Source organism: Vibrio sp. Sgm 5, from assembly GCF_026241575.1.
Taxonomy (GTDB): Bacteria; Pseudomonadota; Gammaproteobacteria; order Enterobacterales; family Vibrionaceae; genus Vibrio; species Vibrio jasicida.
This window is the reverse complement of sequence record NZ_JAPHPY010000015.1, coordinates 1-57,671: the sequence shown is the minus strand read 5'-3', so window position 1 is coordinate 57,671 and position 57,671 is coordinate 1. Positions and strand designations below refer to the sequence as shown.

Annotated in this window: 50 protein-coding genes, 2 pseudogenes and 1 riboswitch (1 of these 53 running past the window's edge); of the genes and pseudogenes, 28 read left to right on the top strand and 24 right to left on the bottom strand. The window is 44.7% G+C overall.

Going from position 1 to position 57,671, the window contains the following annotated elements:
* On the top strand, positions 1 to 347 hold the end of the coding sequence (locus OQJ86_RS10715; RefSeq protein ID WP_265987716.1) for a Gfo/Idh/MocA family protein. 631 nt of this gene lie to the left of the window's left edge; only the last 347 of its 978 coding nucleotides appear in the window; its start codon lies beyond the left edge, outside the window; the stop codon is at positions 345 to 347.
* A gap of 93 nt (positions 348 to 440) precedes the next feature.
* On the opposite strand, the gene OQJ86_RS10710 is transcribed toward OQJ86_RS10715, so the two are convergent.
* Complete coding sequence (locus OQJ86_RS10710) at positions 441 to 1,127, bottom strand: DNA-3-methyladenine glycosylase I (protein WP_005377694.1); 687 nt, start codon at positions 1,125 to 1,127, stop codon at positions 441 to 443.
* Between the two features lie 86 nt (positions 1,128 to 1,213).
* On the opposite strand from OQJ86_RS10710, the gene OQJ86_RS10705 reads away from it, so the two are divergent.
* On the top strand, positions 1,214 to 1,408 hold the full coding sequence (locus tag OQJ86_RS10705; protein WP_005377692.1) for a hypothetical protein: 195 nt from the start codon (positions 1,214 to 1,216) through the stop codon (positions 1,406 to 1,408).
* Between the two features lie 351 nt (positions 1,409 to 1,759).
* Here the strand turns inward: OQJ86_RS10705 and OQJ86_RS10700 are convergent, their stop codons facing one another.
* Genes OQJ86_RS10700 through OQJ86_RS10690 form a run of 3 tightly spaced genes read right to left on the bottom strand, consistent with a single transcriptional unit; the run spans position 1,760 to position 7,237 of the window.
* Entirely contained in the window at positions 1,760 to 4,585 is a 2,826-nt protein-coding gene (locus tag OQJ86_RS10700) for an Hsp70 family protein (protein ID WP_265987714.1), read from the bottom strand.
* A 55-nt stretch (positions 4,586 to 4,640) separates the two neighbouring features.
* On the bottom strand, positions 4,641 to 6,605 hold the full coding sequence (locus tag OQJ86_RS10695) for an Hsp70 family protein (protein WP_265987713.1): 1,965 nt from the start codon (positions 6,603 to 6,605) through the stop codon (positions 4,641 to 4,643).
* Complete coding sequence (locus OQJ86_RS10690) at positions 6,605 to 7,237, bottom strand: DUF2760 domain-containing protein (protein WP_038872281.1); 633 nt, start codon at positions 7,235 to 7,237, stop codon at positions 6,605 to 6,607. Before OQJ86_RS10690 ends, OQJ86_RS10695 begins: the two co-directional genes overlap by 1 nt.
* Positions 7,238 to 7,524: 287 nt before the next feature.
* Here OQJ86_RS10690 and OQJ86_RS10685 point away from each other — a divergent pair, with 287 nt between their 5' ends.
* Both OQJ86_RS10685 and OQJ86_RS10680 read left to right on the top strand, forming a co-directional pair.
* Positions 7,525 to 9,066 carry a sensor domain-containing diguanylate cyclase gene (locus OQJ86_RS10685; protein WP_265987712.1) on the top strand — a complete coding sequence of 514 codons (1,542 nt, stop codon included), beginning with the start codon at positions 7,525 to 7,527 and terminating at the stop codon, positions 9,064 to 9,066.
* Between the two features lie 82 nt (positions 9,067 to 9,148).
* The gene (locus tag OQJ86_RS10680) at positions 9,149 to 9,679 is read left to right on the top strand and encodes a 3'-5' exonuclease (RefSeq protein WP_038872287.1); all 531 of its coding nucleotides are present in this window, start codon (positions 9,149 to 9,151) and stop codon (positions 9,677 to 9,679) included.
* 207 nt (positions 9,680 to 9,886) lie between these two features.
* Here the strand turns inward: OQJ86_RS10680 and OQJ86_RS10675 are convergent, their stop codons facing one another.
* From OQJ86_RS10675 to OQJ86_RS10665, 3 genes are all read right to left on the bottom strand, one after another.
* Positions 9,887 to 10,327 carry a TerB family tellurite resistance protein gene (locus OQJ86_RS10675; protein ID WP_005451837.1) on the bottom strand — a complete coding sequence of 147 codons (441 nt, stop codon included), beginning with the start codon at positions 10,325 to 10,327 and terminating at the stop codon, positions 9,887 to 9,889.
* 143 nt (positions 10,328 to 10,470) lie between these two features.
* Complete coding sequence (locus tag OQJ86_RS10670) at positions 10,471 to 12,411, bottom strand: alkaline phosphatase D family protein (RefSeq protein ID WP_265987711.1); 1,941 nt, start codon at positions 12,409 to 12,411, stop codon at positions 10,471 to 10,473.
* Between the two features lie 22 nt (positions 12,412 to 12,433).
* Positions 12,434 to 12,784, bottom strand: coding sequence for a hypothetical protein (locus OQJ86_RS10665; RefSeq protein ID WP_265987710.1), 351 nt, complete (start codon positions 12,782 to 12,784; stop codon positions 12,434 to 12,436).
* 335 nt (positions 12,785 to 13,119) lie between these two features.
* On the opposite strand from OQJ86_RS10665, the gene OQJ86_RS10660 reads away from it, so the two are divergent.
* Complete coding sequence (locus tag OQJ86_RS10660; RefSeq protein ID WP_416236451.1) at positions 13,120 to 14,928, top strand: ricin-type beta-trefoil lectin domain protein; 1,809 nt, start codon at positions 13,120 to 13,122, stop codon at positions 14,926 to 14,928.
* A gap of 50 nt (positions 14,929 to 14,978) precedes the next feature.
* Here OQJ86_RS10660 and OQJ86_RS10655 read toward each other — a convergent pair whose 3' ends face one another.
* On the bottom strand, positions 14,979 to 17,012 hold the full coding sequence (locus tag OQJ86_RS10655) for a M4 family metallopeptidase (RefSeq protein WP_265987708.1): 2,034 nt from the start codon (positions 17,010 to 17,012) through the stop codon (positions 14,979 to 14,981).
* 272 nt (positions 17,013 to 17,284) lie between these two features.
* Between OQJ86_RS10655 and OQJ86_RS10650 the strand changes: the two genes are divergently transcribed.
* The 6 genes from OQJ86_RS10650 to OQJ86_RS10625 all read left to right on the top strand — a co-directional run bounded on the left by OQJ86_RS10650 (position 17,285) and on the right by OQJ86_RS10625 (position 24,257).
* Positions 17,285 to 18,592, top strand: coding sequence for a MipA/OmpV family protein (locus OQJ86_RS10650; protein ID WP_265987707.1), 1,308 nt, complete (start codon positions 17,285 to 17,287; stop codon positions 18,590 to 18,592).
* Positions 18,593 to 19,116: 524 nt separating this feature from the next.
* Positions 19,117 to 21,564 carry a DmsA/YnfE/YnfF family dimethyl sulfoxide reductase gene (locus OQJ86_RS10645; RefSeq protein WP_265987706.1) on the top strand — a complete coding sequence of 816 codons (2,448 nt, stop codon included), beginning with the start codon at positions 19,117 to 19,119 and terminating at the stop codon, positions 21,562 to 21,564.
* Complete coding sequence (locus OQJ86_RS10640) at positions 21,564 to 22,193, top strand: DMSO/selenate family reductase complex B subunit (protein WP_005433785.1); 630 nt, start codon at positions 21,564 to 21,566, stop codon at positions 22,191 to 22,193. Before OQJ86_RS10645 ends, OQJ86_RS10640 begins: the two co-directional genes overlap by 1 nt.
* Positions 22,193 to 23,044 (top strand): dimethyl sulfoxide reductase anchor subunit family protein, encoded by an 852-nt coding sequence (locus OQJ86_RS10635; protein ID WP_265987703.1) that lies wholly within the window; start codon positions 22,193 to 22,195, stop codon positions 23,042 to 23,044. Before OQJ86_RS10640 ends, OQJ86_RS10635 begins: the two co-directional genes overlap by 1 nt.
* A 111-nt stretch (positions 23,045 to 23,155) precedes the next feature.
* A complete protein-coding gene (locus OQJ86_RS10630) occupies positions 23,156 to 23,749 on the top strand; it encodes a TorD/DmsD family molecular chaperone (protein WP_265987702.1) in 594 nt (197 codons plus the stop codon).
* A gap of 4 nt (positions 23,750 to 23,753) precedes the next feature.
* The gene (locus tag OQJ86_RS10625; RefSeq protein ID WP_265987701.1) at positions 23,754 to 24,257 is read left to right on the top strand and encodes a 4Fe-4S binding protein; all 504 of its coding nucleotides are present in this window, start codon (positions 23,754 to 23,756) and stop codon (positions 24,255 to 24,257) included.
* Positions 24,258 to 24,312: 55 nt separating this feature from the next.
* On the opposite strand, the gene OQJ86_RS10620 is transcribed toward OQJ86_RS10625, so the two are convergent.
* On the bottom strand, positions 24,313 to 24,897 hold the full coding sequence (locus tag OQJ86_RS10620) for an FMN-dependent NADH-azoreductase (RefSeq protein ID WP_061035708.1): 585 nt from the start codon (positions 24,895 to 24,897) through the stop codon (positions 24,313 to 24,315).
* A 175-nt stretch (positions 24,898 to 25,072) separates the two neighbouring features.
* On the opposite strand from OQJ86_RS10620, the gene hrpA reads away from it, so the two are divergent.
* The 3 genes from hrpA to OQJ86_RS10605 all read left to right on the top strand — a co-directional run bounded on the left by hrpA (position 25,073) and on the right by OQJ86_RS10605 (position 30,550).
* Positions 25,073 to 29,125: an ATP-dependent RNA helicase HrpA gene (gene hrpA / locus OQJ86_RS10615; RefSeq protein ID WP_416236450.1), complete on the top strand. Its 4,053-nt coding sequence runs from the start codon at positions 25,073 to 25,075 to the stop codon at positions 29,123 to 29,125.
* Between the two features lie 214 nt (positions 29,126 to 29,339).
* Positions 29,340 to 29,819, top strand: a complete 480-nt coding sequence (locus OQJ86_RS10610) for an outer membrane beta-barrel protein (protein WP_038878755.1) — start codon at positions 29,340 to 29,342, stop codon at positions 29,817 to 29,819.
* Positions 29,820 to 30,034: 215 nt separating this feature from the next.
* Entirely contained in the window at positions 30,035 to 30,550 is a 516-nt protein-coding gene (locus OQJ86_RS10605; RefSeq protein WP_265987698.1) for an outer membrane beta-barrel protein, read from the top strand.
* Positions 30,551 to 30,625: 75 nt separating this feature from the next.
* Here the strand turns inward: OQJ86_RS10605 and OQJ86_RS10600 are convergent, their stop codons facing one another.
* From OQJ86_RS10600 to OQJ86_RS10580, 5 genes and pseudogenes are all read right to left on the bottom strand, one after another.
* A complete protein-coding gene (locus OQJ86_RS10600; RefSeq protein ID WP_265987697.1) occupies positions 30,626 to 31,030 on the bottom strand; it encodes a hypothetical protein in 405 nt (134 codons plus the stop codon).
* Positions 31,014 to 32,617: pseudogene (locus tag OQJ86_RS10595) on the bottom strand (S41 family peptidase). Before OQJ86_RS10595 ends, OQJ86_RS10600 begins: the two are co-directional and overlap by 17 nt.
* 353 nt (positions 32,618 to 32,970) lie before the next feature.
* Positions 32,971 to 33,699, bottom strand: coding sequence for a type IV pilus biogenesis/stability protein PilW (gene pilW / locus OQJ86_RS10590; protein WP_038872471.1), 729 nt, complete (start codon positions 33,697 to 33,699; stop codon positions 32,971 to 32,973).
* 148 nt (positions 33,700 to 33,847) lie between these two features.
* Positions 33,848 to 34,789, bottom strand: a complete 942-nt coding sequence (gene metA / locus OQJ86_RS10585; protein ID WP_042605174.1) for a homoserine O-acetyltransferase MetA — start codon at positions 34,787 to 34,789, stop codon at positions 33,848 to 33,850.
* A 149-nt stretch (positions 34,790 to 34,938) separates the two neighbouring features.
* On the bottom strand, positions 34,939 to 35,241 hold the full coding sequence (locus tag OQJ86_RS10580; protein ID WP_045405646.1) for a DUF1330 domain-containing protein: 303 nt from the start codon (positions 35,239 to 35,241) through the stop codon (positions 34,939 to 34,941).
* 353 nt (positions 35,242 to 35,594) lie between these two features.
* On the opposite strand from OQJ86_RS10580, the gene OQJ86_RS10575 reads away from it, so the two are divergent.
* From OQJ86_RS10575 to OQJ86_RS10560, 4 genes are all read left to right on the top strand, one after another.
* The gene (locus OQJ86_RS10575) at positions 35,595 to 35,999 is read left to right on the top strand and encodes a hypothetical protein (RefSeq protein WP_038872327.1); all 405 of its coding nucleotides are present in this window, start codon (positions 35,595 to 35,597) and stop codon (positions 35,997 to 35,999) included.
* Positions 35,999 to 36,496 carry a GNAT family N-acetyltransferase gene (locus tag OQJ86_RS10570; RefSeq protein ID WP_104029671.1) on the top strand — a complete coding sequence of 166 codons (498 nt, stop codon included), beginning with the start codon at positions 35,999 to 36,001 and terminating at the stop codon, positions 36,494 to 36,496. The genes OQJ86_RS10575 and OQJ86_RS10570 overlap by 1 nt, the downstream gene beginning before the upstream one ends.
* Positions 36,497 to 36,684: 188 nt before the next feature.
* Positions 36,685 to 37,362 (top strand): hypothetical protein, encoded by a 678-nt coding sequence (locus OQJ86_RS10565; protein WP_265987696.1) that lies wholly within the window; start codon positions 36,685 to 36,687, stop codon positions 37,360 to 37,362.
* Between the two features lie 154 nt (positions 37,363 to 37,516).
* A complete protein-coding gene (locus OQJ86_RS10560; protein WP_063344241.1) occupies positions 37,517 to 37,849 on the top strand; it encodes a DMT family transporter in 333 nt (110 codons plus the stop codon).
* 92 nt (positions 37,850 to 37,941) lie between these two features.
* Here the strand turns inward: OQJ86_RS10560 and OQJ86_RS10555 are convergent, their stop codons facing one another.
* Together OQJ86_RS10555 and OQJ86_RS10550 are read right to left on the bottom strand one after the other, a co-directional pair.
* Positions 37,942 to 39,369 carry an APC family permease gene (locus tag OQJ86_RS10555; RefSeq protein WP_061035713.1) on the bottom strand — a complete coding sequence of 476 codons (1,428 nt, stop codon included), beginning with the start codon at positions 39,367 to 39,369 and terminating at the stop codon, positions 37,942 to 37,944.
* 522 nt (positions 39,370 to 39,891) lie between these two features.
* Positions 39,892 to 40,521, bottom strand: coding sequence for a LysE family translocator (locus tag OQJ86_RS10550; RefSeq protein ID WP_061035714.1), 630 nt, complete (start codon positions 40,519 to 40,521; stop codon positions 39,892 to 39,894).
* Positions 40,522 to 40,778: 257 nt separating this feature from the next.
* On the opposite strand from OQJ86_RS10550, the gene OQJ86_RS10545 reads away from it, so the two are divergent.
* From OQJ86_RS10545 to thpR, 4 genes and pseudogenes are all read left to right on the top strand, one after another.
* Positions 40,779 to 41,720 (top strand): LysR family transcriptional regulator, encoded by a 942-nt coding sequence (locus OQJ86_RS10545; RefSeq protein WP_265987695.1) that lies wholly within the window; start codon positions 40,779 to 40,781, stop codon positions 41,718 to 41,720.
* 248 nt (positions 41,721 to 41,968) lie between these two features.
* Positions 41,969 to 42,916, top strand: a complete 948-nt coding sequence (locus OQJ86_RS10540) for an LpxL/LpxP family Kdo(2)-lipid IV(A) lauroyl/palmitoleoyl acyltransferase (protein ID WP_265987694.1) — start codon at positions 41,969 to 41,971, stop codon at positions 42,914 to 42,916.
* Between the two features lie 81 nt (positions 42,917 to 42,997).
* Positions 42,998 to 43,129: pseudogene (locus tag OQJ86_RS10535) on the top strand (glutathione transferase); the annotation flags it as partial.
* Between the two features lie 10 nt (positions 43,130 to 43,139).
* Positions 43,140 to 43,661: an RNA 2',3'-cyclic phosphodiesterase gene (thpR, locus tag OQJ86_RS10530; protein ID WP_265987693.1), complete on the top strand. Its 522-nt coding sequence runs from the start codon at positions 43,140 to 43,142 to the stop codon at positions 43,659 to 43,661.
* A gap of 69 nt (positions 43,662 to 43,730) precedes the next feature.
* Here the strand turns inward: thpR and OQJ86_RS10525 are convergent, their stop codons facing one another.
* Positions 43,731 to 44,165: a MarR family winged helix-turn-helix transcriptional regulator gene (locus tag OQJ86_RS10525; protein WP_265987692.1), complete on the bottom strand. Its 435-nt coding sequence runs from the start codon at positions 44,163 to 44,165 to the stop codon at positions 43,731 to 43,733.
* Between the two features lie 96 nt (positions 44,166 to 44,261).
* Here OQJ86_RS10525 and OQJ86_RS10520 point away from each other — a divergent pair, with 96 nt between their 5' ends.
* Entirely contained in the window at positions 44,262 to 44,756 is a 495-nt protein-coding gene (locus OQJ86_RS10520; RefSeq protein WP_045405653.1) for a DUF2798 domain-containing protein, read from the top strand.
* Positions 44,757 to 44,776: 20 nt separating this feature from the next.
* Positions 44,777 to 45,076 (top strand): DUF3861 domain-containing protein, encoded by a 300-nt coding sequence (locus tag OQJ86_RS10515; RefSeq protein ID WP_104029668.1) that lies wholly within the window; start codon positions 44,777 to 44,779, stop codon positions 45,074 to 45,076.
* Between the two features lie 92 nt (positions 45,077 to 45,168).
* Here OQJ86_RS10515 and OQJ86_RS10510 read toward each other — a convergent pair whose 3' ends face one another.
* Positions 45,169 to 46,647, bottom strand: a complete 1,479-nt coding sequence (locus OQJ86_RS10510; protein WP_104036933.1) for a carboxypeptidase M32 — start codon at positions 46,645 to 46,647, stop codon at positions 45,169 to 45,171.
* A gap of 354 nt (positions 46,648 to 47,001) precedes the next feature.
* On the opposite strand from OQJ86_RS10510, the gene OQJ86_RS10505 reads away from it, so the two are divergent.
* Together OQJ86_RS10505 and OQJ86_RS10500 are read left to right on the top strand one after the other, a co-directional pair.
* Positions 47,002 to 47,637, top strand: a complete 636-nt coding sequence (locus OQJ86_RS10505; protein WP_038878644.1) for a LysE family translocator — start codon at positions 47,002 to 47,004, stop codon at positions 47,635 to 47,637.
* Positions 47,637 to 48,203, top strand: coding sequence for a hypothetical protein (locus OQJ86_RS10500; RefSeq protein WP_038878640.1), 567 nt, complete (start codon positions 47,637 to 47,639; stop codon positions 48,201 to 48,203). Before OQJ86_RS10505 ends, OQJ86_RS10500 begins: the two co-directional genes overlap by 1 nt.
* A 69-nt stretch (positions 48,204 to 48,272) precedes the next feature.
* Here the strand turns inward: OQJ86_RS10500 and OQJ86_RS10495 are convergent, their stop codons facing one another.
* The 6 genes from OQJ86_RS10495 to OQJ86_RS10470 all read right to left on the bottom strand — a co-directional run bounded on the left by OQJ86_RS10495 (position 48,273) and on the right by OQJ86_RS10470 (position 55,878).
* Positions 48,273 to 49,742 carry an aerolysin family beta-barrel pore-forming toxin gene (locus OQJ86_RS10495; RefSeq protein ID WP_265987691.1) on the bottom strand — a complete coding sequence of 490 codons (1,470 nt, stop codon included), beginning with the start codon at positions 49,740 to 49,742 and terminating at the stop codon, positions 48,273 to 48,275.
* 284 nt (positions 49,743 to 50,026) lie between these two features.
* The gene (locus OQJ86_RS10490; protein WP_265987690.1) at positions 50,027 to 50,695 is read right to left on the bottom strand and encodes a ParA family protein; all 669 of its coding nucleotides are present in this window, start codon (positions 50,693 to 50,695) and stop codon (positions 50,027 to 50,029) included.
* 177 nt (positions 50,696 to 50,872) lie between these two features.
* A complete protein-coding gene (locus tag OQJ86_RS10485) occupies positions 50,873 to 52,345 on the bottom strand; it encodes an aerolysin family beta-barrel pore-forming toxin (RefSeq protein ID WP_265987689.1) in 1,473 nt (490 codons plus the stop codon).
* Positions 52,346 to 52,843: 498 nt separating this feature from the next.
* Positions 52,844 to 53,305, bottom strand: a complete 462-nt coding sequence (locus tag OQJ86_RS10480; protein ID WP_265987688.1) for a hypothetical protein — start codon at positions 53,303 to 53,305, stop codon at positions 52,844 to 52,846.
* A complete protein-coding gene (locus OQJ86_RS10475; RefSeq protein ID WP_265987687.1) occupies positions 53,302 to 54,051 on the bottom strand; it encodes a winged helix-turn-helix domain-containing protein in 750 nt (249 codons plus the stop codon). Before OQJ86_RS10475 ends, OQJ86_RS10480 begins: the two co-directional genes overlap by 4 nt.
* Positions 54,052 to 54,501: 450 nt before the next feature.
* Positions 54,502 to 55,878: an alanine/glycine:cation symporter family protein gene (locus OQJ86_RS10470; protein WP_038872376.1), complete on the bottom strand. Its 1,377-nt coding sequence runs from the start codon at positions 55,876 to 55,878 to the stop codon at positions 54,502 to 54,504.
* 117 nt (positions 55,879 to 55,995) lie between these two features.
* A riboswitch (glycine riboswitch) is annotated at positions 55,996 to 56,097 on the bottom strand.
* 530 nt (positions 56,098 to 56,627) lie between these two features.
* Between OQJ86_RS10470 and OQJ86_RS10465 the strand changes: the two genes are divergently transcribed.
* Entirely contained in the window at positions 56,628 to 56,786 is a 159-nt protein-coding gene (locus OQJ86_RS10465; RefSeq protein ID WP_010447828.1) for a hypothetical protein, read from the top strand.
* Positions 56,787 to 56,818: 32 nt separating this feature from the next.
* Positions 56,819 to 57,553 (top strand): hypothetical protein, encoded by a 735-nt coding sequence (locus OQJ86_RS10460; RefSeq protein WP_038878632.1) that lies wholly within the window; start codon positions 56,819 to 56,821, stop codon positions 57,551 to 57,553.
* Positions 57,554 to 57,671: the final 118 nt, after the last annotated feature.

The following is a 57,671-nucleotide window of genomic DNA, read 5'->3' as shown; positions in this document are numbered from 1 at the left end:
ACTTGATGATGCAATTCGGTGAGCAACAAACGGCGAGCGTACACACTGCCGAAGATCATGGATTGAAACACCAGTTCACCATTCTGGGTAGTAAAGGCTGTATTACGTTAGACTCGAATCCATGGCTACCAACGCAAGAAAACCAGTTTAGCGTGGAAATTTACGAGACGTCGAAGCGTGAAGTGTCTGTTCCGGCAGGTGGGGACGCATTCTTCTATCAAGTGCGCAATATTCGCCAAGCGGTTGAAGAGGGGCGTACCTCGTTAGAAAACCCTTGCGCAACATGGGAAGACTCTCACCGTATTATGCAGCTACTGACTGAGTGGGAATCACTAGCTTCAAAGTAAGTCTGCACTTAAGTGAAATAGACTAATGAAGATAGAAACGGCGCACTAAATACAATGATTAGTGCGCCGCTATTATTTTGTGTCCAGTTTGGATTAAATTCGGTTATCGCCGGTGCTGAACGCAATGATTTGGCTGATCTCAGACAGGCTTCGACCACTTTCTTGCTGCCATTGAACAAACGCTTTGTTGGTGGCATCGAGCGATTTTTTCGTATCTTTGCCACCCTCAATGATCTTGCAATTGCGCAGGTAAGCCTCGACGTCACTAGACAAGATAAAGGTATCAACACCCATTTGACGCAGTGTGTAAGGGCCGGTATTTCCACCTAGGCGATTACCGCGTTTCTTCAAATATGCCCATAGGTCGGTGATTTTCTCTTGCGGCCAATCGGCAACCATTTTGCCAAACGAGCCGTATTCGATTTTTGCTTCGTGGATCATACGAGCATTAGCAGGGATCGACATGACTTTAGTGAGGTGGCGAATGATGCGTTTGTCGGTTGCTTTGGTTTCCCATTGCTCGTCTGACAGCATCAATAGCGGCTCAATCTTAAACCCAAAGAACACTTCTTCGAAGTTCGGCCATTTGTTGCGTACCACGCTCCACGAAATCCCACTTTGGAATACTTTCATCGAAAAAGCGGCCAGCCAACGGTCGTCGGGAATCGCTGCCAATTCTTCTTTGCTTAGTGGATGAGACAAAAGCGCTTCAAGTTGATCTTCACCACCTTTACGCTCGGCAGCGCGCTGATAAATCGCGTCAAATTTTTCGATACTCATAAAAGAAGTTAGTCCTAGTTTATGTCGATATTTGCGAAACATACTACGCTTAAGTGGCTGAATCGTAAATTGATGGAGTGTCACAAATGAAGAAGGTCACATTAACATTTGTCGGGGAAGGTTCGGATCGTATTGCAGAAAAATTTTATGCGTGGATGACCGATGGTGGGTTAGAAGACAGCATGATTGAGAATTTATCTGACCGTGAAATCTCAGTGGTCGGCATCAGTGATATGGATAATGAAACGCGTGATGTGGTGATCAATACGGAAATGAATTAGGGTCTGTTGACCTTTTGAGCTGATTTTTGCAGCAGTTTGTGGGTTCTTTATACAAGGCAGAGGCTTTGAAATGTAGTTGCCCTACCTGATAAGCCGATAACGCAGTAGAAAGGAGCCACAAACGCTGCCCGACGGGTTCGGCTAAAAGCGTTTTACTCTTTGTTGAGAGGATTTTGCTTAGAATAACTAGGCTACAAACCTCTCGCCGCGATTAAAACGCTTTTATCTCGAACAAAATTTAACCGCAAAAGATCAACAGACCCTTATGAGTCGTCTTTCGTCAGCAAGTAGAATCAGGTAAAACAAAGCCCTTCACTCGAAGGGCTTTGTTGCGCTTATAAGCATGGGAGCTTAGCTGTTTACCAGCGTTAGACCGCTTGGCAGTGCATCACCGAAGATACGCTTCGATTCGCTCTCAGATAGCTCTTTGACTTCTTCAACCAGTGATACCCAAGACTCAGGTACCTTGCTTTGCTTCAACTTAGCCAGTACCTGTTCACGGTAGTCGTCTGAGATATCGAATAGGCGGTCGCCCGTCTTACGACAAATCATTACGGCTGCGAAAGCGATCATTGGTTCTTTCTGCCAGTTCTGCTCTAACAGCTTAGGTAACCACTGTTCCGCTTGTTCACGAGGAATGACGTTATGCTGGCTGCCATACAAAGGCGTACGCGATGCCAAGCGACCCATTGCCCACCAGTGTGCTTGTTCGAACTGGTTATGGTTGATGGCTTTGCTCAAGAACCAAGTTGCCAATAGAACTTTGTCTTCGACTTCTAGGTGTTCAAGCGATGCCGCTAATCGAACCATGGATTCATAACCCATGTCTTGTGCCGTTTTGGCGGATTGTGGGTTTTTCATCGCGCCAGGGTGTAGGTATTTCGCGATGTCCGCCAAGATGGTCTCTTGTTGCTCTTGGCTTAAACCACCTGCGATACGACGCCAGAATACCCACCAGTCAGTCCAACCTTGATGGTTCTTAAACTGAATGTTTTGCTGGTAGAGCCCCCAAACTTGCTCAATGCGCCATGAGTCGGTTGGATCGCCAAAGCCCGGACGCAATGCAAAGCCCGCCAAACGAAGCCAGTTTTTCTCGTGCTGTTCAGAACGACGGCGACGTTTACGACCTTGTGCAAAGGTATCAAAAAGTTGGCGTAGGGTAGTGAAATCCCACTCGTCACGTTTGCCCAGTTTCTTCTCAAGATCTTTGGCTAAGGTTTTGATCTCTTTGCTTTCCGCGCTTTTCTTATTACCGCTGTAAAGGCGAGCGATCAGCTCCTTACATTCGTTCAGTTTAGGATGAAGCTTAACTTGTTCGCTGTCGTCGGCTTGCTTGTTACGAACTTCGAATTCCAGCTCCCAGCGTTTGCTGTCGTCTTCTGCGCTGACACATTCCATCTTAAGTGTGCCGACTTCAGTCAACTGACACGCCAGTTGTACTTCTACGCGCTCTTTCTGGTTGGCTTGCAGTTCGGCGCCTTCACCCTCGAGAGTGGTGATATAAGGTGGAAGAGGAGCAAACAAGTCGGGGTCAACATCAACCATCACACCGTTTTGAATAGCGGTGTTATTGGTTAAGGTATCGTGGGTAGAAGTTAGCAGGTTAAAGCGAACAGGTTCACCTAGGGTAAGTGAGAAGCGACGACCACTTAAGCGTATCTCGTGTCCTTCTTCTGTACCTTTTGCAAGCAAACAGAGCGCTTTGCCCATCTTGTTCTTCTCTTGAAGATGCAAGAAATAAGAACGCGCTGCGCCACCACCAATTTTAAGTTGTGCGCCACGACGTGCTTTACCAAATGCAACGGCACCTAGTGCAACAGACCAATCTGGATGTGGGTTATCTAATACCGTAACCGGAGCGCCGCGCCAATCGGACAGTAGGGTAGTGACACGCTCAGTCACAAGCTCACTGTTGAACACACCACCGTTGAGTAGCAAACCGACTGGAATTGCATTTTGTTTGTCGTCTTCAATGCCAAGAGCGGCACGAGACACTTGCTGATGAGTCGTTAAGAACTCGGCAACGTGTTTGCTCACTGCTGGGTCAGCAACGTATGGAAGACCAAACTCGACAACCGCGCTGCGGCGTTTATCTGGTACTTCGCTGAAATCAGAAAGCGGGAAGAAGCCATCCAAAGCGATTTGGTGCACTTCTTGTTTGCTCAACCCAATACTCTTTGTTCCGCCAAGAAGTTTTGAGCCGCTGCCTAGCATGGTGATTTTTACTTCTTCAGGTGCACTCGCTGAAAGTAGGTTTTCTTTCGCCTTGCGAGTTTGCTGAATCAGCTTAGTCAGGCTTGCTGCAGTGAGCTTCTTACTTTGTTCCCCTTTATTTTGAGAAAGGCGGCTTTCCGCAAGGTGTGCTAATGCTAAGTCGAGGTTATCACCACCAAGCATCAAGTGCTCGCCAACACCAATACGATCAAGGGCTAGTTCATCTTGAGAAGAGAAACTGGCTTCAATCAAGCTCAAGTCGGTAGTACCACCGCCCACATCACACACCAGAATCAGTGGCAACTCTTTGAGCTCATCAGTTGCGGTTTGCTGGTGGCGTGCGTACCAGTCGTAACATACGGCTTGTGGTTCTTCGAGCAGGACGATTTTTTTCAAACCTGCCAACTCAGCGGCTTTAAGCGTAAGCTTACGAGCGGTTTCATCGAACGACGCTGGAACGGTCACAACCACATCTTGGTCTTCTAGCTTATTGCTAGGGTGACGGTAGTTCCATGCTTGACGAATGTGGTTGAGGTAGCTTGCGCTGGCAATGACGGGGGATACTTTATCTACGTCTTGCGCACCAGCCCAAGGAAGAATGTCTGAACTACGATCCACTGCTTGGTGCGATAGCCAGCTTTTAGCACTGGATACCTGACGTCCTTCCACCTTAGCGCCTAATTCACGAGCCCATTCACCCACGATCACATTACTAATGTCGCCAGATACCGGTTCGTTTTCCCAAGGGAGTGTTAGGTCAGAGGGGGAGATTTGACCAACCGCAGGGTGATAGCGGAAAGAGGGCAGCAATGGTTTACGAACCACTTCACCCGGACCAATCAATTGGTCGATGTCGAATAGGAATACTTCGGATTGTTCAAGGTTGTCGGTGATTTCACAGTACGCCACAACAGTGTTTGTGGTGCCAAGGTCAATACCAACAAGAAAACGAGGAGATGCCATACAAACCTTCGTGTATTTAAAAACGGCACCCGATTGGATGCCGTTTGATTTCTATTTATTCTTCTTCGTTTGAGTTGCTTTTCGCGTCTTCGCGCACATCGAACTCAACATGCCATTTTTGACCGTTATCAGCGGCAATGGCTTCTAAGTAAAGCGTACCAAGCTCTGTGACGCGAGAGGCTAGGGTTACCGGAACCACTTCACCTTCACGACGACCTTCAGATACAGGCAGCGTTACTTGGATTTCTGGAAGCTCTTCAAGCTCTTCTGGTGCCCAGTAGTCTAGGTGAGTACCTGCTAGGTCATCACGACGAACCGTTGAGCCGAAGAATTGGAAGTTAACCGGCTGACCGATGATCAAACCAAACTCTTGGCTTGGTACGTCAACGCTTGAGCCTTCTTCCATACCAAATGGTGCAACACAAAGTGCTTCCATTGGAGGCGCCATGCCCGGAATCGCAGGCATTGCACTTTCGATACCCACGTAGTACGCCGAAGCAATACCACCACGGATACGAACGCCTTGACCACGACGTACAGAGCCGTAGTAAGCTGCACCGCTAGCAACTGCAAGGTCTAGATCCACACCTGTTAGGCGTTTTGCCATTTCAGCATCTGCTTCAATTAGCCATTCGTTGATCGTGTCTTCTAGACGAGTTGCTAGAAGTTTCGATTTCAGAACACCACCGTTGAATAGGATTGCGGTTGGCTTGATGAAGTTAGCCGATTGCGCTGCATCCGCACCTGGCATACCAGGCATATTAGCGAATGGATTGAAATCTTGAGCTGCTGCTTCTGCGCCATTTCCTGAAGCAGAAAGAGCATTGGCTTGCTTAGACAAGAATGCAGCAATGTGACGAGTAATGCCTGCATCTTGTGCGTAAGGCAGACCCATTTGCGTTAGTGCACCACGGTTACGTTGAACAGGGTGATCAGTAATCGCAACTTGAGGGAAGAAGCCGTCAACCAGTGTTTGTTGTACTTCTTCTTGCGTCAGTTCTGTTTTCAGCGTTGCGCCAAGCAGTTTAGAACCTCGGCTTGGTACTACAATTGGCACTGACTGAAGCTCGCTGTCGTTCAATAACGCTTCTTTCGCGTCACGACATGCGTGCGTCATTGCCTGAACTTGCCATGGCTGTAGCTCTTTGCCTTCTTGCGCTAGCTTCATCTTCAAGCGGTACGCAAGCGCAAGGTCCATGTTGTCACCGCCAAGTAGGATGTGTTCACCTACCGCGATACGGTTCAAAGTTAGGTTACCGTCTTCCTCGGTTACTTCCACCAAAGAAAGGTCGGTTGTACCACCACCGATATCGACCACAAGCACGATGTCGCCAACTTCAACTTCGTCGCGCCATTTGTCGTTGCTGTTATCGATCCAGTTGTAAAGCGCAGCTTGTGGCTCTTCTAACAGTGTTAGGTGCACAAAACCAACATTGCGTGCTGCTTCTGCAGTTAGATCGCGGGCAGCAGGGTCAAAAGAAGCTGGTACCGTGATAGTCACGTCTTGATCGGCAAGGTTGTGATTTGGATTCGTGTGATTCCAAGCGTCTTTTAGGTGCTCTAGGTAAAGCTCTGTCGCGCGAAGAGGGGATACTTTTTCCACTTCTTCTGGGCTACCTGCTGGCAGGAAAGCATCACGACGGTTCACACCTGCGTGGCAAAGCCAAGATTTCGCACTTGCAACAAGGCGAATTGGCGTTTTCGAGCCTAGGTTACGTGCAACTGCACCAACCAGAGCTTTTGGCTCACTCGACCACGGAAGAACGCGTGATTGCGGGTTCATTTCGTGCTCGTGTGGTTGGTAAAGGAAAGAGCCTAATTGGCTACGAGTCTCTACCGTGCCCGGCGCAGTAAGTTGCGGGATAGGCATCACTTCAACGCGAGCGTCTTCGTTGTGTGTATCAACAAAAGACATGACACAGTGTGTTGTACCTAAGTCGATACCAACACTGAATTTAGGCGTCTGTTGAGTTTCAACAGATGCTTCTTGAGAATGGTTTTCTTGGTTCATGTGTTCCATTACAGCTCAACCTCAGCTGGAGCGATCACAGATGCATCGTAGTTCTCAGCCAGTTTAGGCAACGTCATTGACGTTGCTTTCCAACCTTTGTGAACTAGCGTGCCGTTGAATGGCGCGCTGCCTGTTACGTTGCCAGTTAGGCGGATTTCTTGTGGGTTGAAGCCTTCTTCAACCGTAATGCGAGTTTCTTCGTCTTCGTTACGAACGTGTGCTAGCGTCACGTAGTCGCTTAATACTTTTTGACCACCAGTGTGGATTACGCGAGCGGCTGCGCCAACTTCCTCATCAGAGAATGACGTTAGGTCTTCTTTTAGGAAGTCAATTAGACGAGCTTCTTGCTGCATGATAGAAAGCAGCTGCATTGCAGAGTCTGTAGATGCAGTAGCAAGCTTAGATTCAACTTCTACAACACGCTCGACGACTTTCTCTACTTCCACGACTTTTTCTACTTCTACGATCTTCTCGACTGGCTTCTCAACCTCGACGATTTTCTCGACTGGTTTTTCTACCACTTTCTCGATCACTTTAGATTTGCGAGATACCGCGATTAGAAGAAGTAAAACACTCGAAGCTGCAAGGCCTGCGTGCAACATATCGAACGTTTGAGGAATTAGGTTCAAATCAATGTTCATGACATTTTTCTCTTTCTATTGATTTACTGGTGCTCAGTATTGGCTCAGGTGTGTTTACTAAAAGGATCGGCTTTGCGACCTGCACCAAGTTTAGACATTAAAATGATGGTGGATGGTAGCATATTCAAGGCTTAAGACTGTAATAATTCGTGAATATACCGCATGATTAGCATGAAAAATCAACGATTAGATAGGGATGCAAACGTTGTTGCTTGATGTTTATCCACATGTGGCGCAGTATTTCCATCATTATCGAAGCTTTGCACGTAATTAACGTGGAACACTAAATGACATACAGCACGGCTCAACAGAGCATTCTCAAACGGTATTCTGCTTCTATTGTCGCTTTCATTGCGGTGCTTATCGTGACAGCGGCTATGGTTGGTGTTGCTTATAAAATCCAGCAGCGCTATACGATGACCATCTTCGATACCTTGGCGGATCGCCAAGCTGAATCTTTAAAATCTGCGGTAGAAAATGACCTTGAGTTTATCGGGGCAGGAGCGAATTTTTTTCACTCTGTCGATGACTCATACTGGTCACAATTTCCCTTGTATGCCAAACAAGTCGTTAATGGTTCCAAAAGCCTAGTTGGTCTGCAATGGATGGAGCGTGTTGACCCACAAGATCTCGATCGCTTCTTGGAAAAAACGCGTAAAACTTTCCCTGATTTTCATATCTTTACCGTGCCAAAAGATGGGCCTAAAACCAATGGCTACATCTTAAAAGATGGCGCTCCGGCGTTTATTGCAACCGACATTTACCCAAGAACGCCGCAGAACCTTTCTCTGCTTGGCTTCTATTCTTCGCGTTTGCGTTTCGAACTGATTCTAGATGACATTCTTACTCAGGGTAGAGCCAACATTTCCGATAAAGTGCGCTTGCTTCAAGATGGATACGATCAATCCCTCGATAAAACTGGATTGTTGGTCTATCACCCAGTGTTTAGCTACGACAACCACGAGCTTCTGGGCGTTGTCGTCGGTGTTGTTCGCAGCACTGTCTACTTCGACGAGTTGATCACTAAGACAGCGACAGAGCTCGATATGTCGATTAAGGTGGAAGATTTAGGCTTTGATGCATACGACGACCCATTGCTGTTTCAGAGCGATAATTGGAGTGACCTGAAAGGGAAAACTATTAGCCGCAAGATTCAACTACCCAATAGAGAATGGAAGGTAGAATTCAAGCTAACGGAATCCGTTTCTGCTTGGGAGCGCTCCGTGCTTTACGGGACGGGGATTGCGGGCTTGGTTATTGCACTTTTGATCAGTTATATAGTGAATCTACAGTCACGGGAAAAAGAGCGTTTAGCGGTCATGCTGGATAATAAAACGGTAGAACTAAAACGCATGGCAGAGTTAGACCCGTTGACTCAGTTACTCAATCGCCGCGTATTTAACGATAACTTACTGCATTATATTAATACTGGCGTTGCCTTTAGTTTGGTTGGCTTTGATATCGACCACTTTAAACGCATCAATGATAAGCACGGTCACTTAGCTGGTGATGAAGCTTTGCTCCATGTTAATCGATTGGTCAATGCGAATTTACTTGAAGGCGATCGCTTCTACCGAGCTGGCGGTGATGAATTCTGCATACTCTCTCGTTTAACCAATAAAGAAGAGTTGGCTGCTTATTTAGAGAAACTGCGTGGTATTGTCGCCAGCTCTCCTTTTGAATACGGGGCAACTCCTATTATCTGTTCTTTGAGCATTGGTGCAGCAGTGCATAAAGATGAAGATCCTGAGAGTTTGTTCCACAAAATGGACGTGCAGCTCTACCAAAGTAAGGAAAATGGCCGAAACTCAGTATCGATCGGTGATTAATTCAGCGAGCAAATTCGAGTTTTGAGATTGGTTACGGTAGAATCTCACGCTTTCAAATTTACGTTAGGAATCAAGACAAACTATGAACCATAACCGTATCGTCTGCTTCGATTTAGAAATGTGCTGCTGGAGTGAAAACGGCGTAGGTCGCACGGGTGAAATCATTGAAGTTGGTTTGGCTGAAATAGATTTGTCGAAAGGTGAAATCGTTAAGCGCGCTCAATACTACGTAAAGCCTGAACATGATGAAGTCTCATTGTTTTGCGCAGAATTAACTGGTATCACACCACGTAAAATTGAAAAGCAGGGCAGACCATTAGAGGAAGTGCTGAAGTCGATGCTAAAGAACTTTGGCGGTCGTAATAAGATCTATGCCTCTTGGGGACGTGATGACCTCATCTTGCTTGAAGAGTGCCAACAAAAAGGCATTGATGCCCCGTTTAGTGAGTTCATTAATCTAGCGACCTTGTATCGCATACAAAACCGCTTGAAAGAAAAACGCATTGGTCATAAAGCCGCACAAGAGGCCAAAGGCATCGAATGGGAAGGTCGCCAGCATTCCGGTTATGTGGATGCATACAACTTGGCGAAACTTGCGCTGACCATGCTATAAGCTTCTGTTTTCATAAATCTTTCATCGGATTTCAGTCTTCTCGTCATAAGCCGGCTTTACTTTGGTTGTTAGTAAATAACAACAATGTTGGCTAGCCTCTTGCGGAGATGACGATGTTTGATTCGGCTTAATCCAGACTAGAGACACAAAAAACGCGCTCATGTAGCGCGTTTTTTATTGGTTCTTACTGTTTATGGAAACTGTGCTTCACTGAGACTGCAATTTCGCTCGAATAAAATCGCTGTGGTCTACATAGAGCAGCTCCGCTGTTTTTCGAATTACGGCATCTTCCAATGGGTCAATTTCACCGTCAGCGTACGCCACTTCCCACATACTCTTGATCAGTTCATAGCGGGTTTCTTGTGAAAGCTCACGCAGTTGAGACGTAAAGTCATAAAGGGAAGTCGACTCACTCGATCGGTTCTGAGCCTGATTCAGTAGGGTGTCGGTCTCTTCTTCTGTTAGGGAAAGTAATTTCATGATCAAAGAGCGTTTGGTCGCTTGCTCTCTTTCATCGATTTGATGGTCCGCACCAGCTACTTCACAAAGCAAACATGCTATCGCCATATTGGGTGACAGTGTGTTGGATTGGCTAAGGTCCGAGCCTTCTATAAGTTGTTTAAATAATGAAGTAAGCGAATTAAACATGTTGAGCACCAAGCTGTTATCTATTTATTTAAGATGGTAATGGTTTGAGCAAATCTCAAGGTCTTGATTGAATTTGATCAAGATCTCATACGATTGAGATGACATTTTTGCTCAATACAGTATTTGACCGCCAAAAAGCAGATTTATTCCTCAACCTTTGTCGGCGGGAAATCGATTGAATCGCCTTCACTCGTTAAGATGCTGATATTATTTGGCTTTCCGTCTTCATCCAACCTCAGCTCGCCAATCGCACTTTGGTTCACGAGTCGATAGAAATTGTGATTGCTTGGGGCGCGTTTAAAAATCTTCAGACGCTTACGTTTGGTAAACAAGTTCAATGGCGAGCGAGGACTATAAAGCAGGCGATCCATTGCATCACATGCGCTCAGTAGTTGCGCAGGAAATTGGTTCTTAATCCCACTACAAGTGATCTGATAGATGTTTGGACTATTACGGCGAAAACGCAACTTGATGTCATAGGCGAAAGAGTAGTGTACATCGCCAGAGAGAATCACGAAGTTAGTTGGCGTTTTGGTGTGGGTGAAAATACTGATCAAAGTAATCGCACTGCCCGGATGCGCCATCCAGTTTTCTGCGTCAATCAGTAATGGCTGACCCAAGCCCGTCATGATGCGTTGCAGCGTTTCAATAAACTTCACACCAAACATGGGCGCGGCAGAGACAATGATCACTTTGTCTTGATGCATCAACTCTTGGTGGAATTCAATCAAGGTTTCCCAATCCATCAAGCCTGATGGTTTGTTCATACGAGACTCTGAACGCCAGCGACGAGTACGTGTATCCAGTACCACCACTTTTGGTGAGGTGTGAATCGTGTAGTGCCAATCTTCAAAACGATAGAGGTACTTTATGAACTCGTCTTGAGATTCTGAAGTCAGCTCTTCAAAGTAACGGCGCGCATGCTCCACAAACGAGGCGTTGAATTTTTCTGGCGCGTTTCCCCAACCTTGGCATAACCAGTAAGCGATCAGGCTGTTACCGATGATGCGATGTGAGAAGAGGTTCTCATTGGCTGCTTTTTCCCATCCAACCGTTAGGTTCCAATCGTCGGTCACGTCATGGTCATCAAAGATCATGTAAGTAGGAACGTGAGCGAGCAAACGCTGGACTTTATCCAAGCCTTCGACAAACGCATCGATATGGACTTTCTCATCACGCCAATGTTGTTGCCATTTCGGCTCTAACGCTTTTCCGCCCGTCGTAAATTCTCTTTCCAATAAACGTGCACGATTGACTAACGTCCAAGGTACTGGAGACCAAACGAGCAGGTACATCGCAAACAGTTCGGCAAAACTGATGAGATGGTTTTCGCATTCACGTGAACTGAAAATAGGGATACCACGATGGGGGAAGAACTTGCTCAGTAAGCTTCCGTCGTCCACGTAGTGGGGCAGAATGTTATCTCGGCCATAAAAGCAATCTGGGCTTTGATACAGTTCTTGCGTGTTTTTGATCGGTGCTTGCGCGAACTCTTCATCAGGCAAGCCTAGTAACTCGAGCAATTGCTCAATCGCATCCAGCATTGGACCTGCTACATGATCGGCATAGATTTGATCGCCGCTCATGATCAGCATATCTGGGCGGTCTTCTATCTGCTGGCTAGCAACTTTAGCGTCTGCTTGGACGAGTGTGTCCTTACTAAAATGATGTGGGTTACGACAAGAACCGTGCAATACATAATCAGCTTTCTCGCTGATCAAGAATTCTACACCTTGCTCTGTTTGCTTATCTTCGCCATAGATAAGATGGGGCATCAACTCGGTTAACAAACCGGATTGAGTATGGAGCTGATAACGCAGTGCACGGTGGGTAGGAAATTCGCCTTGCAGCGTCAGCATGCAAACCCAAGCACGTTTACCGACTTGTAATAGATGCTCTTTTGAAACAGGCTGAGAATAGTATTGTTCACCCGTGCCAGCATCGCTGATTTCAACCAAGCCTTCGAGAGGTTGCGTGGTCACCAACCAAATATTCACTTCCTTCGCGGTGACCTTTCTTAAAATCGGGCCGGCAACAATCAGGGGAAGAGAGGAAAGTTCATTGGTGTTGAGCGATGTTGGCAAAGCGGTTCCTTAATATAATGAATCAGTGTTCTGAATCTTCTTCGAGTATTTCGATAACTTGTGAGCTGCTAAGTTCATGTCCCATCAGAAACAAACCTAACATGGCGTCGGCTTTTGACACACTGTCGCTATCTTCATCAAGGATTTGTTGTAGGCGAGTACGAATCAAGTCAATTTCATGCTCAACAAAACCACGGCCTTCTTCTTCGCCTTGGCCATCTTCTGGTGCATTATCGAAATGCATAAACAGCATATCACCATCAAGCGTGGTGCTCTCTAAACGCTCTGGTAGCCATTCTTCACCCATTACGATATCGGGATCGCTACCATCAGGCAAATTGTTGATAAGGGAGATGAGTTCAGATGCTTTCACGATAAACTGCGGCTTTGGTCATTGGTTTTCTATTGTATCGACCAAACCGGAAAAAACTAAGCCCTTTCATCATCGAAACGTTTTAATTGCTTGCATTGTCATCATTTTGTTGTTGTGAGTAGACCGCCAAATATCGATAACTTTCACTTTAAATAAATTAGGAGATATAACTAATCAATCTTCAAAGGTGAAATCACGAATTCAATTATTGGTCCGATGAGTCGATTGATTTCATCAACAAATCTCAGCACTCTACGTCACCAATCGTTAATGAGAATGATTATCGATAATTAATTTAACTGACGTATAAATAGAGTTTTGAAATGAAACGAATAATGACCTTACTTTGCTTAGCGCCTGTATTTGGTGTGAGTGCTGCTGATAACAAGATTGAATCTTTCATGAATGCTTTTCATGAGAATCCTTCAAAAGTAATGAACGAGTTACCTCAGAAAGAAGGCGACACGTCTACCATCATTGTTGAAGAATCGGAATCCATTCGAGCATCCGTGCGTGATGTCATTATGGAGAGAGCGACATCAGAATCTCATCACTCATTTTCTGCAAATCTTAATAATGACAACCCGGCGCGTTTGGTGGATGTGGGGACTGGCTTGATTCGCAATCTCGATGAACTTCACCGTCAAATACCGAATTCAAAGCGACTTGAAGTGCAACCTTGGTCCGACACCTACTGGCCTCTGTATTCTGGTGCTGCTGCTTGGCGTTATGGCGACAGGGAACTCAGTGCGAGCAATTGGCAAGAGTATTTTGACTTTTCGCACATTCAAAAACCGGTAGTCTCGGTTCAAGGACAGGATCGAGAGGATTTATCTCCGGCAGAAAAATACGATTTGCTGGTGGCGGATACTCAATTTACGCTATCAAAACGTTCGTGGGACTCTGGCAAAGGGTACTACGAATCGAATGGCAGTGTAGAACGCTGGATGGGACTGTGCCATGGATGGGCTGCTGCGGCTTATATGCTTCCTCGACCAACGCAATCCGTCACTGTGCCAGATGCCAATGGGGAGCCTTTAAAGTTTTACCCTTCTGATATCAAAGCACTTGGAACTTTATTATGGTCAGAAGCACCGTTTGAAACACGCTTTATTGGTGGGCGATGTAACATAAAGAACCCTGCAAAAGATGAAAATGGGCGAGTGATTGAACTGGATTGTAATGACACCAACCCAGCCAGTTGGCACTTAGCGGTGCTAAACCAGTTGGGGTTATCTGGTCGTAGCTTGATCATGGATGCTACTTACGATTATCAAGTTTGGAACCAGCCTGTTTTAGGCTACAACTTGCAATATTTTAATCCACAAACGTACCGCTCGGCCTCCGACCCTGCAGATGTCATGATCAGCTTGGAATCTTACGACAAAGATCGTTTCTCTGCATATCGCTCACGTCGCGCAGCTTCCATTGTTGGTGTTCAAATGCAAGTCGAATACATGGTTGAAACGAATCCTACGCATCGCTCGACTGACATGCCCCGTTATGATGGCGTATCACGAGTGACGTATTACTACGACCTTGAAATCGATGCAAATGGACAAGTAATTGGAGGGGAGTGGTATCAAAATCGTCACCCAGATTTTCTTTGGACGCCAACACCAGCAGCGATGGCGAAATCCTATTATGACGGAAATGGCGAATGGGATATGTCTTTACCGATTCCGCAGAGTTGGCAGTACCAAGCACCACGTGCTTCTCGCTACACACAACCAATGACGGCAGTCGTTGAAGCTCTGTTTACCGCTTCGTCAGGTAAGCAGGATGACCAAGATGGATGGAAAAAAATAAAAACCAACACGGAGAGTGGCTCGCAGTGTCTTGATGTGGAGTACCGCGCATCAGGTGAGGGCTCAAGAGTATTTGGTTGGCGTTGTCATAATGGGGATAACCAAGAGTGGAAGTTAACTTCTGCAGGGAAGCTCATGAGTCGAAGCAACTCAGAATTGTGCCTCGATCAGCAAGGTATCGAGATTACTCTTGAGGAGTGTGGGGATGTTCCTACCCAACAATGGCGATGGGAAAACGGGCAGATAAAGAACCGCCTTGATAATTCGTTGAAGTGGAATGACCGCACTTGGCTAGTTGAAGCCGATGTACAAGGCAGTGAGTGGTACTTGGAATAGTTGAGATAAATACAGAGCCCGCTATCGTAGCAGGCTCTCTTTATCATTGCTTAATAGTCGTTACAGCTGCCTTCAAATGTCCAGAACCAGTAGTTCTGATAAGGGTCTGCTCCCCAGTTATCTTGTGTCGCAACAAAGCGGTTGCCCCAATACTTCACTGAAGAACCGGCAGGGTAGTAATTGTAAGGTGACCACTCTTGCAGAGATGCGCACTGGTCTTGTGGTTCTGGGTTTGGCTGTGGCGTTCCGTATGCCTCACTGACGGCAAGGTAGGCGTCAGAAGCGCTCTGCGTATTTGTTACAGTGACATAAATGTCTGAACCTTGAATACCACCAAAACCACACGCTTCTTCATTACCCATATTGGTCGATGAGCAGTCGTAATCTGAAGGTGTTGCTGGGCGATCAATCGCTACATAAAGTTCCACATTACCAAAGCCATTGTAAGTTTGTACCCAAACATCATCGCTAGAGGTTCGACGCAGAACGAACTGTTGCTCGTCTGCCGTGTTTCTTTGGATCGCGACAGGCATGTTGAGCGAAAGCTCGGTCATGCCAGTATCTGGTCCAGGGTTTGGATTTGGGTTCGGATTAGGTTGACCGCTTTCACAGTTCATCACCTGAACACCCACTTGAGAGAACGCAGACGTGACCGCGGAGCTTTCATATCCCAGCTTTTGCGCTGCCTTACATACGCCTTCTGCACCTTGTTGGAAGGTTGAGTTTGGCGTCCAGTACAACTGGTTCGCCGTTGCGTAAGCCATGAATGCTTTTTTGATGCTCCAGCCTGAGCTTGTCGCTAGGTGGTAAAAGGCTTTGTTGAAAATGCCTGAGCTGTGGTGCACATCGATGCCATTGTAGTATTGGTTTATATGGTCGATCGAGGAACCGTCATGGCTTGGGTTGATGAAGTAACGCATAGCGGGCGAGTACTTCATCACGTGTTCGCCCATCTTCCAGTTGAAGCTACCATGCACGTATTGGCTAAGTGCAGCAGCAGCGACATCGGAAAAGGACTCATTCATTCCGCCAGACATGCCGCGATATTCCAACCCTGAGTTTTGCTCGGTGAAACCGTGGCTGACTTCATGTGCGATAACATCCCAAGTCGCAAGAGGGTACATAGAGCTATTGCCATCACCAAAGGTCATCTGACGGCCATCCCAAAACGCGTTGCCATAGTTTGAGCCGTAGTGAACGCGCATGGTGAGTTTTTGTTGAATAGGACGTGCGCCAAGCCACTCACGGTACATGTCAAATACACGTTGGCCAAAGTAGTGTGCGTCGTTCATTGGCGCGTACGCTCCATTGATTTCTCGGTAGTTATTCACGTTGCAGTTGAAGCGATGAACTTGACCACCCCATTGTTGGTTGTTCATGTTGATCGTTTCGACATTATCACTGTTCATCTGACAGTATTGGTCAACTTGGAATCCACCAAACTTTGTATTTGGGCCAAAGTAATAACGGCCACTTTTTTGGTTGCCGCCTGGGCCTTCTGCTTCAAGAAATGCAAGACCTTCCCATTGGTCCATGATCTCTCCTGATTTTGCATCGACCAGCGTGATAGGACGAGAGGGACGTAGATTGACAATTTTCACCGCATCGACTTTGTAGATAAGGTGCGCGGTATTTTGTTCGTCTAGCCAAACCATTAGTTCCGCACGAGCATCATTCTCTGGAGACTCGTTAGATGCAAAACCTTGCTGATGAGTGCCCGTTGCGATTTCAATCGCTTGGTTTGCGCTGATCATTGGCAGCGTCGAGTCTAAGTCGTTGTCGATTCCAACCACCACATTACCGTCAATCGATTGAGCAAAGCCTTTTGCGGAAAGATCTGCGACGACAGAGTGACCATATACAGGTACGCCGTAATGCAATTGTTGCTTACGAACTAACGTTTGTTGACCTATTTCTACTCGGTTGATGTTTTGATAACTCAGTTCGGTACTTGCTGGCATATAGGATGATTCACCAGCAATATTGAGTGCTTCAGAGAGGTCAGTTTGAGAGTGTTCCACAATTTGTGCTGCCTGCGAGGCAAACGCGAAAGGGACAAGCGATAATAAAGTGACGTTTCGCATAATTAACCTTTGATTATGATTGTGTATTTTCTTATGTGTATGTATTCATAGCAAAAATGCGATTGCAGATTAAAGATAAAATCCAGAAATGCGTAAGTGCAATTGGTTGAATACTTGAGGTTAATTCAAAACAAATTTATAAATCGCCTAAAATATGGGCGGTTATAACGAGGTTAAGTAGTCCTGTAGGAATTTTTAACCGATAGACGAATAAAGTCAGATATACTCGTTGTGATTGAATACTGTCCTAATTACAGCGACATAGGAGAGTTATGAAACACCTACTAGGAACATCGCTAGTCTGCTCAGGCTTATTGTTAAACGGAGCCGCATTTGCTGAGTCGAAGCATGCTGAACAAGAGTGGGGTATTGCAGCGATGTACCGCACTGCTGCGATTCCTTTTTATACAGCTGACGATGACTCGACAGTAAGCACGTTTGTGCCAATGATGTTCTTTGAGAATGAGCACCTTTACATTGATGGCCTTGAAGGTGGTGTGTTCTTATATGATGAGGACGACTCAGATTGGCGTGCGAGTGCGATCATGCGCTTTGTTGACATACCTAAATCGGTTCAAAACGCTTTTGAGGGCGATCGCGTCGACTTCGGTGGCCAAATTCGTTACAACTTTGACGAGAACTGGCGCGCCGAATTCGAAGTGATGACGGATGACGAATTCCAATTTCATTCCAACTACCGTATCGCGGCTAACTATGAGTTAGGCGACTGGGAGTTGGAACCTTCTTTTACCATTCGTTATAAAGATGCCGATTTCAACAGTACTTATTACTCGTTTGATGAAGTAACGGGCGAGAAAATTGGTGCAGGTATTGATGCGAACTTAGGCATTAAAGCCCGATACCACGTCATTTCTAATTTGTATCTACTCGGCGAAACGAGCATTACTCGTCTCGACAGTGAAGCGTACAACAGCCAAATTGTTGAAGACCGCTATCAGGGTGAAGTATTCGTTGGCTTTGGTTTCTTCAATGACAAAGGGAAGGCTCGTAAATCAGAGTTGAGCAACCGTCCGTATCTGCGTGTTGCACACGGTTGGGCAACGCCGTCCAATATTGGCGATATTTTCAAATTTAATGCCGAGAAGGACGAGTACAACAACCAGCTCACCTCATTATTCTACGGACACCCATTGACGGATGAAATCTTCGGTTTCCCAATTGATATCTATCTAACACCAGGTCTGGTCCACCATTGGTCATCGGAGGTTCAATCTTCCAGTACTGAGTATGTGATGGCGATTAAGGCGTATTACACCTTTAATTGGCCGACCAAATGGCGTTTCGGTGTTGCAGAGGGAATGTCTTACATCGATAATATCACCTACATCGAAGGTACTGAGATGGAAGAGAAAGGCTACACCGCAAGTAATTTGCTGAACTATCTCGACTTCTCATTTGATGTAAATGTAGGTGATCTGTTTAACCAGAAAGATTGGGAAAACATGTGGGTTGGTTATTCGTTGCATCACCGTAGTGCTATCTTCGAGAGTGCTTCTCAGTTTGGCCGCATCAAAGGCGGTAGTAACTACAATACGATCTACTTCCAGTACGATTTTTAAGCTCAGCTGAAAACAAATACGAATAAGCCTCATCTTGACATGAGGCTTATTTATCTCCTGTTAATTGGTAATTATTCTTATTCCTATTCTTCGGTATTCGAATTTATTATCCATTCAATTTAAAAACCATTCTAATATTTAATTGAATTGACACCTCTCTGACCTATTAATATTTCATTCATATAAAACGTTGAAATGAAATATAAGATTGCATTTAGTATTTTTTAATAATTGACTGTGGTCAAGATTATCACCCCTTAAATCTACAAGGATATTAATAGTGGCGGGTGGCCATGCCTTAGTTGCTCAAGGCTTGTTCTGTCTAGCTTAATTGATGGTTTTGTAGAAATGTTGCTTTGATTTGCCTTGTGTATTAATTAAAGCGAAATTAGATATTTTCAATGAATGCCTATTTTGAAAATACAATCTCTATGTCTTTTATTTCTAACGAGTGTTCTTTCCCCACTTAAAGCCATTAATTAAGCGCCACGACCAAATTCAAAAACGTAATTTAGGAAAAAACCATGAGTCAAAATGGTAAGTTTAATATTACTCGGCGTGATGCTTTAAAGGGTGGTTCTGCACTTGGCGCTTTGGCGTTAGCAGGAAACGCGCTTTCTCTCCCGTTTGCAACTAAAGCGGTTGCCAAAGAAACACCAGCAAAACCAAACGAAAAAATTGTCTGGTCGGCATGTACCGTAAACTGTGGTTCTCGTTGCCCGCTTCGTATGCACGTGGTCGACGGTGAAATCAAATGGGTAGAAACCGATAACACGGGTGATGATGTTTACAACCACAATCACCAAGTTCGCGCTTGTTTGCGTGGTCGCTCTATGCGTCGCCGTGTTTACTCGCCAGACCGTTTGAAATACCCACTTCTTCGCGTTGGTAAGCGTGGTGAAGGTAAGTTCAAACGCATCACTTGGGATGAAGCCTTTGACCTCATTGGTGATAACCTAAAACGCATTATTAAAGACCACGGTAACGATGCGGTGTACCTAAACTACGGTACAGGTACGCTTGGTGGCACAGTAACTAAGAGTTGGGATCCGAGCGCGACATTGGTTGCTCGTATGATGAACCTTTGTGGAGGTTACCTAAATCACTACGGTGACTACTCTGCAGCAAACATCGAATGTATGTCGGAGTACTTCTACGGTTCGTTCGTTGATAACAACTCGATTGACGATGTTCAAAATGCAGATCTATGTCTGATGTTTGGTAACAACCCAGCAGAAACCCGTATGTCGGGTGGTGGTCAGGTTCACAACTATGTGGATGCGAAAAACATCAGCCACACTCGCACGATTTGTATCGACCCTCGTTACACTGACACTGCTGCAGGCCGTGAAGACCAATGGATTCCTATCAAGCACGGTACAGATGCAGCTTTAATTGCAGCCATCGCCCATGTATTGATTATGGAAGACAAAGTCGATCAAGACTTCCTTGATCTCTACTGTGTGGGTTACGACCGTAAAACGCTTCCTGCGTCAGCACCAGAAAACGGCAGCTACAAAGATTACATCATGGGTACTGGCCCAGATGGTATCGAGAAAACCCCAGAGTGGGCACAGCCTATCACGGGCATTCCAGCGGATGTAATTTTGAAACTTGCACGTGAAGTTGGCGATGCTAAACGAATTTACATTACTCAAGGTTGGGGTCTACAACGCTCAGCAAATGGTGAGCAAGCGTGTAAAGCGGTAATGATGTTGTCATTGCTACGCGGTCAAGTTGGCTTGCAAGGTGGTGGTACTGGTGCTCGTGAAGGTAACCACTCTTACCCATTCCAACGCTTCCCGAAAGTGCCAAACCCGATCAGCGCTTCTATCCCAATGTTCCTTTGGACAGACGCGATTTACCGCGGTACGGAAATGACAGATCTGACCGACGGCATTAAAGGCGTTCAGAAGCTACAAAACAACATCAAGTTCATCTGGAACTACGCAGGTAACTGCCTGATTAACCAACACTCAGATATCAACTGCACACACGAAATTCTTCAAGATGAAAAAGCGTGTGAAATGATTGTGGTGATCGACAACCACATGACGTCTTCTGCGAAATATGCCGATATTGTATTGCCAGACTGTACAACGTCAGAGCAATCGGATTTCTGTATGGATGGTGCAGCAGCGTCAATGCCTTACTTTATCTTTGCAAGCCAAGCGATTAAACCTCGTTTCGAATGCAAACCTATCTACGACATCATGTCTGGTGTGGCGAAGCGCATGGGCGTGTTTGATGAGTTTACTGAAGGTCGCACTCAAGAAGAGTGGCTGCAATGGATGTATGCTCAGACCGTTAAACAAAACAGCGATCCAAACTTGCCGTCTTACGATGAGATGAGAAAACAGGGTATCTACAAGAAGCAATTCGACCGTCCACACGTGGCGTACGAAGACTTCCGTCGTGACCCAGAAGCGAACCCATTACCATCGCCATCGGGCAAGATTGAAATCTACTCAGAGACGTTAGCGAAGATCAACGAAGAATGGGAATTGGACGAAGATGAATCAATCAAGCCATTACCAGAATACGTTTCGACGTTTAATGGCTGGGATTCTCCTGATCGTAAAGAGTACCCACTTCAGTTAACGGGTTTCCACTACAAAGCTCGTGCGCACTCTACGTACGGCAACGTCGACATCCTAAAAGCAGCCGCACCACAGGAACTTTGGATCAACCCAATTGATGCAGCGTCACGCAACATCGATAACGGTGACTTGGTTAGCGTGCGTAGCAAGTTCGGTGAAATGAACGTTCGCGTAAAAGTAACCCCACGCATCATGCCACACATCGTTGGCTTAGGTGAGGGCGCATGGTACTCACCAAATGGTAAAGGTGTTGACCAAGCGGGTTCAATCAACGTACTGACGACACAGCGTCCGAGCCCGTTGGCAAAATCAAACCCAAGCCATACCAACCTCGTTGAAGTGACGCTAATTAAGAAAATGGGGGCTAAATAATGAGCACAGCGAAGCAGTATGGCTTTTACATTGATTCAAGCAAATGTACTGGCTGCAAAACATGTCAGCTCTCTTGTAAAGACAACAAAGATCTCGGTATTGACCGTAACTTCCGTCGTGTTTACGAATACGTAGGCGGCAACTGGACAGAAGAAAACGGCGCGTTCCGTCAAAACGTGTTTGCGTACTACCTATCGATCTCTTGTAACCACTGTACTAACCCAGCGTGTACCAAGGTTTGTCCATCAGGTGCAATGCACAAGCGTGAAGAAGACGGCTTTGTTGTTGTCGATGAAAGCGTGTGTATCGGCTGTAAATCTTGTCACATGGCATGCCCATACGGCGCACCTCAATACAGCGAAGAAAAAGGTCACATGACTAAGTGTGATGGTTGTTACGAACGTGTCGCAGAAGGCTTAATGCCAGTGTGTGTTGATAGCTGTCCATTGCGTGCGATTGAGTTTGGTCCAATTGATGAGCTACGCGCGAAATACGGTTCAAACGCGGATGTGGCACCACTGCCAGATTCTCGCATTACTAGCCCGAACCTGATCGTGAAGCTAAATCCAAATGGTCGTCCAACCAATGACCGCACTGGTTTCCTACAGAATCCAAGAGAGGTGAAATAATGTTATACGAAGCACCATTAGTTGCCTTTACGGTTCTTGCTCAAACAGCGGTTGGCGCGCACCTAACGGTTAATGCGTTCGAGAAATTCGGTAAGCCACCACGTGTGACAGAACCTCGTATGAACATCGCTCGTTTCGCAATTTTGGTTGTAATGGGATTGGGTTTCTTGTTCTCAACCACTCACTTAGGTAGCCCGCTTCGTGCCTTCAACGCATTAAACCGTGTTGGCAGTGCAGCGCTATCTAACGAGATCTTAACGGGTGCAAGCTTTCTGTCTCTAGCGGGTTTGTACTGGTTGTTAACGATTCTAAAAATCGGCAGCGAAGGCGTTCGCAAAATTGTGAACTGGTTGTCTATCGCGGTTGGCGTGATTTTCATGTTCGCGATGGCGAATGTTTACCAAATCGAAACGGTACCAGCATGGTACTCACCAATGACCACGGTTGCGTTTTGGTTCACGGTCGTGACTTCGGGTCTGATGTTTGGTTACACGCTGATCAACGTATTGGACGTGACGGCTGAGAAAACCAATCGTCGCCTAATGTGGGCTGGTGTAAGCCTGATTGCGCTGAACCTAGCGTTCTCAGTGATGCATACGATTTACTTCGCAGGTATCTCAACGGCGATTCACAGTGGCTTGGATCAAATCACGATGTTATCTGGCTATGTTGCTGGTCACGTGTTGTTGCTTGTGGTTGCTGCTGCTCTTTGGGTATTCGCTGAGTTGTTTACCGCAGAAGGTCGTCAGAAGAACTTGCTGGTTATCGTGGCATTCGTTGCCTTGTTCGTTGCAGAGATTCTAGGTCGCAACGTGTTCTACGGCATGCACTTTACATCTGGTTTGTACTAATAACCGTTATTTGTACTGATAACCATTAATAGAGTGGGGCGAGTGTTCGTCCCACCTCTTTTCCGTTTTACTTAATCGAAGAATAAAAACACCAGTCATCAAAGGTACTTCATGCAAATTTCTCAACTTGAACCACAAGATACCAGCATCGTTCTTAAGCTGTTTGGTGCACTGTTTTACTACCAGCCAAAAGATTACCCAGCGGCAAATCTCGATACGTTGTTGAGCAATACTGATACACCAATCGAAGCGCTTAATGACATGCTGCGCAGCTTTCAAAGCGAGAGTGAAGAGGCATTGCAAATGGAGCACGATCGTATGTTTGCCGGTATTGGTGAGATGCCAGCGCCACCTTGGGGTTCGGCTTATCTAGATAAAGAAGCAGTGTTGTTTGGCGAATCAACCATTGAATATCGTTACTTCTTGCAGCGTTGTGGTTTTGCTTTGGAATCTGACCAACGTGAGCCAGAAGACCAGATCGGCTTGATGCTGATGGTGTTAGGCATGTTGATTGAAACTGAACAGCAAAAACTGGCGGCTGAAATGCTGCGCGAGCACTTGATGACGTGGTTTGGTTTTTTCAACAAGCGCTTCAAAAAAGCGGTGACTCTTGCGCCTTACTCAAAACTGTCGAACCTTACTGAAGAATTACTTCAATCCTTGAGTGAGCAATACCAAGTTGTTGTGCCAGCAAAGAGAGATTAATCGGATGCGCCAGTCTGAATCGGTTGATCTAAGCAAGCGACGTCTGTTTTCGTTCCGTCGCGCGCCAGTGGAACACGCTCAAGAGCCTCGTGTTCAAGCGAGACCGCCGTATGCGGTGGAAGAGTCTATGTTCACTCGGCTTTGTGATGGATGTGGTAAGTGCGCTTCTGCATGTCCAAGCCAAATCATTGAAATGGTTGATGGCGTTGCCGCGTTAGACATCAGTTACTCGGCATGTGATTTATGCGGTGCGTGCAAGTCGGCATGCCCTACATTGGCACTTTCTAACCAAACAGAGTCTACAGGCTTGATAGCAACTATCTCGAACAGCTGCGAAAACTTATACGGTTATTGCGGTAGTTGCGAGGACAGTTGCCCTTATGATTCCTTGCAATGGCAAGATCAAGATGATGTCAAACCTAAAATTGACGCTGCCAAATGCAAAGGTTGCGGACAATGCGCGCAAAGCTGCTACAACAGCATGATCAGCTTTGACTTAAAACGATAAAAAAGGGATTGGCGCGTACCAATCCCTTTTTGTTTGTATTCAATTCTATTTAATCTTACGCCAAGGTTGCCAATTGGCTTTGCGCGTCTGAAATGCCTTTCGCTGCTGCGTCATCACCCATGTTTAGCGCTTCTGCGTAAACAAACTCCACATCCGTGATACCAACAAAGCCCAATACTGTGCGTAGGTATGGTGTCATGCTGTCGGTTGGTGAGTCTTTATGAAGACCGCCACGAGTGGTGACTACGATTGCCTTCTTATCTTCAATCAGACCTTGCACGCCGTTTTCTGTGTATTTGAATGTCACGCCTGCACGAGCAATCAAATCAATCCAGTTTTTCAGCTGAGTTGGAATCGTAAAGTTGTACATTGGTGCTGCGATAACCAAAGTATCTGCTGCTTTGATTTCTTCAATTAAGGTATCAGATAGGTCAACCACCGCTTGTTGCTCTTGCGAAAGATCTTCTGTTGCACGTAGTGCTGTCGCAACTGAAAAGTCTAAAACTGGCAGTGGGTTTGCAGCTAAGTCACGAACAGTTAGCTTATCTTGGTCTACATTTTTGATGAAGTCTTCAACCAGTTTGTTTGATTGAGAGTAATCGCCAAGGATGCTTGATTTAAGAGCTAGTACACGAGACATATGGATTTCCTTTAATAAGTGCTTTCGGCTATGTGGTGTATTATAGGTAATGCTCAGCGACTCAAAACCCGATGGATTTGCTTAAGTTGTTCGAAAAAATTGAATGATTGCTGGATGCTGCTTTCCGTTATCTTGTTCTAGCCCATATGTGCTACAATCCGCGCAGTTTTATGTAATGAAAAGAATAGGAAACGCTTTGACTTCGTCACAGCCCCCAAAAAAGAATCCCGCTGAAGAGCAAGCGACACCGTCAAATGGTGCGCAAAATGCCAAAGCGAAGCAGGCTAATGCATCTCAAGCACAAGCTTCTCAGAATGCTACGCCTCAGGCTCAAGTAAATAACGCGGCGTCACTACGCAAGGCACTTAACCAGTGCATGATGCGTGACCGCTTCCGCTTGAGTAAACGAATCTCTGGTGCAAGCAAAATCAAAAAAGACGCAGCGCGTAACGCTGTGTTTGATGAAATCGCATTAGACATCGCCAAATCCATGATGGTTGTGGAGCAACGCAGTAGCTACAAACCAACGATTGAATATCCTGAAATCCTGCCAGTCAGCCAAAAACGCGACGACATTGCGAAAGCGATCGAAGAAAACCAAGTGGTTATCGTTGCGGGTGAGACAGGTTCAGGTAAAACCACTCAGCTGCCAAAAATCTGTGCTGAGCTTGGTCGCGGTAAATTCGGTCTGATTGGTCATACTCAGCCTCGTCGCCTTGCGGCACGTTCGGTTGCGAACCGTATTGCCGAAGAGATGGAAACCAAGCTTGGTGAGTTTGTTGGTTACAAGGTTCGATTCAACGATCAGATCTCTGAAAATACCCAAATCAAATTGATGACGGACGGTATTTTGCTGGCTGAAATTCAGCATGACCGCTTCTTAAATCAATACGACACCATCATTATCGATGAAGCGCACGAGCGCAGCCTTAACATCGATTTCATCTTGGGTTACTTGAAAGAGTTGCTGCCACGTCGTCCTGATATGAAAGTGATCATCACGTCGGCAACCATTGACCCAGAGCGTTTTTCAAAACACTTCAACAACGCACCAATCATTGAGGTGTCAGGTCGTACTTACCCAGTAGAAACGCGTTACCGCCCACTAAGCGGTGATGACGATAATGATCGTGACCAACTTGAAGGTATCTTCGAAGCGGTAGACGAACTGTGCGATGAAGGTTTAGGTGACATTTTGATCTTCATGAACGGTGAGCGTGAAATCCGTGATACCGCTGATGCATTGTCTAAACGTAACCTGAAGAGCACAGAAATTGTGCCGCTTTACGCGCGTTTGTCGGCGGGTGAGCAAAACAAGATTTTCCAACCTCATGCTGGTCGCCGCATTGTACTGGCAACCAACGTAGCAGAAACCTCGTTGACGGTTCCGGGAATCAAGTACGTTATCGACCCAGGTACGGCGCGTATCAGTCGATACAGTTACCGTACTAAGGTTCAGCGTCTTCCAATCGAGCCAGTTTCTCAGGCGAGTGCGAACCAGCGTAAAGGTCGTTGTGGTCGTGTGGAAGAGGGTATCTGTATCCGTCTGTACTCAGAGGAAGATTTTGAGTCACGCCCGGAGTTTACCGATCCTGAGATCCTGCGTACCAACCTAGCGTCGGTTATCTTGCAGATGACCGCACTTGGTTTGGGCGATATTCAAGCCTTCCCGTTTGTGGAAGCGCCAGACAAACGTAACATCCAAGACGGTGTTCGTTTGCTGGAAGAGCTTGGTGCGATTAACGCAGAAGCGAAACCGTCCGATTCTCAAGGTAATAAGAAACGCCTGACCAGTATTGGCCGTCAACTTGCCCGCCTTCCAATCGATCCACGTTTAGCGCGTATGGTATTGGAAGCTCCAAAACAAGGCGCGCTGAAAGAAGTCATGGTTATCGCAGCGGCATTGTCGATTCAGGACCCGCGTGAGCGTCCAAGTGACAAGCAGCAATCATCAGATGACAAACACAAACGCTTCTTCCATGAAGAATCAGACTTCCTGACGTTGGTGAACTTGTGGGACTACATCCAGAAGCAACAAAAAGCGCTGACGGGCAACCAATTCCGCAAACAGTGTAAGCAAGATTACTTGAACTACTTGCGCGTTCGTGAGTGGCAAGATGTGTACTTCCAAATTCACCAATCCATGCGTGAAATGGAGTTCAAACTCAACGATGAGCCTGCGTCTTACCATGGCGTTCATAGTTCTATTCTTGTGGGTTTGTTGTCGCACATCGGTATGAAAGACCAAGAGAAGAATGAATATCAAGGTGCGCGTAACGCTCGTTTCCATATCTTCCCTGCATCAGGTCTATTCAAGAAACAGCCTAAGTGGATCATGTCTGCTGAACTGGTGGAAACCTCAAAACTTTGGGGTCGCATCATCGCTAAGATTCAGCCAGAGTGGATTGAACCATTAGCGAAGCACCTGATTAAACGTAGCTACAGCGAGCCACATTGGTCGAAGAAACGCGCAGCAGTCTTGGCTCACGAAAAAGTGATGCTTTACGGGGTACCGATTGTTCCTAACCGTTTGGTGAACTACGGAAGTATCGATCCAACGGTGAGCCGTGAGATCTTTATCCGTAGCGCGTTGGTAGAAGGCGAATGGGATACCAAACACGCGTTCTTTAAGCAAAACCGCAAACTTCTGCAAGAGGTGGAAGAGCTTGAGCATAAATCTCGTCGCCGCGATATTTTGGTGGACGATGATGAGTTGTTTGATTTCTATGACCAACGTGTGGGTACGGAAGTCGTTTCTGGTAAGCACTTCGATACATGGTGGAAGAAGGCATCGAAAGAGAACAAAGAGCTGCTGAACTTCGAGAAAGAGATGCTGTTCAAAGGCGATGCTAGCCACGTAACCGATTTGGATTACCCGAACTTCTGGCACCAAAACAACCTAAAACTTAAGCTGAGCTACCAGTTTGAACCGGGCGAAGACAGCGACGGTGTGACGGTACACTTACCGCTGCCGATCCTTAACCAAGTTGAGCCTGCGGGCTTTGACTGGCAGATCCCTGGTCTGCGCCATGAGCTTGTGGTGAGCTTGATTAAATCGCTGCCGAAGACGATTCGTAAAAACTTTGTTCCTGCACCAAACTATGCAGATGCTTTCTTAGCTCGCTCGACGCCAATGGAAGCACCTTTATTAGATTCGCTTGAAAAAGAGCTTCGTCGAATGACTGGTGTGGAAGTTCTGCGCGAAGATTGGAATATGGATCAAATTCCTGAGCACTTGAAGGTGACTTTCCGTGCGGTTGACCATAGAAATCGCAAGTTGAAGGAAAATAGCGACCTTCATGCGTTGAAAGAAAGCCTGAAAGACAAAGTTCAAGAAACGCTGTCTAAAGTCGCCGATGATGACATTGAGCAGCAAGGCTTACATACTTGGAGCTTTGGTGAACTGCCTAAGGTATATCAACAAAAACGCGGTGGTTACGACGTTAAAGCGTACCCGGCGATTGTGGATTCCAAAGACAGTGTAGAAATCAAACTGTACGAAACTGAATACGAACAGGTGACGGCTATGCAAGCGGGTCAGCGTCGTCTGATCTTGTTAAACGTGCCGTCGCCAATCAAATATCTGCACTCCAACTTACCGAACAAATCGAAGTTGGGTCTGTACTTTAACCCTTACGGTAAAGTGCTGGATCTGATTGATGACTGTATCGCGTGTGGTGTCGATAAGCTTATCGAAGAGCAGGGCGGTTTGGTTTGGGAGCCAGAGAAGTTTGATGCGTTGAAAGAACACGTTCGTGCAGAGCTGGGTGACACAGTTGTGGATATTGCACAACAAGTCGAAACCATTCTGACGACGGCTTTCAATATCAACAAAAAGTTGAAAGGCAAAGTGGATTTCACCATGGCATTTGCGTTATCTGACATTAAAGCACAAGTGGAAGGTTTGATTTTCAAAGGCTTCGCAACAGAGTGTGGTTGGAAGCGTCTTCCGGACATTCTGCGTTACATGCGTGCGATTGAACGTCGTATGGAGAAGCTACCGATCGATCCAAACAAAGACCGTTTACACATGTTGAGAATCGAGTCAGTGGGCAGTGATTACAAAGAACTACTTAATAAGATTCCGAAAGGCATGGTGATTCCAGAAAACGTGAAAGAAGTGCGTTGGATGATCGAAGAGCTTCGAGTAAGCCTTTTTGCTCAACAATTAGGCACTCCGTATCCGGTTTCTGATAAACGAGTCAAAAATGCGATTGATGCTTGCTAAACGCTAAGTACAATAGCGGCAGTTTTTCTTGTGAGGTTTATCGACTTATCAATGGTTTGTCCAGTTTAGGTCGCTGTTGGTATAGTATTTGCTAAGAATTGTTCACAAGTTATTTTAAGTCACAAGGGAGGCAATGATTCGCCTCCCTTGTGTTTGCAGTACCAACCTCTGCGACGGTGCAGGAGTGGGTAATTATAAAGAGTAAAGGTTGATGATGAAGAAAACTCTATTGGCAGTGGCACTTCTAAGTGCTTCTTCTGCAGCAATGGCAGATTCATGGATTTATGGTGGTGCTTCTGTAGGTCAGTCTGACTTCAAAGGCGAGACTGACACTTCATACTCTGTACACGTAGGTACAGGTATTCTGCCTATCATCGGTATCGAAGCGGGTGTTACTCAGCACGGTGAATTCAAGATCGCAGGTCACGAAACTAAGCTGACTTCTTACTACGCAGCGCTTAAGCCAAGCATCGACTTCGGTCCACTGCACGTTTACGCGAAAGGTGGTATCCACCAGTGGGATAAGAAAGTATCTGGCGGTAAAGACGATGATGATGTGGATCTAATGTACGGTGTAGGCGCTGAATACTTCATTTTCGGTCCAATGTCTGTTGGCGCAAGCTACATGAACTACACAGCGGGTAAAGACGACATCGGTACGTTCTCTCTAAACGCGACATTGCACTTCCTATAATCGTCGAACATTTCGAAGATTTATTTGATAAACACCGGCAACGCGCCGGTGTTTTTTTGTCTGTAAATCACACAAATCAATATTGAGCATAAATTATTCATTTCTCGGTCTTAAAACCATCAAACTTTCGCATATAGTATTTAGCTAGCTACATAAGGAACGCGATGCAGTTCGCGTGATGTTCCGTTCAGGAATCGAACAGGAAAGGTATAACTATGAAAACAAAACTCTCGTTATTGGCTTTAGCGCTTTGCTCAACGTCTGCGATGGCTGATTCTTGGCTTTATGCTGGTGGTCAAATTGGTCAATCAGGCATAGACAGTGAAAACGACACGACCTATGGCATTCATGTAGGGACGGGGATCTTGCCACTGATCGGCATTGAAGTAGGTTATTTTAATCACGGCCAAGTTGACTTGAATTTAGGCGGTAATCGAGGCGATGTGGATTTCTCGTCATTTTATCTAGCAGCTAAACCAAGTATCGATTTTGGTCCTCTGCACGTTTACGCGAAGGGTGGTATCAACGCATTTAACGTCGAATACAATGGTAACCTTAGCAACTTGGACAAAGACGATGGTGTCTCTTACATGTATGGTGTTGGCGCGGAATACTTCTTGTTAGACAACATTTCTGTCGGTGCCAGTTATCAAGCCTTTGGGGTGGATATTGATGGAGACAGTGATACAGTAAGCAGCATCACAGGTAACTTGACGTTCCACTTCTTATAGAAAGAAATTGAGCAATCAATAGATAATAAAAGAAGCGCGCCGTTCTTTTGGATAAAGTGACGGCGCGCTTTTTCATTAATCCTGAATTGGATTCGGTCTACATTGAATATTCGTGAGAGGGACAAATTTATCGTCCTTCTCGTAGTAAACCCCGCAATCTTCTCCGCGTAACTGTAGGGTATATTGAGCGGGCAACTCAGTTTCTGCTCCGTTTAATGGCATGTTGTGCTTTTCCATTAATTGCCCCGACACGATCAATAAGTATGAGTTTGTCTCAAAGGTATTCGATGCGATCTTCGTCGGTGCTTGTGTTCCTTGAATCGTGTTAATTGCACTTTGGATTTCGCTCACGGTATCTGCGGAGGTTTTAATACTTAACGCATTAACTGCATCACTGTTGCTTGATGTTGAACACCCCATCAGTACAAGGCTAAGTCCAGCTCCAGTGAGTAAGGTCATTGTTTTAGTTAATTGTGACATGAATCGCCTCTTGTCGAAGTGGGTCAATTTCTTGAGTCAGTGGAGTGCCACCTAGTCTCGGCATTGCTTGATATGAGCGAGCCATTGCAGGTGCTGGAGGACAAGTTCCCCCCGTTGTCATGTAGTTTAGCGCTGCGGACAGCATACCTTCGGATGGATCACCCAATGGCTTTGTTAAGTCATCTGCCACTACACAACCTTCCACTTTGTCATCTATACCAATGTTAGACGATACAAGATTTTTTGCCGTAGGGGTAAATCCATCTGCAAAATCACCAAAGCCTTTGTCATTCGAAGATTTAAATTGAATGGTGTAATACACGTTACCGCAGTTCTGCTGAGGTGAGAAGCCGTAAGGTTTACCTGTTGTCGTTGTGCCAATTTGAATAACGTCAACGTCGATACCACGCAAGCCGTTGATTAGCAGTTCGCTTGAAGACGCAGTGTTATCCGTCGTTAAGACATATACGCGCTCTGCACTAAGCGTCGGTAGAGGGTTGTTAGTGAGCGTTCCTGTTGCCCAGTTGATTTCTTTATCGACGAAATTGTAAACGTTATCTCGTACCTGGCCAGAGTTCATGATCTTGTCGTTATAGATTAACTCGCCAAACGTCGCGTTTGGATGAGAACCCGCCAGCATGTAACCGACTTGCGCTGATTGCCAAATCAAGCCACCGCCGTTGTAGCGCAAGTCCATGACGATTTCGTCCACATTTTGGGCTGAAAGCTGGTTGAATGCATTGATAAGCGGTTGCTGTGCCGTGACTTCAAATGCGTTGTATTGCATGTAGCCGACTTTTGTTCCGTTGTTGTCGATAACTTTTACATTACGTACAGGGCTTGTTGCCACATCAGAAGAGGTGAGTGTAATGATCTTCATACCGCCATTAACCGCTTCAAAGGTAAACGTGTAATTACGTCCTAACTCTGGGTTGAACAATGCTTGGTTAATGAGATCCACTTCTGCTTGGGAAGAGGTATTAACGACATCCACGCTGTTAATTTTTAATAGCTTGTCTCCACGCTCAACGCCATTGAGTGATGCTGGTGAACCATCTTCTGTGTAAGAAATAAGCACCTCTCGAGGCGCGTAACTATTAACGAATTTCCAGTTGAAACCGAAACCAGCAACAAGACCAGCTTGTTGAGATTTCATCACCTCGTCGTATGAACGTGTGAAATGAAAACGATCTTTCTTTTGGCCGCTTGCTGTGGTCGATGATGTGACGAGTGAATCAAAGTAGTTGACGACAGACGGATAATTGTTTGGATTATTGTCTGGGATTTCGTCATACCAAAGGTAGGTATCGTTACTAAATGCTCGAAGGAACATCTTTTCATACAGGGCTGAGCCTGCTTTATCTGGGTAATTTTTTCCGGTATACGGATCGGTGCCCGTTCTTGCTACGCTGCATTTATTGGCTAAGCTGGCTGCTGGCTGCTGGCTGCTGTCTGCGAGAAATCACCTGCAGACCAAGAAAGACCATTGCTCGTCGCGGAACTTGTGCTGTCACCTCCGCCGCCACCGCAACCTAGCAGTGCAATAGGGAGGGCGGTTAATAACGCTGCTTGTTTATACTTCAACATAACGTGTCCTTACATCTGTGATATATACCCGAGTCAATCTCGCTGAGCCAAGCATTTTGAGGTTACTAGGGTATATGGTTCTATTTGTTTTTATTAATCCTTATATAAGCTACTTGAATGTATAAATTTTGAGTCTGATTGTGCAACAAATATGCAATCAAGTGTGATTGGCATCATATAAAACGTCAGATATAGGGGTGTGCTAAATTAGCTTTAACTAAAAAGCTGTTTTTAAATAATAGCTTACAGTACCTACATTACTCTGAGCAGAAATAAACGAAGAATAAAACGGAGTAAGGAACACTTGGTATCCTTTGTTTCTGAATACCAAGTGGCGTGCTGAAGTTCAACAGTTAAGACATTCGATTGAGCTGTGTTTGGTATTTCTTTTTAAGTGCTTCATTACCTGCTGCGCCTTCAAGTTCAACCATTAAACGAAGGGAAGGTTTTTTGACCCCATACATTTGATTAAAGCGCATAAGGCGAATGCGTGCATCTGTGTAGTTGCCGCTTTCTATTTCTAACTTTGCTAACTGGAGAATGGATTTTGGACGGTGAGGGTCATGATCAATAGCGCGCGTGAAATAGTATTTTGCTCTTTCTGTATTGTCGGATTTGAGTGCGCAAAAGCCAGCATTCTCATAACTAGCAGGGATAAGGAAGTAATAAGGCTGTTCAATGGCGCGGTTGAACATTTTATCCGCTTTCTCAAAACTTCCTTGCTTGCATAAGAATGTGCCGTAGTTATTAAGTACGTTACCGTTTTTAGAATGTTGTCGCAGAGAACGTTTGTACATCTCTTCTGCTTTTTTGTCTTCACCAACCGTTTCGTAATAATGAGCCATAGAAAGCTGAGCACGGTAGTAGCTTGGAGCGTGGGTGAGGGCTTGTTGGAAGTTATCATGTGCTCGGATCATGTTGCCACCGTCTAGGTATCCCAAACCAAGTGCGATACGAGACTCAGCCATGGCGACCGGGTCGGCTTTTACAACTGGACTATTACCATCTTCATTCACGGTCACACAACCGAGCAGGCCAAACTGAGTCGCCAGTATAAGAGCGCTGAGTTTTATGATCTTCATTTGTCTTTCCCACATCCCTAATTCTTTCAGCATGATATGAATTACAGTGCAAAAGCCTAATGAGGAAAAAACACAATGCGATCAGGTTTGCAAACTCGTATGAAAAAGCCGCCAGTTGGCGGCTTGGTTCACAATCTCTACGAGTGAATTAATCGTCTTTGGTAAAGGCGGCTTCGCTGAAATGTTCCAGGTCGTAAGGCGTTTGTTGATAAACGCAGTAGTTTAGCCAGTTTGAGAAAAGCAGGTGACCATGGCTACGCCAACTTGCGACAGGGCCGTTATCCGGATTGTTGTTCGGGTAATAATTAACAGGAATAGCTGGCTCCATGCCTTCACCTAAATCACGAATGTACTCATTATGTAACGTATGAGAGTCGTATTCAGGATGACCAGTGACAAAGACGTTACGTTTGTCTTTGGTTGTTGCAAGGTAAACACCCGCAACATCAGACGTGGCGAGAATATCGAGATCGGTATGTTCTTCTAAGAACTCTCGTGAGAAATCTGCATAACGAGAATGTGGCGCCAAGAAAGTATCGTCAAAACCACGCAGAACTGGGTGGTAAGGGTTGTGAATTTTATGATGATAAACCCCAGATAATTTTTCTTTGCGGGTTTTTTTGGGTAAATCGTAAAGCAGTTTTAAACCTGCTTGTGCTGCCCAACACACATACAGTGTGGAGGTCACGTGGTCTTTTGCCCATTCCATGATAGTTTTTAAGTGGTCCCAATAAATGACATCTTCAAATTGGACCAAACCGAGTGGCGCCCCAGTAATGATCATGCCATCGAAATTTTTACCTTTTACCATTTCAAATTGACGGTAGAAGGTATCAAGATGCTCAGTTGGTGTGTTCTTACTTGGACGATTATCGATACGCAGTAGCTCGACATTTACTTGCAGAGGGCTGTTTGAAAGTAGGCGAAGAAACTGAGTTTCGGTCTCAATTTTTTTTGGCATTAAATTGAGGATAAGCACTCGCAATGGACGGATTTCCTGACTTGCCGCTCGACTCTCGCTCATCACAAAGATGTTCTCTGTCCTTAATACATCGCTAGCGGGTAACTGATCTGGAATTCTAATTGGCACGGCTTTCTCTCCCTAAGCTTCACTTTTTAGACGTCTATACATCTAAAGCTAACGCAATTGCTTACGGATGTCGATACGAAATGTGACTTTGCACAAGATTTCTTTTGCCCAATAAAACAAAATGCCCAGTGGTTAACTGGGCGTAATAGCTAAGCAAGTTGGTCATTACCTTCAATTAGATAATGATTACTGACCGAGCCTTCGGTACGAGCTTTAAGATGCGGAACATAATCTGGGTCATTCATAAAATTGAGCGCAGCCTGCCGAGATGGCCACTCGATAATGATTCGAAGGGCTGGTGAGTCTCCCGTTCCTTCCAACCGTTCATGAACATTAGTACGAGCAATGTAGTTGCCACCGTGTTTCTCAACTAAATCGTTTGAAACGCTTACATAAGCGGGTACCCAGTCTTGGCTGGTAGGGGTTACATCTAGTACAGAATAATAGGTCACGGTTTGCTCCTTATTTGTGCTCTGACCAATGAATTTTAGTGTAATGAGATAAAGCGATTGTGATAAGCAAGAAGGATTGCAAAACACTTTTTAGATTCTATTGATAATGGGAATCGGATGACGATAACGCTTAACGAAAGTGTATTGAATATCCGATTAAGTGAACGACCAATTGTGATTGCGGCAAGGTTTCTGATTACATCTTACTGCAACGTGTCGGCTAGCATTTGTAGGTTATTATGATATCAAGTTAGTATGATTCTTGAGCTGTGATACTAATAAATACCTTAATCAGCTAACCGATGCGTGCTTTAAGTGCGTTGTTTGGGTCATCATCGTCAGTGGAGGACATCATGTTCGGTATGTTTAAAAAGAAAGAGACGATTCAGAGTATTGCGCATCAGGTACCAACTCTCTTGCTGAAAGAGTTTGGCGATAAGGAAGCTTACTCGCCAGAAGAAATTGACCAAGCGTTAAATCAACTCGGTCATGAAAAGCATGCGGATGCTACGAGGTATCAATACGCTTATGGCATGTTTGCGAACTTAGTCAGTTATGAACGACTGGGTTTAACGGAAGAGCTTGGTAATTATGGTCATTTTCAGCGAGAAGTCGGCAAGATGCTGCTCAACACACCCGAGCCTATCGATATGCACATATACTTTGAACTTGCTCAGCAACCTGAGTTTAATACAAACCAAGTTGATGTCGGCAATGAAGCAAAGGTTGTCGAGAGCAGTGTGGGTGGTAGCCACTAGTGTCAGGGCCGAATTCTAACATCCATTTTCTTGCTGATTTCCCTCATGAAACTAGCATTATTGCTCAGTGGTATTTTGATGAATGGGCGTACACAGTTCCAGGTGTTACGCCTTCACAAGTTCAAGAAAAGGTTTTACTCAAAGCCAACAGTCGACGTGAATTTCCTTTGGCCTTTGTTCTTCATGATGAGTACAACAAGCTTGCTGCTGTGGCGGAGTTAAAAATTCGTGAAAATGTTCATTTTCCAGAGTATGAACATTGGTTAGGTGGCGTGTATGTAGAGTTCTCATCAAGAGGAAAAGGTTATGCAGCAGCGCTTGTCACTCACGCTCAAAACCATGTCCTTCAACTTGGTATCGCAAAGCTTTTCTTACAATGTGAAGCACATAACCAAGCCTTATATGTTAGGCATGGTTTTCGTCCTTTACACAAAGCGAATCATAACGGAGTCGAGACGACAATAATGGTTTGGGAATCTGCTGGGACCCTCCGCTAAGTGTCATCCGTCCACGCACCTCAATCACTCTATTTCTTCATCGTTAAGATTGAAATTAATAAGCGCTAGTGTGCATATGTTGACATCGGTCAAAATTATGCCACTTTTTACGATCTACATATGCAATGTGTCTAATACTCATTTCTAGTTGATTAACCAATTTTTGGAACTAGGATCATGGAGGATGCATGAATAAGTGTCTAGCAGCGGGGTTGGTCGTGAGCTTGTTTGGGTGCAGTTTGTCTGAAGAGGTACATATCGAAGGTCGAACCTTGTATTTTAACGGTGAAATCACTGCAGAAAAAGTCGCTCAAGTGATTGATCTTGCCAATGTTCAGCCAAATGGTGTTGTTGCATTAATGATTGACAGTGACTCCGGTGAGTATCGTCCGGCCATGGAGCTTGGACGTTGGTTGTATAACAATCAGATACGCCTTATCGTCAATGGTGTTTGTGCGTCGGCTTGTGCAAACTACGTTTTGACCGCTGCACCAAGTACACTTGTCATGAAGGGTTCCGAGATTTTGTGGTTTGGCGGAGCGATGAGCGATGAGTGGTTGCAAGACGGGTTTGATAAGCAAGAACTTGAGCAGTGGCACGAATCGCTCAGTCTATGGCGTCAACAAGAAGACGCATTTTTTGCTTTGGTCGATGTTAACCCTAAAATCACAATGTATGGCCATATAAACAAGCGTGAAAAGTTGCAAAAAGCCGGCTGTGATACTGACGATGCTGCGTGGACGTACCATATCGATGATATGCAAAAGTTGGGGCTGAACAACATTGTTTACGCGGACCCAGAATCTTTACTTGTTGCTCGTAGTGGCTCTAGCTGTGTCATCAATTTAGAAGATAATGACTTTTAGGTTTGATTATTACGTCCACGTAAATGTGATTTGTATCACTTTTTATAGCTAATCAAAGGATTTTGATTATAATGCGCCGCTCAGAGACTCGATATGTCATCGAGTTCAGGTTTTATTGAGCGTTGATTGCCTTATGTTCAAAATGCTTGTTTCTATGCCTCCATTGGTTGCTTTGTCTATCGCTATCGTATGTGAGGTGATTGCTACTTCTTCAATCCCTAAAACTGAACAGTTCACCAAAATGATGCCGAGCACCATTGTCATTATTGGTTACGGGATTGCTTTCTTCCTACTGTCTGTAACAGTGAAAAGCATGCCTGTTGGTATCGTATATGCGATTTGGAGTGGAGCAGGTATTGTTTTGGTTGCTGCTGTAGGTTATTTCCTTTACGGGCAAAAACTCGACCTAGCGGCGATCGTTGGGATCAGCTTTATTCTCACCGGTGTGATGATTGTTAACTTACTTTCTAAAACTGCCGGGCATTAAACGGCAGAATGAAACAGCAAAAAGCCGCAACACGTTATGTGCTGCGGCTTTTTTGTTACTTACTTCTGATTGATTGAGGCGGTTAATTCACATTAATTTGCCATTGCCTCAATGAGCTCTACTTGTCGACGGCGTTTACGATTTCGGTACATCACAGCAGCCAAGGCAGGTAAGCTGAATGCTATAAAGCCTAGGATAAGCGCGTAGGCTCCAGTCTTCTCACTGATGCCAGCAGGCACGTCGAAAGAAACAAAAATAGTTACCATGCAACTAATCAAACCTAAAGTGGCGACTAACATCATCCCTAATTTCCCACCAGGCACTCGGAATGGACGTTCAATGTCGGCGTGCTTACGACGAGAAACCAAAAAGCTGACGAAAATACAGATGTACATCACCATGTAAAGTTGTGTCATCAGAATATTCAGCAACCACATGCCTTGATTGACGTTTGGCACCAAGATGAACACCAGTGAAAGAACACTGACAATCGCACCTTGCAGCAGTAGCAGAGGAACGGGCGCTTGGTTTTTGTTTTCCTTAGATAACGCCATCGGCATGAAGTGATCTTTTGCCGCCACATGCAAACTTTTTGTCGGCGCGATGATCCAGTTGTTCAAGCTTGCTAGGCTACCGAAGACAATGGCGAGTGCGATAACTGGCAGCATGAAGGACAGGTTCAAGTCATCAAAGAAAGCCTTAAATGCCAGAATGACACCTTCACTCAAGCTTGAATGATCACTCGATACAACGGAAGAGATAGACAGTGAGCATGCTGTTAAGGACACCAAGATGAGAGCAGTAGAGAAAATCAATGCTTTTGGATAGGTCTTTTGCGGATTGTCGACTTCACTGGCGTATGATGTGGTGATCTCCAAGCCGGTTAATGACAATACCACGGCAGTAAAGCCAGCCCCAATGCCATCTTGTGAAAAATCGGGTAACCAATCTGATGCGTGACGCAGTGAAATATGCGACTCACTAGGGTTTGTGTAGGCCCAATAGCCTCCAAGACCGATGATCAGAAGAATAGGGAAGATAAGTCCTAAAGTACCGAAAACATTGGTGATGATTGATGATAAACGTAACCCAAAGATGTTCACCAAGGTTAGTGCCCAGAAAATAACGTTAATCATCACCAGCATAAAAATGTTGTTTTGTGCTAGTTCAGGGAAGAATGGATATGCCCCTGTGGCGACAATGAACGAAATCAGTGGCGGGTAATAAACAATATTTTCCGCATATTGATACCACACGGTAGCAAACCCGAAGTTTGGCCCAATGGTCTCCTTACCCCATAAATATACGCCACCTTGCTGCGGATAAGTGGTGCTCAATTCTGCGCATACTAAAGCAGTCGGGACGAAAAAGCACAACCCAGCCAACAAGAAGAAAGAAATTGCGTGACTACCAAATAAGGCGGCACCCGGAATGTTCCTTATGCTGTCGACGGACGTAACCGTAATCATGATGACAGAAAAGACACTGAGTTTGACGGCGGATTTGGCGATATTGCTCATTCGATACCTTTAGTGATTGAGCCACGCGTTTGGGTCGTAGAACCCGCGTGCTACAAGTAAGACGAGCGTATTGTAGGTCTGTGAGAATCAGCGGGTATATAGCCAAAAATGGTATGTATTTACTCAAAAATGAACCGAAATCTCAGTGGTTTATTCGTAATCAATATAATCGATTGCGTTGTTTAAAAAACGCAAAATTGAATCAAAAAATGCATATAAGTAAAGGTGTTTATAGCGATTTAATTATTACCAGAAACCTAGAAATTTGATGTAAATACACCATTGTTTGACTCTGCCCTTAGGGGAAGGTCTAGATTGAGTGCGACTCGAATGAAACAGAAGTAGGAGAATATGATGGGATGTTGCAATCAAGTACCGAAAGGCGGCACGGGAAAACTGTCCTATTTATTAGGGTTAATGGCTTTGTTGTTTGTGGTTATCTTGCTGTTAGCGGCGTTCTTCGGTTAGAAGCGAGCAAACACAAACACGCCCTAAAGCGAGTGTTGCGTTTGATTAGAATACCTAGAAGCGGGTATTGGCCAAACCAATTCCGAAGAAAATAAACAAACCGCCGCTGACGTAATTAAGCCATTTACTGGTTTTAGGAGAGGTCAGTGTCGCCTTTACTTTTGTCGCGAAGAAAATCACAAACAAGAACCAGCTTGCCACAATGCTTGCCTGTAACGCACCTAGCATCATGCTCTGCTCTAGAATATGTTCTGGTTTGACAAATTGCGGAAAGATAGACAAGTAAAAAAGGACGATTTTCGGGTTGAGTAAATTTGTCAGAAGGCCTTTAACGAAAGCTTGCTTCAAGGTGTGCTTTTCAATCTTACGGTCGAATTTCAATTTTTTGTCTGCGAGCTTAAAGCCATTTTTGAGGTTATTGATACCAAGCCAAATCAAATACGCTACGCCCATCCATTTTAGAATGTTGAATGCAAGTGCAGACTGAGAGAGCAGCAAGCTCAATCCTTTTGCGGAAACAAACGCATGGATTAAAAAACCAAGCGCAACACCGAGGATATTGGCGATCGCGAAACGGCGGCTTTGCGTGAGTGCAGTAAATAAAATCAGCAAAGCATTGGGACCGGGAATGACAGCAAGGAAGAAAACAATACCGCCAAAAGCGAGCAAGGTGTCGAGATTCATTATTATTCCAATTAAAGCAAAAGATTGGCATCACCTAAGATAGGCGAGACTGTACACTTGCGTGCAGGGAAAAACAAATGGCGCTTATTACGAAAGCCAGTGTTTTTCACAGATTTGAAGAACGATCGTGATTGTGTGCTGGCTGGCGTAAATTTATATGGTTTTATTTTTCCTCTTTCCTTCCTGTTCGGATGCAGCATAATAACCTAGGTCAAACCGCATAATTTTTCGAAGATTATCAAATAGGATTAGATAATATGTTGCTTGAAGATCTTCAAGTCGTGCTCAAAGTTGCAGAGTTTCGTAGCATCACAGGAGCCGCGACGGCGTTAGACATGAGAACGGCAACTGCCAGCGCGGCGGTGAAGAGAGTTGAAGCCTCCTTAGGGGCAGAATTATTTGTTCGAACTACACGTCATTTGCGGTTATCCAGTGCGGGTGAGCGTTACCTTCCTCAGTGTGAAAAAGCGCTAGAAATGTTAGAACATGCGAAACAGAATATGCGTGAAGATCTGGATATTATCGATGGAGAAGTTCGAATTGCGCTCTCTTCCTATTTAGGGCGAAACTTAGTTACACCTTGGCTCGATGACTTTATGGATAGCTATCCAAAGGTCACGTTGAGAAGCAACATCAGCGACAGTAACGTGGACTTTTACCGAGACTCGGTAGACATGGCGTTGCGCTATGGAGCACCAACAGACTCCAACATGTACGGCTTTAAAATTTGCAATGTGCCTAGGCTATTGTGCGCAACCCCTGAATACCTTGTAGAGCACGGCGCACCAAAGACTCCGCGAGACTTAATCGAACACAATGGTTTGCTGTACCAACTGCACGATACATTGCAGGACGTATGGGGATTTAATGATGGCCATAACGAGCACAAAATTAAACTCAAAGGTAATCGCGCTTCCAATGATGGCGATCTCGTTAGGCGTTGGTGTGTTTCTGGGAAGGGCTTAGCGATAAAGTCTTGTTTGGATATGTCGCAAGACTTGCTTACCGGAAATGTCGTCAATGTCATGAGTGCATATAAACCCACTCCGACAGAACTGTGGTTGATTTGTCCGAGCCGTCAATCAATTACGCCAACAGTGAGATTGCTACGCGATCTGTTCAGAGAAAAAACTAAAGTCATCCTTACAGATTTGGTTGAGAAGGGGATATTGGATGCTTCGGTATTAAAAGTCAGTTAGCCATATGCCGCACGTTGTAAGCATTATGTGCGGTGTTTTTGTTGCGATTCGAGCGAAATCACCTCTTTTTTGTCTAACTTGCTACGGACGATCGCAAGATCAGAAAGTTCTTATTGTGTCCTGTGTCGAACAACCATAAAATCCGCGCGCTTTAGTTTCTATAATAAGCACACTCAATGATAAAAGTTACTTTCATTTATCGTTGTTTTTAAGGATTTTATAGGCGAGTTTCGTCTGATGACACATTCATGAATAAGCAAAATACACCAAAATTCAAGGCAGAATTTCTGGCTCCTCGCTATTGGGGTACATTGATCATCATAGGGATCATGTATCTTCTTAGCCTTCTTCCCTTTCGTGTACAGCTATCGCTAGGAAGCGGAATTGGTCGTATTGCTATGCGACTGATGAAAAAGCGTCAAGTCACGATCAAACGTAATTTAGAGCTGTGTTTTCCCGACATGAGTGCTCAAGAGCGTGAAGCAATTTCAAAAGACAATATCGACAACGCGGGTATTGCGCTATTTGAAACCGCAATGGCTTGGTTTTGGTCTGATAAACGTGTCAACAAACACGTGACGATCAAGGGGATGGAACACATCGAAGCTCTAGAAAAACAGGGCAAAGGTGCTTTAATGCTTGCCGTTCATTCTATGAACCTAGAGTTAGGAGCAAGAGCGTTTGGCATTAAAAAATCAGGTATGGGCGTTTACCGTCCAAATAACAATCCCTGTTTTGACTATTTTCAATATCAAGGCCGTTCGCGTTCCAACCGAACGTTGATTGATCGCAAAAATGTGAAAGCTATGCTGAATGCGCTGAATACTGGCGAACGTGTTTGGTATGCGCCGGATCATGACTACGGGACGCGTCGTTCAACGTTTGCGCCTTTGTTTGCGGTTAAGCGTGCTTGTACCACAACGGGTACAAGTTTGTTGGTTGACGCAACAGACTGTGCCATTGTGCCATTTACTATGGTGCGAGGTGACAACGGGCACTACACGTTAACCATTAGTGCTCCGGTTGAAGGATTCCCGAAAAACGATCCAGACCAAGCTGCCGCCTTTGTAAACAAGATTGTAGAGAAATCTATTTTAGCGAGTCCAAGCCAATATATGTGGTTGCACAGACGCTTTAAAACCAGACCGAGCGGCGAGTGCTGTTTGTATAAGCCTCAGTTAGCTCCTGCAATGTAGTTCAGTAGCCCAGACGTTCGCTCTGGGCTTTCTTTTATCTGTCGATTCATTTCTGCTTGGTTGTTTGCCACAATAATGACACACGAGAGTGAAGGGAATTCGTTGTATCTTCTAGATCCTGATGGCCACAAATTAGAAATTCACAGTGGTGATTTGTACTCGCGATTAGAGAACATAAAGCATCAACCTTATGAAGGTTTAGAGTGGTTGTAGGAGCGTTTAGATGAGATTATTTTTCGCACTGACGTTTGATCAACGCAGTAAGTCACTGCTCAAGCAAATCCAAGATAGGCTTCAACAACAAGGGATAGCAGGGCGCTATACTTGCGAAGATAATTTTCATATCACGTTGGCTTTTATCGGTGAATCGACAGAAGAAGAAACGCAGCGTCTTATTGATATTTTTCATCAACTTCGCAGTCGTTGTGAGCAGATTACCGTCGATCATCTATGTTCATTTCGCCAAAGTGGCAGACAACTGGCGTGGTTGGGGATTAAAGATAATTTAGCGGTTACAACATTGCAAAACGAACTCATAGAGGCAATAGAACTGCATGGCTTTGTGACGGAGTCGCGTGACTATGTTCCTCACATCACACTTGCTCGCCATGTCGATCAACAAGCGTCACTTGATGCTGTCGAGATATCACCTTTACTACTTCCCATTTATTCTATCGCTCTAATGGAAAGCAAAACGGTTAATGGAAAACTCGTTTATCACGCGCTAGAAGAGGTGGTTTGCTAGTGCTTTCTATACCTCAGTTCAGCCAATAATCCATAATAGCTGAACTGATTTCTAAATGATTACCATTTTTTAGCTTGGCTTTTTCGACAGGTTTTCAGCCAGTTTCCCAGCGACAAGTTGGAACGCTTCTAGCTCTTCCTCAGACATATTTAACGTCATCTTTTGAAAGATCTCAGCATCGACGGCTTTGATCTTCGATAACACTTCATTGCCTTTCTCGGTGGTCAACAAACACTGGCTACGTTTATCTTCTGGATTCGGTCTCTTCTCAATAAAGCCTTCTTCAATCAATGTCTTAATTAAGCGTGTGACTTGCGCTTTGTCTCGGTTTAAGAAGTTCACCACATCCATTGCCGTACATGGTGACTGTTTGCTAATGATTTTTATCACCCGCACATGCATAGGAGCGATAGGGAGTTCTAGTTGTTCAATTTGTTCGTGCAATTGACGCTTTAAAACGTGCACAAGATGGAACAGATTATCCAGCGATTTTGGATTCGACATGTAACACTCCAAATAAAAGTGGTTGACATTATCAACTAAATAACTATAGTTGACATTATCAACTTAATTGAGAGTAACTTCAAGAGCGAGAATTGAATGACAGAATCCTTGACCATGTCGAACGAACTGACACAACCGGCGAAGGCGCCACTGATTCATAAAATTGCTGTTGTATTAGGGATGATGACACTCATGGGAGGGACACTGACAGGCGTAATGACTTACATGAACGTAGGCTATTCCGATTCTTTCTTCAGCGATTGGTTGCGCTCATTCTTAATGGCGATTGTTGTCCTTATGCCAACGGGTATGGTGATGATGACGTTAATGACCAAACTGGTTGGCAAACTATTTAGCCGCGCCAGTGAAAAGCAGAAAAACCTTGTGGTTGGTGTCTTTATGGCGCTGATTATGGAATCCGTTATGGCGTTTATCACCGCCGCTCACAACATAGGGTTTGAGGACGTATCCGTATTTGGATCTGCTTGGTTAAAAGGACTTTTCGCTGCGTTACCTGTAGCAATGGTGTTGATGACCATTACATCCATGACCATCAAACCAAAGATTGAACGCTTTCTAAAAAGCGAGTGAATATTGATTGGAGAAATGAGATGAGAAAAGATAACCACTACCGCATTACTATTGAAGAAGTAAACTTAGAAGAAGGCCGTGAAGCAAAAAGCTTGAGCTTTGAAGTCCAAGATCGCGAAGACATGTTGAATATCGTAGATAAGATCGGTCAGGGCAGCGGATTAGAACCTGCAGATGCGACACGCGTTGGTGTTGCACTTCGTCTGCTTGGTCCTGTGATGATGAAAGATCGCAAGCATCCGTTATTCGCTGATTTCATGCCACACTTCAGAAACTTCATGCAAAATATGAAGAGTACGGTGAAACGTAATCTAGCTTAATGATAAGCTTCTGAGCGCTTTGAGTAGACTCTAGCGCAAATAAATAGGCTGGTATTAAACCAGCCTTTTTTCGTGTGATGACTTGGCGAAAGTTATTTACCCAAGTATCGGCTTTTTAGATGTGCTTTGAAGTGCTTCGCATTTAACACTTCACCTGTTGCTTGCGTCACCAAATCATCGGTCGAGAACAGGCTACCTTTGCTCCAGATGTTGTCGGATAACCAAGTAAAGATTGGCGACAGATCGCCAGAGCGAATCGCGCCATCCACGTCCACGGTTTGCTGCATCGCTGCCATAAACTGCGCCGCGTACATCGCGCCAAGCGTGTATGATGGGAAGTAACCAAAGGCGCCATCTGTCCAGTGGATATCCTGCATACAACCGTTCTTAAAGTTGCCTTCTGTCGATAGACCCAAGTAAGCCTTCATCTTTTCATTCCACAGCTCTGGAACGTCAGTGTGCTTGATCACGCCGTTCATTAGGTCGCGTTCAATCTCGTAACGTAAGATAACGTGAGCAGGGTATGTCAGTTCATCAGCATCGACACGGATGAAACCTTTTTCTACGTGCGTGTAGATTTTCGACAAGTTGTCTTGAGCGAACTCAGGACCTTCAAAATGGTTAGAAGCCAGACGCGCAAGGTGCTCAACAAATGCTTGGCTACGACCTACCTGCATCTCGAAGAACAGAGATTGAGATTCGTGGATGCCCATTGAGCGAGCTTGGCCAGCCATTGTGCCTGCTAACGATTTTGGCAGACCTTGCTCATAACGCGCGTGACCTGTTTCATGTACGATGCCCATCAATGATTGTACGAATTCTTTTTCATCGTAACGGGTGGTAATACGGACGTCGGTAGGAACGCCACCACAGAACGGGTGAACACTTTCATCAAGGCGGCCATGTTCGAAGTCGAATTGCAGTAGCTTCATGACTTCCAGTCCCAGTGCTTTTTGTTTTTCAGCAGGGTAATGGCCGTTCGGAAGCAGGATGTTGTTGGCTTTTTGCTTTTCGATGGCTTCATCAATCATTGATGGTAACCAGGTTTTCACGTCCGCAAATAGCACGTCTAGAGAGGCTGACGTTGTACCTGGTTCGTACAGTTCTAACATCGCATCGTAAGGTGATGTACCAGTAGCTTCGGCGCGAATTTGTGCTTCTTCTTGCGACAGCTTAACCACTTCAGCCCAGTTCTTTTCGAAGCCAGCCCAGTCGTCATTGCCACGTTGGGTACGCCAAGCGTGCTCACATTTTGAGCCAGCTAGCGATTGTGCTTGAACCAAAGATTCAGGTAGCAGGTTCGCTTGCTGCCAATCGCGTTTCATTTCGCGAAGTACCGACTGGTCTTGTGCTGATAATGACTCTTCTTCTGCTTGAGCAAACAGATCACCTAGATGAGGTTGAGTCAAAAGAGAGTGAATATGAACCTCTAGTTCAGCCATCGCATTAGAGCGAGCTTCCGCACCGCCTGATGGCATTACGGCTGCCTGATCCCATCCTACGATTGCAGATAAATGGCCAAAGTTAGAGACTTTTTTTGAATGTTCGACGAGTTTTTGAAATGCGCTCATGTGACTACTCTTTGTTATGTTCTTTCCTTAAACGCCCCAAATGGGGTCCTTGAACGTGATGTTCGTATCTCTCGACACCGATGCAGAGATCAAGGTAATGTCGATAGAGAAGTGTGTCTAATTTACTATTTATTAACAAATAATGCAGGTCTATTGTGCACAAATTCAGGTACTTGTATAGATAACCGAGAGAAGGTTAACGATGTGAATTGTTGGCAATGATACGCAATGCATTTTAATGGACCTTGATATCGACACTCTGTGACTTTCAACGACTTAGATCACAAAAGTTGCTTGCGCATTAAACGGTTTGACGGTATTGATGTGTGATACTTAATCACTTATTAAAAAAATATGGATATTTTGAATTTTGAGGCATTCCTGATTGCCATCACGATTTTGACGCTGACACCCGGATTGGATACTGCTTTGGTGATCCGCAATACCACTCGAGCAGGGCTTAAAGACGGTTGCACGACAAGTTTGGGGATTTGTTTTGGTTTGTTTGTGCATGCGTTTTTCTCTGCGGTCGGTATTTCTGCCGTTTTGGCACAGTCGGCAGAGCTGTTTCAGATGGTTAAAATGGTGGGCGCTGCTTATCTAATATGGCTGGGGTTGAGCAGTTTACGTGCATTGATGAAATCGAATGAGGGAATCTCGGTTTCTGAGCAAGCACACCAAGATTACAGTGGTAAACGTTCTTTTCGTGAAGGTTTTCTTTCTAACGTGTTAAACCCGAAAACCGCCGTATTCTATCTTGCGTTTCTTCCTCAATTTGTAAATCCAGAAGGATCGCCATTACTACAATCTATGATCATGGCCTCTATTCACTTTATGATCGCGATGGTTTGGCAATGTGGTTTGGCAGGTGCACTCAATTCTGCGAAAAGTTTATTAAAAAATGCCAGCTTTATGAAATGGATGGAAGGAGCAACGGGTGCTGTATTAGTTGCCCTTGGGATTAAGCTACTTGTAGAAAAACCAGCATAATGCGCGTATTGATTCGACTGATTATTAGTTTTGTTGCTTTCCTATTTGCTGTCGGAGCGTTCGTGGCGTGGAAAACTATTCCCCAATTGCACTTTGTTGAGAAAGGAATGGAGTGGGATTGGCATTGGGAGTATTTCTTACCATTTTCCAATGGAATTCAAACCACACGCACACAAGACACAAAGCAGTTATTGCTTAGGCGAGTTTACTTGCAAGACGCGACCGCTGTTTTTGTAGGGACGACGTTAGACAACAAATTTGAAATCGATGTTGTGAATGAAGACGCTTGCGACCCTGAATCCAGCAAATGGGCGTCTGTTTCGGTTAATGGTCAACCGATGTCTCATGTGCCTATGCTGTGTGAAGCGTCGGGTGAAGGTTATATTTATCGATTTGTCGGTCCGAAGTTGAAATCTCTAGAATTTGGGATTGATGACCATTTCATTCGAGAAGACTTCCGCCTATGGCCGATTTCAGAGATAAAAGCCGACCAGTTCAAGCAACAGCATTCTACTTTTTTCAATAAACAGGGCGATAGTCAGGAACATCAATGGCTTCGTGATTAATTCATTTAGAGTTGACGTTTGATACTAAAAGAGACAAGTCATCCGCTTGTCTCTTTTTTTAGTTGTAGGTCAGTTTATGGGTTGAACCAACAAGTGAGCGGCGCGGAAGCCGAGTCGGTCTAAGACGCTTGAATCAAAATCTGTTACAACGCTGATATCACCAATTTGAAGGTGTTGAACGTGTGCGTTTTTATCCCAATTTAAAGGCGTATCTACGGCCAACTCACGACCTACATCTATCATTCCTATCTGCTGTGATTCGGCGTCAAAGAGCCCGGAAACATGAGAATAGTATGGCTGAAGTGTTGCGCCAGCCGCATATTGCATTAGGGGTAAGCCGTGATTGTGAATCGCCCAACTCCAGTCCCACCATTTCGTTTCTCCCAGAATGTAGCGATGATCCCATTGATAGCGGATGTTTTCTTTGAGCTCACTGGCGCGACCGAGCGTGAAAGTATGCGAGATTGTCGGTCTATCTTTTGGATGAGCATGCCAAGCATTACCACTGTAACGTAAGAACCCATCGAAATTGACTCGATAGCTGATGTCAGCTCGAAAACGAAACGGATAAGAGATTCTAGAATGTGAGAGCTCAATACGAATCGGGAGAATTGAGCGTGCAGGCACAGTGAGGTTTGCCTCTCTGGTTGCAGGAAGAGTACTGGTGCCAGAGGTTAAGTCGGAGAATGCCTGATTCCCTTTGACAATAAACCAAGGTGATGTGGTTCCAATGGTAGGCCATTGAAATGGGGAGCTGATATGAACAGATTGTGCAAAAGCGGAGTTATCGGTTTTAGACCAAGTTGCGGTTTGCTCTACATCAAACTGAATGTGGATTTGTTTGGCTTGAGCGAGAGTGTTGATCGCATAGGCTGTAATTGTGTGTGTTGAATCTTCCGTAGATTCAGTGATGTTGCCATGTGAAAAGTAATGAGGGTTGAGCTGGTAAGCAAAGTCGCTGGCGGTGATTTTAGTTTTTTCTGAGCATCGTTCACCGTTGCATGAGTCCGCGTTGTTTCCTTGTATTTCCCAGCCATCATGTACTTGATTGACAACCATGTCTTCGCCAACAAAATTGACCCCGTTACCACTTAACCATGCGTAGCCAAGCGTATGCGCCAAATAACTCACTGGTCGAATAAAAAGCTCTTGATTGGAGACGAGTTCATACTCAACTTCAGCCTTACTCCCTTCCGCAATAGATATACCAAGGTGCTTGGGCAGTTCTGTATTTGGGTGAATAGGGTAACACCAAGTTTTATGGCTCGATTGTTCTGGTTTGATCTGGCCATGGTAGCCTGAGCCCATGATCGCCCAGCCGCTTTCGAGGCCCACAATGTCCCAGGTTTGCATGCGCGATAGAATGGCTGTTTTATGCTCTTGTGCTTCTTGGTAGGTAAGCTGACGATAGTCGGATCTACATTGATGATTTTCCAATTCGTCGATAACAAGCTGATCTGAATAGATTTTGGCTTGAGCAAAAGTGGATAAGAAGGAAAGCGCAAGCGTAATCGATAGTGGCGTACTGACGTGCAGCATAAATACAGTGTCCTTTATTTTAATGATTGAGTTCTAGTTAGCTTTTAGGCTCGTATTGCCCGAAAGCGGGCGTACTCTTTCATATAAAACAAGTCAAAAAACACTGAAAATAGTTGAAAAATAATTCTGTTATTTATCAATCTCTTGAGGTGATGAAAGTATTATTCTTATGAGGTTTTGAGTGCTTTAAAAGAAAAGCTTAAAGGTGTGAGGTTAAGTTAGTGTTGAACAATCCGTTATGATTGCTCAACGTTAGTTTCATTTGCGTTTGGAGATTCGAATCACTAGTTCAACCACTTAATGACGTTGTCCCACAGTTTTGGGTCAACGCATTTGGCATCCACGAGTTGTTTGTCCATGAAAGGTTGCTGATAGACGTGGGATTCACTCATGATACCGAGCGTTTTAAACTGACGGAAAAAGCGTAATAGCCGCATCACACGATCGAGCCGCTCATCTTGATGGACACAACGATTGATGACAAAGCCAATCTTAATCTGGCGAGACTTAAAGACGTGTTTCTCGATCAGGGTATTGATGAACGGCAATGACGCATGCAAATCGATAGGCGATGGCTGCATGGGGATCACGATGTAGTCCACGTAACGCAAATAACGCACTAAGTCGCTTTCTGAAAAGTTTGCAGGGGAATCTATCACAACGTAATCAGTGTTGGTGCTGACTTTCAACGTCACTGCGATGTTAGACAGGCTGCGCAGAGAAGGGTTATAGCTTTGATTTGGTAGTGCCTCAATGCTATTCGCCCAACTGTTAATCGATTGTTGTTTGTCAAAATCGACCAGCTCTACCGTATGTCCATTATGGATGAGTTTGCTTGCCAAGCTGGCAGAAAAGGTTGATTTACCAACACCACCTTTTAAATTTAAGACGATGATTTTTTTAGCTTTTGAATAAGCAATACTGGTTTGGCGTGGTTTTACTTGCGACAGCAAACGGTTATCCCCAATTTGAAAAACTTAGGCATTATGTCTGAATGGTTAGTTAAATTGGTTGGCATTCTATAAATCGATACTCTGCCGATGCTTATTCTCGTGCTCGTTTGATTAAAAAAGCCCGCGATGGGGAGTCGCGGGCAAAGTGTTAGCGATCTTTATTGTTGTTTTTGTGTGTTATTCTGCCGCGTGGATCGTCATCTCGGCGCTGCTGAACCCAAGAGCACTTAGCTCATCAGAATCAAAGTTGCTCGTGACTTCAATATCTCCAACACGTTGGGTGTTATTTTGAGATACATCATTTGTTGAACGCGCTTGAAGGCCAAGCGGTGTTGCTTTACCGATTTCGATTGTTCCTGCGTATTGTGACTCTGCGTAAAAATCACCAGACACGTAAGAATAGAACGGACGTAAACTTGCTCCAGTTGCATACTGCATGCTACTCAGTCCGGCTTCACGAATGGCCCAACTCCAATCCCACCATTTCACTTCACCAGGGATGTAACGATGATCCCATTGGTAGCGGATATCCGCAGATTTGTCGCTGCCGCGTCCCATCGTAAAGGTATGGCTACGATAAGGGCGGTTGTCTGGATGAGAGTGCCATGCGTTACCACTCCAGCGTAAAAAGCCGTTAAAGTTTACGTCGTAGCTGATGTCTGCATTGAATCGGTAAGGGTAGGAGATAGTGGAACGATAAAGCTCGACACGCACAGGTAATTCGGAATTCGCGGGTACCATTGGGCGAGCTTGTAATGTGACTTGCTCGCTGGTGGATGCGCCATTGGAATTTGAGAAGCTTTGATTCGCTTCAAAAGTAATACTCAGTTTGGTATTACCAACCAGTGGCCACTTAAATTCATTTTCTGTTTTAACCTGTTGAGCGAACCCATAGCTATTGGTTTTCGACCAGTTAGTTGATTCATCTAATTTAAGGTCGACAACGATCTGCTGTGGCGTGTTGCTGTAGTTTCGAGCTGTTGCAGAAATCGTTTTCACCAATTCTCGTTCGGATTCAATGACCTCTCCATGCCAAAAGTCTTTGTCATTCAGTGTGTAAGTAAAGTTATTGACCGTGATTTTGGACTTCTCTCCACAGCGGTAGCCACTACAAGACCCATTGTTATTACCTTGGATGACCCAGCTATCACCAACGCGGTCGACTTTCATGTCTTCACCCACGAACTGACTGTTATTGCCACCAACCCATGCATAGCCGAGGTAATGAGCGAGGTAACTTAAGGGACGAACGAAGTTGCTACGGTCGGTCACTAAATCGTATTGAACGTCGATTTCACCGCCTTCAGGTACGGCGCGTGCCGCGTATTTGGGGATTTCAGATTGCGCTTCATCTGGGTAACAGAAGGTTTTGCCATTCGGTAAATCTTGTTTGATTCTTCCGCTGTAACCCGGGCCCATGATCACCCAATCCCCTTTAAGTCCGGTAATTTGCCATTGACCCATACGTGATAGCAAGGCACTTTTTTGCTCTTCTGCCTCATATCGGTCGAGTGGACGATAACCGCTGCGACATACGTCCTCACCCAGCTGGTCTAGTACGATTTGGTCGGGGTAGATCTTTGCATATGCACCACTTGCGAAGGTAGAAAGGATAGCGGCGGACAATAAGCTAATGTTGATGTTTCGCATGAACGTTCCCTTATGACTGTATTTTTATTTGTGTTATGAGCCGCGATTTAGCGGACAGGCTTACTGTTCCATGCTGATAAGATTGATAGTACTGAAAATAGTTGAAATATTATTACCCTTACAATCAGTTGGTTATGTTGTTTCATTTGTCATTTCTCAGTCGATGACATCGATTGCGTTTATATTTTTATGAAATGGAAAATGGATTGCTCCAACCATTTTGAAATTAGAATAATTACTCATGATTAAGTGAAATAAACGAAAGGACAACTAAATTTTGATTTATACGTTTTTAACGTAATTGAGTTTATGATTTATATCAGATAAGACTAATTAAAGCGTTGGGGTTAAATAATGAAATCAGTAGAAAGTTCAATTAGAGTATTAGTAAATGGTAATTTCAGAAAAACTGTATTAGGAAAAATGAATTTAAAAGGCCAATAGTTGAGTGCTTTGTATCGAAATATTATCAATGAAGCGTACTTATTAAATTATCTATTACCGCTTAGCGAGAAGCTTTGTTCGTCCAGTCTGTTTATCTCTAATAAGAGAGAACACCTCATTTTGTAATAGAACTTCTATATCAAAATAGATAGGGTCATCGTTTAATACTAGATAGGGTGAAAGAAATGAATCGTTCAAAGCAGGGCGGATTTCTTGTACGGAGAGTAGATTCATTTTACCAGAGATAGAAAGACTCGAATCGGAATAGGGTCTTGATTTGCCTTTAAAGCTAAGAATGATTGGGTTCGACATCGATTCATCTTGCAGCGATACAATATGAGTGATGACACGATGGTTTAGCCGCGTTAAGCCATCAATCCGCACGGTATGCTCATGAAGGAGAATATCAACCACGCAATGGTGATAGCGTCTATCTTCCATATCGTGATTGCAAGGTAGACTCCAAGCGCCAAGAAAGACCAAACATGAAAGGGCAATAGCGATAAACGGTTTCATCGGTTTTCCTCTGCAATGAATTGAGCGATTGTCTCTGAAGCTTGCTCAAACTGCGTTTGGGTATAGAACACATTGATCGATTTTTGTGTTTGTTTGTTTAACCAAGACATCTCAGAGAACTGGTCATTTTCTTCAATGTAAACGACACAAACGCACTGATGTTTCGTCAGCAATTTTCCAAGGCGAACCGATAACTGCGTATTAGGATCGGTGTAGACCTCGAGCATCCCGACAGAATGCTCCTTCAGCGCGTTGTTACGCTGTGGATGATTGTACTTACTGTGAAACTTACTCGCCCCAACCAAGCTCGCAGCAAACAAAATGCCAAGAGACAAGATGTAACACGCTAGGCTTTTGTAGTTCGATTCATGTTTGATAGTGGGAGTGAACGTTGGCGTGTCTTCCCGTATAGCTTCAGTTGTTTTAACGGAGGGAGTGACTGCGATTAAGCATTCGTTGAGCAGTACACCTTTGACTAATCGATACCCAATTTTCGGGACAGTAACAATTGGTGATTCTCTCACTCCCACTTTAACAAAGCCTTGTCTGAGAACACTGATACTTTTTGCTAATGACGTTTCACCGATATATTCGTTTCCCCATGCATATTGTACGATATCCTGTTTCTTAACGACTTCGGGGGATTGGTCGAGCAATAACGTGAGAATCTGTGACTCGCGATACCCAATTTTTATCGTAATATCACCATTAGAAAGCGTGTTTTTTATAGGGTTATATAAGATCATACGATTATTTTTGTTTTTATTATAAAGCGAAAGAGACGAGTAGAAAGGAACCACTCATCTCTGTTATATGAATAAAGATTAAAATTAGGTCACTTTTATTTTTATGATTTTAATAGTTAGCTACCTATTGATAGAAGAAACCATAATCATAGTAAAACATCAACTTTGTACCATGTTAATCTTTCATTTAGTGATATAGCTTCAATGAAAGAGCCAAAATAATCACACAGCAATAATATGGTTTAGGAGTTACTAAATAACATTGATGATGACATTTAATTTAATATTGTCACACATGTCATTATAAGTTTAATTATTTGATAACTTGGTGGGAATTATTAGCCGAGTGGAAAATAAAAAGTGAAGAGTTAAATAGAATGAAAAGAATAACGAGGAAGGGGTATATAAAAAAGCCCGCTGAGTCAGCGGGCTTAAAGTTTCTAACTCGTTTTAGGCTTTTACAGCATCAAAATCGTCCGATTGAGATGACGGCTTGAAGAACAGTTTTGTTTCTTCCAACACCACATGGCGCAGAGCAATCAAACCAATCAGGTTAGGAATTGCCATCAGGCCGTTTACGATATCAGCCAGTAGCCAAATCATATCAAGGTGAAGGAACGCACCAGATGCCACCAAACCAACGAAAATCAGTTTGTATGGAAGCACAGCTTTGGTACCGAATAGGAACACAACGCAACGCTCACCGTAGTAGTTCCAACCAAGAATGGTGGTAAATGCGAAGAACATAAGACCGATAGACACCAGCATTGGGCCTAATGTTTCGGCGTTCAAACCAACGGCAAATGCGTGTGTTGTCATCGCTGCACCTGCAAGGTCACTTTGCCATGCACCCGTAAGGATCAAAGCAAGACCTGTCATGGTACAAATGATGATGGTATCGAAGAAGGTACCCGTCATTGAAATCAGACCTTGTTTAACACAAGAATCCGTTTTCGCTGCTGCGGCTGCCATTGGCGCACTACCCAAACCTGATTCGTTTGAGAATACACCACGTGCGATACCAGATTGGATTGCCAGCATAATGCTTGCACCTAAGAAACCACCCGTTGCTGCGGTTGAAGTGAATGCAGACACCAAAACTAACTCAACTGCGTTTAGCAATTGGTCCGCGTTCATGATGATCACACTCAAACACGCTAGCACATAAAATAGCGCCATTGCAGGAACCACTTTACCTGCTACGCTCGCAATCGACTTGATACCACCTAATGTAACGAAAGCCACCAGTAGTGTCAGGATGAAAGCTGACAGCCCGCGGTCTACACCGAGAGAAATCTCACTTGCATCAAGAATGGCATTCACTTGTGGGAAGGTACCGATACCAAAACAGGCAACGCCCAATGCAAATACCGCGAACATGATAGCTAGCGCTTTCGAGCCAACACCATATTGCAGGTAGTACATAGGACCACCAATCATTTGGCCTTTGTCGTCAACTCGACGGTATTTCACGGCAAGAAGACACTCAGCGTATTTGGTAGCCATTCCGAATAAAGCGGCAAGCCACATCCAGAATAGGGCACCAGGACCGCCGAGTTTGATTGCGGTTGCAACACCAACGATGTTACCTGTACCGATTGTTGCAGATAGCGCAGTACATAACGCTGCAAAGCTAGAAACGTCACCCTGTTTATCAGATGACTTATCTTTACTAAATACCATCGCTAACGCAGTTGGTAGGTGCTTAAATTGGATCAAGCCTAAGCTAAAAGTGAAGTAAACACCGGTACCCACGAGCAATAGTAGCAGTGGTGGACCCCAGACAAAGTTATCAATGGTTTGAAGTAAAGATTGTAGGTCGTTCATGATTTCCCCTTAATAAAACAACTAATAAGGAGAAGAGGGAAAGGACGAGATCAAGGATCTCTAATAGAGCCAAGCTATTTAAAGTAGGCGGGAACGCCAAATAGTCAGGTTGTTACTTTCCACTCCTCTGTCCTTTTGCCTGAGAGTTTCACCCTACACAAATGTGTAAGACTTGCTCCTTCGGCGACCGATTTAACGGTTCTCTCCAGAGGTTCCTCCAACTACAGTCCCCGCTACCTAAGTAGCACCTGAAATAGTTAATTCTTCGGCGAGTTACGCTAACTAAATGTTAATGTTTAGTTAATAACCACTCTCCTGCAGTCTTCATCGGAACATTTACTCAATAAAATGAGTAAAGGTTAGTTAATGATGCTGGTCATCATTAACGTGTGAACTCTATCATGTTTTTTTACCATTTCAACACCCAATTGCAGATTTATTTTCAACACATTATGCGGGTTGGAATAGCATCAAAGTCATAGTCGGACGATTCTTGAACGAAATGGTTTCCTAGCGAGGGTATTTAAGTGGTCAATGGCCGGCCAAGCCCCTATCAGTTTGTTCAATGTGGTATTGGTGAGGTGATGATAAGTTGTTCAAGATAGGAGATTAATTTGATCAAAACGGGAGCAATTACTTTAAAATCTACGCTATGTTGACCGTATGCCTCGTAGAAATAGGTTACAATGAATTTTTGCGAGACTGTCTATGGAATCAGATAGGTTCTCATTATTGGACAAGGAGGCAGTATGACCAGATTATTAGCCATTGCGGTATTGGTCGCGTTAGCATTCGTGTTATTTCGTTACCGTACCAATGAAAAAGTCCAAAAAGCGACCGTCATTACATTGATCGGTGCATTCTTAATTTATACCGCATCAATCATGATAGCGGAACTCACTCGCTAGCGAATCAAGAAGAGTCCTCGGAGTAAGATACAGTGACTTCTCAAAACAACATTGAAGATCAAGACGAAGTAGTCGTCATTGAGGAGCGCGATAAGCGTACTCATTTTTACATCGGTATTGCCGCTGTGCTAGGCCTCGCTTTTGGTGGTTTAGCCGGTTCTGTTCTAACGGCAAATAAATGGGAATCGACTTATCAAGTATTAGAAGCGAAATACCAAGCACTTGTGAATGACAAGTCTGACTTGGTGTCTCAAGTAAAAACACGTGAAGCAGGTTTAGATAAAGAAATCGACGCTAAAGTCGCTACTCTGCTAGCTGAGAAAGAAGAAACACACAAGGCTGAACTAAATGCGCTGCAAGAACAACTGACAGAAGTTGAAAAAGTGAACCTGTCTCTTGAAGCACAAGTGAAGCAGCAGATGGATAAGCTAAGCTCGACCAAAACGGAGAATGATAAGCTGAACCGTCAGGCTGACATGCAAGCTACGATGTTCGAGCGTTCGCGCGAAGTATTCAAAAAAGAAATGCAGATTTCACAAGATCTGGATGCCCTTGAGAAAGAGCGTAAATCGTTACTCCCTAAGATTGAAACGCTCAAGAAAGAGTGTGATGTTTTCTTAGAAGGTAAGTCGTGGGATGTAAAATCTGATGCTTGTGATAAGCACGACGAAGCAAATTCTCGCTTAAGCCAAATTGACCAGCTGATCGAGGTCCATAAAATGGATCTGAAACAAATTAAAGAGATTACCGAAGATATGGGGTTGTAAGACCGTATCGAGAATCTTGAAATTAAAAAAGGAGCTCAATGAGCTAATGCCGATCAGTTAAGAAATTAATAGACTGATCAATTGAACGATCCCACCAGTGTGTAAAAATCCGATAGAC

Excerpts from the sequence above, each read along its gene's own strand:
- OQJ86_RS10680 (WP_038872287.1), top strand. The coding sequence starts at position 9,149 with ATGAACCATAACCGTATCGTCTGCTTCGATTTAGAAATGTGCTGCTGG.
- OQJ86_RS10485 (WP_265987689.1), bottom strand. The coding sequence starts at position 52,345 with ATGCGAAACATCAACATTAGCTTATTGTCCGCCGCTATCCTTTCTACC.
- OQJ86_RS10700 (WP_265987714.1), bottom strand. The coding sequence starts at position 4,585 with ATGGCATCTCCTCGTTTTCTTGTTGGTATTGACCTTGGCACCACAAAC.
- OQJ86_RS10505 (WP_038878644.1), top strand. The coding sequence starts at position 47,002 with ATGGATATTTTGAATTTTGAGGCATTCCTGATTGCCATCACGATTTTG.
- OQJ86_RS10645 (WP_265987706.1), top strand. The coding sequence starts at position 19,117 with ATGAGTCAAAATGGTAAGTTTAATATTACTCGGCGTGATGCTTTAAAG.
- OQJ86_RS10495 (WP_265987691.1), bottom strand. The coding sequence starts at position 49,742 with ATGCTGCACGTCAGTACGCCACTATCGATTACGCTTGCGCTTTCCTTC.
- pilW (WP_038872471.1), bottom strand. The coding sequence starts at position 33,699 with ATGAAGATCATAAAACTCAGCGCTCTTATACTGGCGACTCAGTTTGGC.
- OQJ86_RS10685 (WP_265987712.1), top strand. The coding sequence starts at position 7,525 with ATGACATACAGCACGGCTCAACAGAGCATTCTCAAACGGTATTCTGCT.
- OQJ86_RS10500 (WP_038878640.1), top strand. The coding sequence starts at position 47,637 with ATGCGCGTATTGATTCGACTGATTATTAGTTTTGTTGCTTTCCTATTT.
- OQJ86_RS10610 (WP_038878755.1), top strand. The coding sequence starts at position 29,340 with ATGAAGAAAACTCTATTGGCAGTGGCACTTCTAAGTGCTTCTTCTGCA.
- OQJ86_RS10690 (WP_038872281.1), bottom strand. The coding sequence starts at position 7,237 with ATGAACATTGATTTGAACCTAATTCCTCAAACGTTCGATATGTTGCAC.
- OQJ86_RS10705 (WP_005377692.1), top strand. The coding sequence starts at position 1,214 with ATGAAGAAGGTCACATTAACATTTGTCGGGGAAGGTTCGGATCGTATT.
- OQJ86_RS10555 (WP_061035713.1), bottom strand. The coding sequence starts at position 39,369 with ATGAGCAATATCGCCAAATCCGCCGTCAAACTCAGTGTCTTTTCTGTC.
- thpR (WP_265987693.1), top strand. The coding sequence starts at position 43,140 with ATGAGATTATTTTTCGCACTGACGTTTGATCAACGCAGTAAGTCACTG.
- hrpA (WP_416236450.1), top strand. The coding sequence starts at position 25,073 with ATGAAAAGAATAGGAAACGCTTTGACTTCGTCACAGCCCCCAAAAAAG.
- OQJ86_RS10515 (WP_104029668.1), top strand. The coding sequence starts at position 44,777 with ATGAGAAAAGATAACCACTACCGCATTACTATTGAAGAAGTAAACTTA.
- OQJ86_RS10600 (WP_265987697.1), bottom strand. The coding sequence starts at position 31,030 with ATGTCACAATTAACTAAAACAATGACCTTACTCACTGGAGCTGGACTT.
- OQJ86_RS10465 (WP_010447828.1), top strand. The coding sequence starts at position 56,628 with ATGACCAGATTATTAGCCATTGCGGTATTGGTCGCGTTAGCATTCGTG.
- OQJ86_RS10575 (WP_038872327.1), top strand. The coding sequence starts at position 35,595 with ATGTTCGGTATGTTTAAAAAGAAAGAGACGATTCAGAGTATTGCGCAT.
- OQJ86_RS10630 (WP_265987702.1), top strand. The coding sequence starts at position 23,156 with ATGCAAATTTCTCAACTTGAACCACAAGATACCAGCATCGTTCTTAAG.
- OQJ86_RS10695 (WP_265987713.1), bottom strand. The coding sequence starts at position 6,605 with ATGGAACACATGAACCAAGAAAACCATTCTCAAGAAGCATCTGTTGAA.
- OQJ86_RS10470 (WP_038872376.1), bottom strand. The coding sequence starts at position 55,878 with ATGAACGACCTACAATCTTTACTTCAAACCATTGATAACTTTGTCTGG.
- OQJ86_RS10650 (WP_265987707.1), top strand. The coding sequence starts at position 17,285 with ATGAAACACCTACTAGGAACATCGCTAGTCTGCTCAGGCTTATTGTTA.
- OQJ86_RS10520 (WP_045405653.1), top strand. The coding sequence starts at position 44,262 with ATGACAGAATCCTTGACCATGTCGAACGAACTGACACAACCGGCGAAG.
- OQJ86_RS10525 (WP_265987692.1), bottom strand. The coding sequence starts at position 44,165 with ATGTCGAATCCAAAATCGCTGGATAATCTGTTCCATCTTGTGCACGTT.
- OQJ86_RS10675 (WP_005451837.1), bottom strand. The coding sequence starts at position 10,327 with ATGTTTAATTCGCTTACTTCATTATTTAAACAACTTATAGAAGGCTCG.
- OQJ86_RS10560 (WP_063344241.1), top strand. The coding sequence starts at position 37,517 with ATGCCTCCATTGGTTGCTTTGTCTATCGCTATCGTATGTGAGGTGATT.
- OQJ86_RS10480 (WP_265987688.1), bottom strand. The coding sequence starts at position 53,305 with ATGAAACCGTTTATCGCTATTGCCCTTTCATGTTTGGTCTTTCTTGGC.
- OQJ86_RS10640 (WP_005433785.1), top strand. The coding sequence starts at position 21,564 with ATGAGCACAGCGAAGCAGTATGGCTTTTACATTGATTCAAGCAAATGT.
- OQJ86_RS10605 (WP_265987698.1), top strand. The coding sequence starts at position 30,035 with ATGAAAACAAAACTCTCGTTATTGGCTTTAGCGCTTTGCTCAACGTCT.
- OQJ86_RS10540 (WP_265987694.1), top strand. The coding sequence starts at position 41,969 with ATGAATAAGCAAAATACACCAAAATTCAAGGCAGAATTTCTGGCTCCT.
- OQJ86_RS10655 (WP_265987708.1), bottom strand. The coding sequence starts at position 17,012 with ATGCGAAACGTCACTTTATTATCGCTTGTCCCTTTCGCGTTTGCCTCG.
- OQJ86_RS10510 (WP_104036933.1), bottom strand. The coding sequence starts at position 46,647 with ATGAGCGCATTTCAAAAACTCGTCGAACATTCAAAAAAAGTCTCTAAC.
- OQJ86_RS10710 (WP_005377694.1), bottom strand. The coding sequence starts at position 1,127 with ATGAGTATCGAAAAATTTGACGCGATTTATCAGCGCGCTGCCGAGCGT.
- OQJ86_RS10475 (WP_265987687.1), bottom strand. The coding sequence starts at position 54,051 with ATGATCTTATATAACCCTATAAAAAACACGCTTTCTAATGGTGATATT.
- OQJ86_RS10625 (WP_265987701.1), top strand. The coding sequence starts at position 23,754 with ATGCGCCAGTCTGAATCGGTTGATCTAAGCAAGCGACGTCTGTTTTCG.
- OQJ86_RS10660 (WP_416236451.1), top strand. The coding sequence starts at position 13,120 with ATGACCTTACTTTGCTTAGCGCCTGTATTTGGTGTGAGTGCTGCTGAT.
- OQJ86_RS10550 (WP_061035714.1), bottom strand. The coding sequence starts at position 40,521 with ATGAATCTCGACACCTTGCTCGCTTTTGGCGGTATTGTTTTCTTCCTT.
- OQJ86_RS10565 (WP_265987696.1), top strand. The coding sequence starts at position 36,685 with ATGAATAAGTGTCTAGCAGCGGGGTTGGTCGTGAGCTTGTTTGGGTGC.
- OQJ86_RS10635 (WP_265987703.1), top strand. The coding sequence starts at position 22,193 with ATGTTATACGAAGCACCATTAGTTGCCTTTACGGTTCTTGCTCAAACA.
- OQJ86_RS10545 (WP_265987695.1), top strand. The coding sequence starts at position 40,779 with ATGTTGCTTGAAGATCTTCAAGTCGTGCTCAAAGTTGCAGAGTTTCGT.
- OQJ86_RS10620 (WP_061035708.1), bottom strand. The coding sequence starts at position 24,897 with ATGTCTCGTGTACTAGCTCTTAAATCAAGCATCCTTGGCGATTACTCT.